We start from the raw sequence: 55,500 nt of genomic DNA, 5'->3' as shown, positions 1-55,500 counted from the left end.
CCGGGGGCTTCGCGATCAAGCTGTTCTTCCTGGCCTGCGTCCTCGTAGCCGGCCTCTTCGGCGCAGCGACTGCCAGCCGCAAGATCCTCTACATCCAGGCGCTGCCGGCGGCCCTCGCCATCCTCGCCCTGCTGATGGGTATCTGAGCCGCTTCAGGCCCGCGCCATCATCCGCACCAGGGCGAACATCGCGGCGAACCCGATTGCCTGGATCGCAGCGGAAACGATCAGCGTCAGGTCGGCTCCAAGCCGCTCGACCATCACTGCGAAGAGCAGCGGCGCGGCGGCAAAGGCCATGTTCTGGGGCACGGTGAGCTTGCCTAACATCGCGGCGAAGCCGTTCCGGCCGAACAGGGCGAGCGGCAATGTTGCCCGCGCCACCGAAATCACGCCCAGCGCCGCGCTGAACAGCATGACGAAGCCAGCCGCGGCGCCAATCGTCATCGGAACGAAGGGCAGCACCAGGCATAGCGCCGGGCCCAGCATCAGGCCGAGCAGGGCGGTCTTCTCCGCCGGCAGGCGCTCGCCGACAGTGGCATCGATGGCGCGCGCTGCGATCGTCGCCGGCCCGCTCAGCGTCGCGATCCAGACGGCTTCCGCCTGCGTCAGCCCGGCCTCCTGGAACAGGGTGATCAGGTGTAGCGGCAGCCCCCAGGACACCAGCCCGCTCGCCGAGAAGGCGAGCGCCACGAGCCAGAAAGCCGCCTTGCGGGACGAGGACGGAACGCGCCCTTCCTCGCCGGCCGAGAGAGCTCCGGTCACCTTCGCCGCCGGCTGCACGGGCTGGAGGCGCGGGACTGCGGCGTAGATCGGCAGCACGATCACGATCTGCATCGCCGCGAAGACGAGCACGGTAATGCGCCAGCCGAAAGCGTCCATCAGAACTGCGGTGAGTGGCCAGAACACGCTGGAGGCAAGACCCGTCACCAGCATCATCAATCCGATGACGCGCCGGGTCCGCTCGCCCATCAGCTGCGCGATCGCGACGTTGCCGACATTGGCGAGCGACATCGCATGTCCCAGCCCAATGACGAACCAGCTCGCGAGATAGCTGACCGGCCCCTGTGCGGTGGCGAGAACGGCGAGCCCAAGCGCGCAGATGACCGCGCCGACGCACATCGAGCGGCGCGTGCCTTCGCGGTCGAGCAGGCGGCCGATCGCCGGAGCGACCAGCGCGCCGGTGATCAGCAGAATGGTGATGCCTCCGAAAACGATCTCGGCATTGAGGCCGAGATCGCGGTCGAGCGCGCTGACCAGCACGGAAGGCGAATAGAAGGTCGAGCCCCAGCCGATGATGCGCGTGAGGGCGAGGCCGAAAAGCAGGGGGCCGTGCCCGCCGAAACGAGGAAAGGCAACCAAGACAGGACATCCGCTGACAACGGGCCGAATGGCCGCTGGCTCAGTGAGTAGATCATCGCGACAGGCTGCGGCAGGAGCCGCGACGCGGCTTGAGCATGCAGAAAAAGCAGCCCGTCTCGGTAAGGAAAGGTCAACCTCCTTGCGCCATGCTGCGCCACGTCTCGCGGATAGAGTTCAGGCCCGCGCCGAGGGGTCGGCAGAGGCCAATGCGTAATCAGGAGTTGGAAACGACATGAAGTCGCGAGAGACCCTTCTGCGGTTGAAGCGCTTTCAGGTGGACGAGAAACGTCGCCGGGTGAGCCAGATCGAGATGATGATCGCCGACTTCCACAGGATGGCGAACGATCTCGATCGGGAGATCCAGTCCGAGGAAGCCCGCGCCGGAATCACCGACTCGTCTCACTTCGCCTATCCGACCTATGCCAAGGCGGCTCTGGGCCGCCGCGACAACCTGCGCCAGTCGGCCGACAATCTGAAGGGCCAGCTCGACGAAGCCAAGGCCGAGCTGCAGGAAGCCTTCGAGGACATGAAGAAGGTCGAGATTCTCGACGATCGCGAGCGCGCTACCGAGCGTGCCGCGGAAGCCGCCCGCGACCAGGCGACGATGGACGCGATCGGGCTGCGTTCGCGCGCCTGACCCGCTTCAAGAGCATTTTCGAGCGACGTGCCCCCGGCTCGCGTCGGGAAAATGCGATAGAATAGAGATTCTGGAGTTCCCAGGGATTCAGTGAAAAGGGCGGCGTCCTCGCGGACGCCGCCTTTTTTCATGCGATGACGGGATGGTGCTCGACGGCGTCCCTGCGCAGCTTGCCGGTCAGGCGCGGATCATCGTCGACCTCGACCCCGCGCTTGAACACCGTGAAGCCCGAGCGCTGATAGAAAGCGAGCGCGGCCGGGTGATCGAGCGTGCAGGTATGCACCCAGAAGCGCGAGATCGGCCGGGCCCAGGCCAGTTCAAGCGCCCGGTTCATCAGCCAGCGACCCGCCCCCTTCCCGACCACGGGCTCATCAAGCCCGAAGAAGGCGAGCTCCCCCTCCCCCGGCACACGGAAATCCAGTTCCAGCAGCCCCGCATCCTGCCCGTCGAAGCGGACGGCAAAGACCGAGACAGCCGGATCGCAGAAGATCGCTTCGAGTTCGGCGCGCGGCTTGGTCAAGCGGCTGAACCACATCCAGCGCTCGCCGAGCCGGCGATAGATGCGCAGATAGCGCTCGATATCGGAACGATCGATCGGATCGAGCGAGAAGCCCTCGGTCCCGGGCGGATCGGAGCGCTGCGTCGGCCGCTCGAACATCTCGAGCGATGTCACGATCGTCGCGATCTTGCCCGGCGGCAAATCGGTCGTTCCGGTCAGGGTAATGGTCAGGTTCTCGGACATGGAAGGCAGATCGCGGCTCGAAAGAGTGATCGTCGCCGCGATCATGACATGATCGCGGTCGAAAGAGCATTCCGTGATGATGCATGCCCGGCGTGACACCATGGTTGGATCGGGGCGGCCGCGACGCGGCCGCCCCGCCGGCTGGCTGTTCACGCTGCTGGTGATGTGTTTCGCGGTGCTGCCGCATGTCACCTTGGCGGCCTCGATGATGCGCATGCCGATGCCCGCCTCCTCGCATCACGGCGAGACGACAGCTGCAGGCGCGGGCGAGCGGGCCGAGGCTCGCGCCCCCTGTCACGAATCGACCGCGGCCAAGCACCCGGTTTCCGCCGCGCCGCCTTGCTGCATCATCGGCTGCGGCCTGATCGCGCAGGCGCCGTCGGCCCCGTTATTGCCGGTGCTGATCGTCTGGTCGCGGACGCATCCGCCGATCGCGATGCTGTCCCGGGGGCTCTCCATCGAGCCGGCGGAGCGCCCGCCACGCGCCCTGGCGATCTGAGTCGAAATTTCCACGGATTATGACGCCGCTTTCCGGCGCGATCCGCGTTTTCCATCGTTCAAGGACAAGACAGATGAATCGTACAGCAATCGCATTGGCCGCCTTCCTCGCAACCGGCACGCTGGGCGGCGCCGCGCAGGCGCAGCAGCATCACGGCCAGCACGGCGCGCCCGCTGCCGCAACGACGGCCGAGAATGCATCGACCAAGACCTACAAGGCGGCCAACATGAAGATGCACAAGGACATGGACATCGCCTATTCCGGCGATGCCGATGCCGACTTCGTCCGCGGCATGATCCCGCACCATCAGGGCGCGATCGACATGGCGCGGATCGTCATGGCCCACGGCAAGGACCCGGAGATCCGCAAACTCGCCGAGAGCGTCATCCGCGACCAGGAGAAGGAAGTCGCGATGATGCAGGATTGGCTGAAGAAGAACGGCAAATAACCTAGTCCAGCGCGGGGGCAGGCGTCTTCGGGCGCTTGCCCTTGCCCCCACACGCTGGCACAGAGAACGACAGGTTCGCGCCGCAGCGGTGACGACGTGGGCCACCCGCCACCCGTCACCAGTTCCCAGCCCCGCGGCCTGTATGAAACGTTATCTCGACTATCTCTGGCCGATCATCGGGCTCGTCGCGGTGGTCTGGTCGGTCGAATTGCTCTGGGGCAAGCTCAAGGCCGAAGCCGGATCCGACGCCGCAATCGAAGCGCTGCTCACAGACGCCAGCCTCTGGCAGAGCATCAAGATCATCGCCCAGCGGATCGGCCACAAGATCGCGGTCATCCCGCCGGAGGCCTTCTTCCACGCCGCGCTCGCGACGCTCGTCGCCTATGCCGCCCTCGCCTGGTACGACCGGATCGCCCTGATCCATCTCGGCAAGGAGAAAGGCATCTCCTGGTTCTATATCTCGCTCTGCTCCTTCGTGACCTACGCGCTCTCGCACAATATCGGCGCCTCGGTCTTCTCGGGCGGCATGGTGCGCTACCGGGCCTATACGGCAAAGGGCCTCACGGCCGCCGAAGTTGCAATGCTCGTCGCGCTCTGCTCCTTCACCTTCGCCTTCGGCACCATCTTCCTGATGGGCCTTGTCCTGATCTACGAACCGCAGATCCTGCACCCGCTCGAACGGATGTCGCGGTGGTTCGCAATCAGCGACAACACGGCGCGCATGATCGGCGTCGGAATGCTCGCCTTCGTCGCGCTTTATACGATCGGCTCGTGGCTGCGCTTCAAGCCGCTGAAGATCGGCAAGTTCGAGATCATCTATCCGCGTCTGCCCATCGTCATCAGGCAGTATCTCGCCGCCCCGCTCGAACTGGCAGGCGCGGCCGGCATCATCTATTTCGCCCTGCCCGATCAGGGCAATCCGGGCTTCCTGATCGTGCTCGGCGCCTTCCTGCTGTCCTTCTCGGCCGGCCTTCTGAGCCAGGTCCCGGGCGGCGTCGGCGTGATGGAGGCGGTCTTCCTTGCCGTCATGCCCGGCGTGCCGGCCCCGGCGGTCTTCGCCGCGCTGCTGATCTGGCGGCTGTTCTATCTCATCCTGCCGCTGGTGTTCTCGCTGCCAATCGTGCTGGCCTTCGAGCGGGCGCAGCTCAAACGCAGCACCCGCATCGCACCGCCGCCCTGAATCAGGCCGTCACAATCTTCGCGGGCTTGGCTGATGGCCGCTTGAGCGCAATCGCGGCGGCTCCGAACATCAGCAGCGCGCCGGTTGCCTCCGACCAGCCGAAAGGCTCGTGCAGGGCCAAGACGCCGACGGCGACGGCGATCGCCGGGCTGATGAAGGCGTAGAGACCGGCCCTGAAGGCGCCCCAGTCGCGCAGCAGCCGCAAATAGATGGTAAAGCCCATCAGCGAGCCGCCGATCACAAGGAAGATGAGCGCGGGCAGCACTGGCCACCGCACCAGCTTCGCCAGATCGTCGTAGCCGACCGGCTCTAAGGAGAGCGAAACGGCGGTGAGGCCGACGCCGCCGATCAGGGTCTGCCATCCGGCGAGCGTCAACGTCGGCATCGATCCCGCGATCGGGCGCGCCAGCACCGCGCCGACACAGTAGAGCAAAGTTCCCGCCGCTACGGCCGCAAGCCCCCATGCCTCCAGCGGATCGCCCTGCGCCAGCGACAATCCGCCAAGCGCGCGCGTCGCGAACAGGAAGCCGAGGCCGACCGTGCCGAGCCCGATCGCCGCGAGCTTGCGCCCGTCGATGCGGTCGCCCTCGAAAGCGCGGGTCGCCAGCAAGGTGAAGATCGGGATCGTCGCGAAATTGACGATGGCGGCAAGCCCGCTCGGCGCATGCGCCGTGCCCCAGAACAACAGTGTGTAGTTGCCGGTGTTGAGCAGCAGCGCCGTGCCGATCAATCGCGGCCAGGCATCGCGCGGCACTTTCGGCACGTCGCGCCCGGCCCAGATCAGCATCAGCAACCCGGCGATGGTGAAGCGTGCCGCCGCCAGGAAGACCGGCGGCACATCCGCCGCACCGACCTTGACCGGCAGCCAGGTCAGCCCCCAGACGAGGCACATGACGGCGAAGAGAGCAGCGTTGCGGGACATGGCCTCCGCTTAGCCGCAGCTCCCGGCGCTGACCATTGCGCCGCGGGCATCGGACCCCCGTGGAAAGCGGAGGCGAGCCTCAGACGCTGCCGACGGTCTTCAGGCGCACGCGCGGATGGATCTCGGCCTGCGACAGCACCGGCGTCTCGCGGCGGAAGCGCTCGATGATCTGGCGCGCGAAAGGCCGCGCCATGGCCGAGGTGACGAGTGCCGGCATCTCGCCGATGCGTGCGGCATCCTCGAACTTGTCGCGGACGTGATGCACGAACTCCTGCAGCCGCGAGGGCTGCATGGCGAGGTGCCGGTCCTCGCCCTGTCCGATGACCGACTCGGCGAAGACGCTTTCCCAGGCTGGCGACAGCGTGATGATCGGCAGCACGCCATGCTGGTTCGAGAACTGCGCGCAGATCTGGCGCGCCAGCCGGGCGCGGACATGCTCGGCGATGTCGCGCGGATTGCGAACGCCGGCAGAGACCTCGGCGATGCCTTCGATGATGGTCGGCAGGTCGCGGATCGAGATGCGCTCGGAAAGAAGCATCTGCAGAACCCGCTGGATGCCGGTGGTCGAAATCTGGTTCGGCACGATCTCCTTGATAAGATCGGCATGGTCCTTCGGCAGTTCGCGCAGGAGCTTCTGCACCTCGCCATGCGAGAGCAGCTCCGGCATGTTCGACTTCAGCACTTCCGTCAGATGCGTCGAGATCACGGTGGCGGCGTCGACCACCGTGTAGCCGCGCAGCTGGGCCTCGTCCTGTAGTGCGCCGTCGATCCAGGTCGCCGGCAGGCCGAAAGTCGGCTCCAGAACGTTGTGGCCGGGCAGGTTCACCGAGCCGCCCATCGGGTCCATCGCCATGTACTGGCCGGCATAGACGATGCCATGGCCGGCATCGATCTCCTTGATCTTGATATAGTAGTGGTTGGCCTCGAGCTGGACGTTGTCGACGATGCGAACCGCCGGCATGACGAAGCCGAGCTCGGCGGCAAGCTGGCGGCGCAGCGCCCGCACCTGATCGGTCAGCCGGTCCTGTCCGCCCGCGGCATTGACCAGTGGCAGCAATCCGTAGCCGATCTCGATCTTGAGCTCGTCCATCTTGAGCAGGTCGTTCAGCGTCTCCTCGCGCGGCGAGCCGTCCGCCGCCAGCGCCGCGCCGGGCTGCGCCGCCCCGGTGAGCGCCTGCTCGGCCTCGCGCGCCTTGGCAGCCTGGCCGAAGCGCCGGGCGAGGAAGCCCGCGCCACCCGCCAGCAGCAGGAAGGGCAGCATCGGGATACCCGGCAGCAGCGCGATCAGCAGCATCACCGCGGCCGACATGCCGAGCGCCTTGGGATAGCCGGAGAGCTGCTTGCCGAGCGCCTTGTCGGCGGCGCCGCGCACGCCCGCCTTCGAGACCAGCAAGCCCGCCGCGGTCGAGACGATCAGCGCCGGGATCTGGCTGACGAGGCCGTCGCCGACGGTGAGCTGCGTATAGTTGGTGGCCGCCTGGCCGAAGCTGAGCCCCTGCTGCGCCACGCCGATGATGATGCCGCCGAGCACGTTGATGAAGGTGATCAGCAGGCCGGCGATGGCATCGCCGCGCACGAATTTCGAAGCACCGTCCATCGAGCCGAAGAAGGAGGATTCGTCCTCCAGCGCCTTGCGGCGGACCTTGGCCGTCTCCTGGTCGATCAGGCCGGCGGAGAGATCGGCGTCGATCGCCATCTGCTTGCCGGGCATGGCGTCGAGGGTGAAGCGGGCCGCGACCTCGGCGATGCGGCCCGAACCCTTGGTGATGACGACGAAATTCACGATGATCAGGATGGTGAAGACGATCACCCCGATCACGAAATTGCCGCTCATCACGAAGCCGGCGAAGGCCTCGATGACGTGGCCCGCCGCCGAAGTGCCCTCGTGGCCATGCGCGAGGATGAGGCGCGTCGAGGCCAGGTTCAGAGCCAGCCGGAACATGGTGACGATCAGCAGCACGGTCGGAAAGGCGGAGAACTCCAGCGGCTCCTCGATGAAGAGCGCGGTCATCAGCACGAGCACCGACAGGATGATCGAAAGCGCCAGCATCAGGTCGAGCAGCACCGCCGGCATCGGGAAGATGAGCACCACCAGGATGCCCATGACGCCGATCGCCAGGAACAGGTCCGGCCGGTTCAGCAGCTTTCCCAGCGCGCCGCGATCCGGGATGCTGAACCCTCTTCCCTGCCCCGCCGTCACATCGGTCATCGACCGCTCCGCCCGCCCTATGCCCGCCCATGGCAGGCCTGCACTCCGAAGCGGAGCGCGACCCGGCAATTCTTGCCGGGTTCATGGTGAATGAATGGTTAAGCCCGGCCTCAGGCACCTGTCCCCGAATGCGTCACCGGAACCTTCGCGGACACGGATTGTTTGCGTTTCGACCCAACGCGCACCGGCTCCGCCGATATCACGCAACGTCATTCCTGCGCCGGCAGATCTCCCGTGCCGGTGCCTGCCCACTCAAAGCGCCGCAAGAGCGCCGTTCGTCATCGGGGACGACCCGTGCAGCATGTTCAATCGCAGGCAGCGGAACGCCCCGTCGTCGAGACCGACGTGCCCGCCCGTCTCGACCGGCTTCCCTGGTCGCGCTTCCACACGCTCGTCGTCGTTGCGCTCGGCGTCACCTGGATTCTCGACGGACTCGAGGTGACGCTCGCGGGCGCCGTCTCGGGAGCGCTGAAGGAAAGTCCGGTCCTCCGCTTCACCAACACGGAGATCGGCATTGCGGGGGCGGCCTATATTGCCGGCGCGGTGCTGGGCGCCGTCTTCTTCGGCTGGCTCACGGACCGTCTCGGCCGCAAGAAGCTCTTCACGATCACGGTTCTCGTCTATCTCTCGGCCACGGCCGCGACCGCCCTGTCCTGGAATGTCGCGAGCTTCATCGCCTTCCGTTTCCTGACCGGTATGGGCATCGGCGGCGAATACACTGCGATCAATTCCACGATTCAGGAGCTGATCCCGGCCCGCGTGCGCGGCTGGACCGATCTGGTCATCAACGGCTCGTTCTGGATCGGCGCAGCGCTTGGTGCGCTCGGCGCCATCGTCCTGCTCGATCCGGCCCGGATCGACCCGGAATATGGCTGGCGCCTCGCCTTCTTCATCGGCGCCGCACTGGGCCTTGCCATCCTCATCCTGCGGCACTGGATTCCGGAGAGCCCGCGCTGGCTGATCAGCCACGGCCACCCGGAGCGCGCCGCCGCCATCGTTGCCGATATCGAGCGCCGCGCCGGCTTCGTCGCGCCGGCAAACGAGGTTCTGATGCCGACCCGGCTGAGGCCGCGGGCCAAGACTCCGCTCGGCGAGGTCTTCCACGCGCTCTTCGTGGTCCATCGCGAGCGCGCACTCGTCGGCCTTGCGCTGATGCTGTCCCAGGCCTTCTTCTACAACGCCATCTTCTTCACCTATGCGCTGATCCTGACCGATTTCTACGGTGTGCCCTCGCAGCAGATCGGCTGGTTCATCCTGCCCTTCGCGGTGGGAAATTTCCTTGGCCCCCTGTTGATCGGGCGGCTCTTCGACACGATCGGCCGGCGCGTGATGATCGCGGCGACCTACGCCCTGTCGGGCCTGCTTCTGACCGGGACCGGCTATCTCTTCTGGAAGGACTGGCTCACGGCCTCCCAGCTCACCTTGTGCTGGAGCGTCGTCTTCTTCTTCGCCTCCGCCGCTGCGAGCTCGGCCTATCTCACGGTCTCCGAAACCTTCCCGGTCGAGATGCGGGCGCTCGCCATCGCCGTGTTCTATGCGCTCGGCACAGGCGTTGGCGGCGTCGCCGGCCCCTGGCTCTTCGGCATCCTAATCGACACCGGCTCGCGCGGCAGCGTTTTCGGCGGCTATCTGCTCGGCGCCGCGTTGATGCTGGGCGCCGCGATTATTGCGGCCCGTTTCGCGATCCGTGCCGAGCGTCGGCCGCTCGAGAGTGTTGCCAGGCCACTGAACGCCGTCGATTGAACGCAGCCGTGACCATAGGGACGAAATCCGCGCTCCCGGGAACAAAGCATCCTTTAAATGCATTACTTATTGCCGGCTTTCCGGCCTTAAGAATGGATGGGACAACAGCCTGGAGGTCGTCGTGGACAGACGCTCATTCCTGATCACACTGGTCGGAGGCTTCGCCGCAGCCGGCATGGGCGGCATTGCTGCCGTCGAAGCGGCCCAGCCGAAGCCGGACCTGACGCCGGAAGCGGGGCCCGCGAAGGGCGATGAAGCAGTGCCGGCCGATGTGAAGGAGGCGCTGGACAAGACCGACGCCGAATTCAGCCAGTACTATTACTATCGCCGGCCGCGTTACGGCTATTATCGGCGCCCCTATTACCGGCCGTATTACCGCCCGCGGTATTATTACCGGCCGCGCTACTATCGGCCGCGCTACTATCGCCGGCGCTATTGGTGAGCCCTGCGCGGGTCAGGCGACGCTGATGCGCGTCTGACCCGGCTCCGCCACGGTGATGCCGGCGGCGGTGTATTCGCCGAGCTTGTTGCGCAGGGTGCGGATCGAGATCCCCAGTATCTTGGCCGCATGCGTGCGGTTGCCCAAGCAATGGTCGAGGGTATCGAGGATCAGTTCGCGCTCGACATCGGCGACCGTGTTCCCCACCAGCGAGCGGGTCATAGCCTCCGCAGTCTGCGCAGCGCGCGCGGCGGAATCGCGCGCGGGCGCCGAAGACAGCACCTCGCCTTCCGGCGTCAGCACGGCCGTCGCTGCGATTTCCGGCCCGCTGGCGAGGAGCACCGCCCGGTGCATCGTGTTTTCCAGCTCGCGGACATTGCCGCGCCAGGCATTGCCGAGCAGCAGCTTGCGCGCATCGGCCGCGATCGGCCGCATCGGCATCCCGTTCAGATCGGCATATTTCTTCGCGAAATGCTCGGCCAGCGCCAGGATGTCGCCGGGCCGCTCGCGCAGGGCGGGCAGGCGCAGATGCACGACGTTGAGGCGGTAGAGCAGATCCTCACGGAAGGCGCCCTCGCGCACCGCGTCCGCCAGGTTGCGGTTGGACGTCGCGATGATGCGGATATCGACCTTGACCGGCTGCGTGCCGCCAACGCGATCGATCATCCGCTCCTGCAGGGCGCGCAGCAGCTTCGCCTGCAGGCGCACATCCATCTCGGAGATTTCGTCGAGCAGCAGCGTGCCGCCATGGGCCTCCTCGAACTTGCCGATGCGGCGGGCGATCGCGCCGGTGAAGGCGCCCTTCTCATGGCCGAACAGCTCGGATTCGAGTAGGTTGTCGGGAATCGCCGCGCAGTTGACCGCGACGAAAGGCCGGTCCTTGCGTCCCGACTTCTGATGCAGATGGCGTGCGATCACCTCCTTGCCGGTGCCGCTCTCGCCGGTGACGAGGACCGGCGCTTCCGAACGCGCGATCTGCGAGGCGAGCTGCACGACGCGCTCCATCGCCGGGTCGCGCCATATCAGGCTGGACTGATCGGCCGCGACCGCTTCCAGCACCGCCGCGATCAGCTCCGGATCGGGCGGCAGCGGCACGTATTCGCGTGCACCGGCCTGGATCGCTGCGACGGCGGCACGCGCATCGGTCGAAGTGCCGCAGGCGATGATCGGCGTGCGGATGCGCTCGGCTTCCAGCGCCGCGACATAGGCCGCGATCGGCTGGACAACATCGATCATCAGGAGATCGGCGCCCTTGGCGCGCAGCACCGCGAGCGTCTGGTCGAGCCCATCGGTGTGGGTCACGGCCGCTCCGTGCGACATCGCGATCTTGGCGGCGGCGATGATCTGTCCCTTGAGACCGCCGGCGATGATGAGGCGCATGGCTCAGGTCCTTCCGCTTGGAGCATCGGACCGAAAAGCGGCATCCGCTTTTCGGATGAATCCGATGCTCAGACAAAGAGATAGATCGCCACCATGCGTCCGCTCGGATGCACGGCGATCTAGCGTCACGATGGCAGGACCGGTTCTCACCGGTCGGCCTTGATGATTTCGGTCATGGTCACGCCGAGCCGATCCTCGACGACGACGACCTCGCCGCGCGCCACCAGTCGCTCGTTGACGAAGATGTCTATCGCCTCTCCGACGCGCCGGTCGAGCTCGAGAACCGCGCCGGGCACGATCTGCAGAAGGTCGCCCACCGCGACCTTCGAGGAGCCGAGCACGGCCGAAACCGTGACCGGCACGTCGAAGACCTGTTCCAGATCTTCGGCCGTCTTGACCGGGACCGGCCCCGACCGCGCGACCGAGGTCTGGTTCTGGTCGAAGGACAGGTCGGCCTGGTTCAGCGGCGGCAGGTTGAGGTCATTCTGCTGGCTCATGGCTCAGACTTTCATGGTTCCGCCCGGCCTTCCGAACACGCGGGCAACCGCCTGTTCGACCAGAGCCGAAAGCTGCTGGCTGTCGAGGACGAAACCGCCCTCGGCCCATTCGATGCGCCCGTCGCCGGGCACGATGTCGGCTTGTCCAAGCACCATCAGCTTTCCGGCAAAGCCATGCTCGGCAGCGAGCTTGCGGGTCAGTTCCTCCGCCTGCTCGACCACGGCCTCGTTGACGCGCAGGACGAGATGCGGCGCCGTCCGGGCATGGCTCAAGGCTTCGCGCACGGCTCCGGCCAGCGCCGCCATCGGCTTCTCCGCCAGCGCAGCGCCCGCCAGGGCTTTCGCCGCTACGAGCGCGACATGCGCAGCGTGCTCCTCGATCGCCGCGGCCCGCGCCGCTTCCTGCGCGAACAGCCGCTCGGCGGAGCGGGCAAGCTGCCCGGTCAGGCCGGCGAGCTGGGTCTGCGCCTCGCGATGCGCCTGCTCCTGCCCGGCGCGGAACCCCTCGGCGCGCGCTGCGGCGAGATCGGCTTCGCCGGCTGCCTTGCGGCCGCCTTCGCGGAAATCCGTCCCGAACATGAATTTCGTTGCGGAAACCATCTCAATACACCAGTTCGTCTTCGGAACCGCCCTTGGACAGGACGATTTCGCCCTTGTCCGCGAGATCCTTCGTCAGCTGGACCAGTTTGGTCTGGGCCTCGTCGACCTCCTTGAGCCGCAGCGGCCCCAGCCCCTCCATGTCGTCCTTCATATTCTTCGCGGCGCGCTGCGACATGGCCCCGTAGAAGAAATCGCGCATGGATTGGCTCGCGCCCTTGAGCGCGCGCGCCAGCGTGTCCTTTTCGGCCAGGCGCATCAGCGTTTGCAGGCCGGCCGGGTCGAGCTTTCCGAGGTCTTCGAAGGTGAACATCAGCGCCCGGATGCGTTCGGCCGATTCCTGGTTGGAAGCATCGAGCGCCGAGAGGAAGCGGAGCTCCGTCTGCCGGTCGAAGCCGTTGAATATCTCGGCCATCATCTCGTGCGGATCGCGCCGCCGCGTCTGGGTCAGCGTCGAGACGAACTCGGTCCGCAGGGTGTTCTCGATGTGATCGAGCGCCTCCTTCTGCACCGATTCGAGCCGCAGCATGCGTCCGACCACCTCGATCGACAGCTCGTTCGGCAGGTTGCGCAGCACGTTCGCCGAATGGTCGGGCCGGATTTTCGACAGGATCACGGCGATCGTCTGCGGGTATTCGTTCTTGAGGAAGTTCGCGAGCACGACGGCATCGATATTGCCGAGCTTCTGCCACATGTTGCGGCCCGCCGGCCCGCGGATCTCCTCCATGATCAGCGCGACCTGATCGCTCGGCAGGATCTTCTCGAGCAGCGAGATCGTCCGGTCGAAGGAGCCGGTGATGGCGCCGGCGCTGGAGAGCTTGCCGACGAACTCCAGCATCAGCCGCTCGACCTCGTCAGCATCGACGGTGCCGAGCTCGGCCATGGCGCGGGTGATGATGCGGATCTCGTCGTCGTCGAATTCCTGCCAGATCTTCTTGCCGTGATCCTCGCCGAGGACGAGCAGGATGACGGCCGCGCGCTGCGGGCCGGTCATCTGGTCGATGGTGGTCGCGCCGAAGCCGCCGCCCTCGATGCCGTCAGGGAGGCCGGTGCTGCGCGTCGCGAGGGAGCGTGTCTCTGCCATGGTTCAGCGGCCCGTCACGCCGGTGACTTCTCGTGGATCCAGCTCCTGAGCACCGCGACCGAATCGGCCGGGTTCTGCGCGACCAGCGCCCCGATCTTTTCCACCGATTGTGCCTTGAGCTGCCCCTTGACCTGCGCGATGGCCAGCATCCGCTCGGACGGCATCTCGACCTCCGCCTGCAGCACCTCCCCGTCGGGACCGACCGTGGCAACGGCGCGGCCGGGCACGCCAGCCGGGTCGCCGGTCGTGCCGTCCGCGAGAACGGCACCGTTGCGCATGAAGGAGGGGATCGCGCGGACATTGCTGTTGTCGGACGCGAGGACCTGCTTCAGCAGCGGCCGCACCACGGTCATCAGCACGACCACCGTCAGCAGCGAGATCACGCTGAGCTCGACGAAGCGGACGAGATCCTCCCGGGTGAAGGACAGCAGCTGCTGCATCAGCGTCTGCTCGGTCAGGTCGTTCGGCGGAGGCGGCGCCTCGGCGAAGCGCAGGTTGACCACCTCGACCTTGTCGCCGCGGCCCTGATCGAAGCCGACGGCGGTCCGCACCAGCTCGCCGATGCGCTCGAGTTCCTCGGTGTTGCGCGGCTGATAGGCGAGCTCCCCGCCGGAGCTGCGGCTGTAGTTGCCGTCGACGAGAACGGCGACCGAGAGCTTCTTGATCCGGCCGCCTTCCAGCACCTCGGTGCGGGTCGTGCGGGAAATCTCGTAGTTCGCCACCTCCTCGTTCTTGGAGGAGTTCTCGCGCTGGGCCTGCTGCGCACCTTGCGCCTGCTGGGCGCCCGGCAACTCGTTGCCGACTGTGACCGCGCCGTTGCCGCCTTCGTTCGTCGTCGATGCCTCGGTGCGGTTCTGGCTGGAACGCAGGACGCGGCCTTCCGGGTCGAAGCTTTCGGAGCGGCTCTCGACGCGGTTGGTGTCGAGCGCCGCCGAAACCTGCACCCGCGCCCGGCCAAAGCCGACGACGCTGGCGACGATGTCCTCGACCTGCGACTTGATGCGCTTCTCGATCGCGGTCTGACGCTCCTCGATGCCGAGCCCGATCAGGCCCTGATCGCTCTGGGCGCCATCCGCGAGCAGGCGGCCGCGCTCGTCGACGATCGAGACACGCTCGGGCTTCAACCCGTCCACCGCCGAGGCGACGAGGTGGCGCACCGCCCGGACCTGCGCCGCATCGAGGTCGCCCGCGAGCTTGAGCGCGATCGAGGCGCGCGGCGCCTCGCGGTCCCGCTCGAACAGCCTGCGCTCCGGAATGACGAGATGCACGCGTGCCGCCTGCACCCGGCTGATCGAGCGGATCGAGCGGGAGAGCTCGCCTTCGAGCGCGCGCAGATGGTTGATGTTCTGGACGAAGCTGGTCGAGGAGAAGGCGTCGCCCTTGTCGAATATCTCGTAGCCGACACCGCCGCCGGCCGGGATTCCCTTGCCGGCGAGATCGAGGCGCAGGCGCGGCACGTCGGCCTTGGGGACCAGCACGGTCTGGCCGTCGCCGCGCAGCTCGTACTTGATGCCGCGCGTGTCGAGATCCTTGAGGATCGCGCTGACATCCTGGCTGGAAAGATCCGTGAACAGCACGCTCATCGCCGGCTGGGACATCTTCAGCATCACGAAGCCGAAGAAGCCGACGAGCGCCAGCGTCACCGCCAGCATGGCTGCCAGCCGTGCCGCGCCGAACTTCGCAAACTGCTCGATCAGGCCGTTCACGCCGCCATCCGTTCCACAGAATCGAAAGGACGGCGCACTTGCCGACCCACTAGGCAAGTTTTTCCCAGCGCATGGTTAGCAGTCGGTTAATTTTTCGGGGCGGCTCGTTAAACTTTCCACACGGACGTGCCGTGCAAACGCGAAAGGCGCCGGTCCTGATCGGACCGACGCCTTTGAAAACAAAAGAAAAAACCTGCCGCTTACTGGCGGTAATGCTGAATCCGGGTCGTCCGCAGCCCAGCGAGGCCATGCTGGTCGATTGACATCTGCCAGCTCAGGAACTCGTCGACCGTCAGCGTGTAGCGCTGGCATGCTTCTTCCAGGCTCAGCAGGCCGCCGCGCACAGCGGCCACCACCTCTGCCTTCCGCCGGATGACCCAGCGCCTTGTATTCATCGGCGGAAGGTCCGCGATCGTCAGCGGACTTCCGTCCGGTCCGATCACGTACTTCACCCGCGGTCGCAATGGCTCGGTCATGGTACTCTCACACAACTCAACAGAGCTACTGAGGGCAGCATAGAAGGCCGGCTTTAAAAATTGGCTAAAACGATCGTGTCGTATGTCCACGATTGATTCGCCCCGGCTCATTCGCTGCGCACCACGCTCTTCACCTTGTCGATCGGCACGCTGATCGAACCGATCTTCAGCATGGGGATCGAAGAGGTGAAGTCGACGCCGTCGACGATGCCGCTGATCTGCGTCTTGGCGGTGATGGACTCGCCGGCGACGTTCTTCGCGTCGATCGTGATGGTGTACTCGCCGTCCGGCGCCTTGGAGCCGATCGAGGTCGTGCCGTCCCAGCTATAGGTCTGGTCGCCCGCGACCAGCGTCTTGGTGGCGGTCTGGACGACGTTGCCCTTCGAATCCTTGATGGTGACGGTGGCCGTTCCGGCCGACGGCATGTTGACCTTCCACTCGGCCTTGCCGTCGATCAGCCGCGTGGTGGCACCATCAGCCGTGATCTTGGCGCCGATGAAGCCGACCGCGCTGGTCGCCGTGCCCGCCGCGTTCAGGCTGAGGAGCGAGCTCAGCGTTTCATTGGTCTTGAGCTGCTGCTCGACGCCGGCGAACTGAACGAGCTGCGCCGTGAACTGGTTGGTGTCGAGCGGGTCGAGCGGCGACTGGTTCTTGAGCTGCGTCGTCAGCAGCGTCAGGAACTGGTCGAAATTGTTCGCGATCCCGGTGGTGCCGCCGGAGACATTGGTGTTGTTGGTGGTCGATGTGCCCGTCGAACTGTTTGTCCCGGAAACCGCCATGGCGCTTGTCCTTGCTCAAATGCTGAGATCGACGCCGCCGAGCCGCACGAGGCGGCGCTGCGGGGCGGGATCGTTGGAAAGGGAGGCTTCGTCAGCCCGCTCATTGCCCTGCGGCGGGCGTGGGCGCTGCGGCGCCTCGTCGTGCTGCCGGTTTTGGCGGAAGGCCGATTGATCTGACGGATCGCGCAGACTGATGTCGACGCCTCCGTCGGAGGGCTTCAGACCCGCTTGCTCGAAGGCGCGTTCCAGCGTGCGGGCGTCACGCTGCAGCAGGTGCAGGGTTTCGACCCGGTCGACGACGAGCCTCGCGCTGACCTCGCCCTTGTCGGAGATCGACAGGTTGACGTCGACGCGCCCGAGTTCATCCGGATCTAGACGGATGTCGAACTGCTTCGAACCCGACATCGCGCGCATGCCGATCTCGATCGGCACCATATGGACCGGCGTCGGCTGGCCGCCCGCGACGCCCTGACCTTGACCTTGAGCCGGCGCGGCACCGTTCGCAGCCAGATTCGGATCGAGCGGCTGGAGAAGGCGGTCATGGCCCGGCTTTCCGGGCGCCTGCTGCAGCATCGTGGAGAGATCGAGCGGGCCCAAGGCCTGCTGCAAGCCGTCGAGCAGCTGCGGATCGGCTGCCGCCGGTGCCGCCTCTGCCTTCGTAGGGGCGCCGGCAATGGCCTTCTCGGCCGTACCCTTGGTCTCGGTCACCTGATCTGTCTTGGGAATTGCCTTGCCGTCCACAGACGCCGCATCCTCGGGCGCAACGGTTTCGGCGTCTTTCGCCGCCTTCGCGTCGACCTTGGCAACTCCGGGAAGTGGCAGCGGCGTCGCCTGAGGCTTCGCTCCATCGCCCACGGCGACAGCGGATCCATTGGCAGGCGTAGAGACGTCTCCACCGGCAGCGGAGGCCGAGACCGGCACTGGCAGCACCATCAACGCGACGGGATGAGGCGGCTGGGCGATCGCCTTGGCCTCCTCCGCGCCCGATGCCTGGCTCGCCGCGTCGGCTTCGCCGTCATCCGTCTTGGCCTTGGCCGGCTTCTGCTCGCTTTCGGCGGATTTCGCCTGGCCGTCCGCCTTCGGCTTTCCCTCGCCGTCCTGAACCGCGGCGGCTTCGGCCTGAGCCGCCGCGATCGCGATCAGGAAATCGATCCCTGTGGCCGCAGCTGGAGCTTCGGGCTGCGCTCCCGCCTGTTGGGGCTTGGACGGCTTGGCGACGACTTCGCCCGACTTCACGACAAGCTCGCCCTTTCCGTCCGCTGGCGCCGAAATCTTCTCGGCTTGGGCGCCAGCAGCCGCGGCAACAGCCTCCTCGACCGCGCCGGCCTGGTCGGTCGTCTTGCTGGCGATGCCCTTCCCCGCCGCTGCGTCGCTCCCCTCCTGCACCTCGGGCAAGGAAAAGGCATCGCTCTCCCCGCCCTCAGCGCGGCGGCGCGAAGCTGGAGCGTCCGACGCTCGCTGATTGGTGAAGACGGGCTGGATCGACATGAACGGTTCCGCGGCGCGGGCAACAACGCACCCGCCCGTCGCCAGCAAGTTGCACGCCAGAACAGAGACGTGATAAATCAATGCGTTAGAATGTCTTATCGGGACGGCGGCGGCAAGAACCGCCCGCATGAAAGCCGAAGGCCGGCAGGATTTGCCGATCCCGCTGGCAGCAGCCGGCCAAAGCCGGTATAGAGCCGGCAGACGCGCAAATGCCGAACTTCCGAGCCACGGACGCCTCCACAGACGATGACCACGCCCCGCAACTCACTCGACATCGCCAAGCCGCCAGCGGCCACGCGCGTCGTTGCGGCGATGTCGGGCGGCGTCGATTCCTCGGTGGTGGCAGCCCTGCTCAAGCGCGAGGGCTATGACGTCATCGGCGTCACGCTGCAGCTCTACGATCACGGCGCCGCCGTCCACCGCGCCGGAGCCTGCTGCGCCGGGCAGGACATCCATGACGCCCGCCGCGTCGCCGAGGCGATCGGCATCCCGCATTATGTCCTCGACTATGAGAGCCGTTTCCGCGACGCCGTCATCGAGCGCTTCGCCGAGAGCTATCTTGCCGGCGAGACTCCGATCCCCTGCGTCGAGTGCAACCGCACCGTCAAGTTCCGCGACCTGCTCGATCTTGCCAAGGAGCTCGGCGCCGATGCGCTGGCAACAGGGCACTATGTCGTCAGCCGCGACCTCGGCAACGGCCATCGCGGCCTGTTCCGCGCCGCCGACGCCAGCCGGGACCAGAGCTATTTCCTCTATGCCACGACGCAGGAGCAGCTCGACCTGCTGCGCTTCCCGCTAGGCCATATCGACAAGACCCAGACCCGCGCGCTCGCGGCCGAACTCGGCCTCGCCATCGCCGACAAGCCCGACAGCCAGGACATCTGCTTCGTCCCGAACGGCCGCTATGCCGATGTCATCGAGCGGCTGAAGCCCGGCGCCGCCCGGCCCGGCGACATCGTCCATCTCGACGGGCGCGTGCTCGGCCATCACGAGGGCGTGCTCCACTATACCGTGGGCCAGCGCAAGGGCCTGCGGCTCAGCGCGACCGAGCCGCTCTATGTGCTGCGTCTCGATGCCGACACCGCGCGCGTCATCGTCGGCCCGCGCGAGGCGCTGAGCGTGCGCGAAGTTCGCCTGCGCGATCTCAACTGGCTCGGCGAAACCGCGCTCGACGCCCTGCCGCCCGAGGGACTCGAGGTCGCCGTGCGCGTCCGCTCGACCCGCGCACCGCGCGATGCTCGCCTCTTCCGCGACGCGGAAGGCCTGCGCATCGAGCTTGCCGGCGACGAGGAAGGCGTCTCGCCCGGCCAGGCCTGCGTGATCTACGCCGATGCCGGCCCTGGCTCGCGCGTTCTCGGCGGCGGCACCATCCTGCGCCGGCCGCTCGCCATGTCGGCCACCGCCGCGCCCGCGGCGCTCGCCCTGTCCTGACGGGCTCAGCTTCTCTGCTCGGATTCCTGCCATGCCGGTGACCTACGACCTCGACGGCCAGAAGCGCGTCTACGCGACCTGGGCCAAGTTCTACGACCGGATCTATCAGCGCATGCTGGCGCGCCCGCAGCGCGAGGCGGTCGAGGCGGCCTGCGCATGCGGACGGGATATCCTGGAAATAGGTGTCGGCACCGGCCTCACCCTGTCCTATTTCACCCCTGAAACGCGCGTCCTCGGCGCGGATCTCTCGCTCGACATGCTCAAAGTGGCCCATCGCAAGGTCGCCAGCCAGAATCTGCGGCATGTCCGCGGGCTGATGGTGATGGATGCCTGCCGCCTCGGTTTCGACGACGAGCGCTTCGATGCCGTGACCGCGCAATTCGTCATCACGCTCGTACCGGATCCCGAGCAGGCGCTGACCGAGATGGACCGCGTCCTGAAGCCGGGCGGCGAGATCGTCATCTCGAGCCGCCTCGTCGATGATGGCGGCCTCCTCGCGCCGTTCTGGAGCGCCGTCGCGCCGCTCTCGAAGGCGATCGGCTGGAGCTCCGACTTCAAGGTAAGCCGCCTGACGGACTGGGCGAAGGCGACGGGCCGCTACGAAACCGTCCATGTCGGGCGCGGCTATTTCAAGGTTGTTCGCCTGCGCAAGCTCGTCTCTGCTGATAAGTCGCGATCGAAGGCTTGACGCGGCCATATCGCGACGCCTATATCGCGCCTCGACGACGGGCCGGCCCAGCCGGCTACGATGTCCGTGGCGGGGTAGCTCAGCTGGTTAGAGCAGCGGAATCATAATCCGCGTGTCGGGGGTTCAAGTCCCTCTCCCGCTACCACAACTTCATAAGTGATTGAGATCACTTATCGTTTCGCAAGCCCGCGCTTTCAGACCGCTCTCGCGAGCACTTGAGAGCGTTGGTGACGACTTGCGACCTGTTAGCGACATTAGCTGGCCGAAAAAGACCGCACCCCTTCGGAGACCGGGCGTCCTGGGAAATCATCGCCGTTGTCAAGCGTTTGGTGGCAGAGTTCAATCTGTAGGCCCACGCCAGGAGAAACAGCATGAAGATGCTTGCCGTTACCGTGTGCTGCGCGTTCCTCGCCGGGTGCGCAACCTATGTCCCGCCTCAGCAGGGCTCCGCGATCCTGGTCACTCGCGACAGCATGCGCACCTATCGGCCGCTCCCTCGCGAAGAACGCCAAGTGTCCCTCTGCACCATGTCTGAGAAAACGAAGGCCGTCCTTTGCCGCTAGGCGCCGCGACTGCCCGGAATCAGAGTAGTGTAGTTGGAGCGAGGCGCTGACGGGCAGATTCCCAGTCAGCGCTGTTTAGGGCCTAGTCAACGCTTGGCCGCATTTGGCCGACGCGCATGGGGGCCGGAGACTTTCCGACCGCTTTCGACCCATAGCGGACTTGGCGCGATGGCGTCATGCGGGATAATGCAATGTGGAGGGCATCGCGTAACTACCCGAGCGTCTGGTTTGGAGGCAAGCGGATGATAAGGCGCTGCGAGGTGGACGCGATTAGATTGGCGTTGCAGGACGTATCCGGGAACCAAATCAATATTGAGCCTACCGACATAACGTTCCGCGATCGGAGGGGGTATGATCTCCAGTTTTACCTGAATGTCGAGCTTGCTCGGCCCTTCGATGTTGAAAAGCTGAGATACAGGCGCTTTCAAGCCAATTTAACTATCAATGACCGCTACCACCCCTTTTGGGTCTTGGTATATAGCTCGACTTCGGTGGAGCTTGAGAAGTGGGATGACAGAGAGCTTCTCCCGGAAGACGATGACTATGTGAAGATATCCCTCAAGGATACTGAAGGGTTTTGAGCTAGTAGGCGCGTCTTCTGCCGATCTGCACGCTTTCGACCCGTTGCTGACATGATCCAGCCAATCGGGTGGGACCGAGAAAGAGACCATTGGTCCGCGTCTAGCGAGGGAAACATCGCGTGATCGAAATCAAGAATGATCTCACGTCATTCGTAGATGAGTGCCTCACCGCAGCATCAAAATACCTGAAACCGGATGGGTTAGCCATGGTTATTCGGGCGATTTATTATAGCAATGTAGGCACGTTTATCGATTTGGAGCGCGCAGTTCTTGCTCATCCACTCCAAAATCCTATCCGATCGCTCAGCACTGGCGCGATTATCGACGACTGCGAAGCTACGATCATGCTTCACTACGACGATCTCGAGTTCCATCGGATTGAGATGTACTTCGACACAGGACCCAACCTTGAGAGCTGGAACCGCAGGATCGATAGGATGCAGTTCTCGTCTGCATTTTGAATGACGTCGTGCCCGCTCACGACCCGTCGCTGATCGAAGCGGAGCTTGAATATATCGCGCTACCGAGACCAGTCCTGCCGCGCCAAGACGGAGTTTGAATGTTGCTTAAGGGGAATAAATTCAAAATCCATGTCAGGGTAATTGATGAAGCTGTCGACGTATGGAGGCCCGTTGATGCAATTTATCTAGATGATAACACCTACATTATCTCCAAGGATCAGAATTATGATACGCTGACTGAGGAGTGGGAGCACGAGCCAGGGGCGGTAGTTATCTGTGAAAATATACTGCTGAAGGATGGACCGATCTTGGCCGCTATAGGCCGCAGAAAATATCTAAAGATCGACAGATCGCTCAATCGGGTGTGGACTTATCCGACCGCAAGCGGATTCAGCGAGTAAGCTAACTTCCGTGATTTAGAGCCTCTTGTTCGTTTACCGAGCCTGTCCGCTTCCGACCCATAGCAGCCGATTGAGCCGCCGGCCCCACGCGCGCCACACTCGCAAAGAAAAACGGCGCACGATTTGTTCTCCTGGTGCGAGCCCCCCGAGACGGTCTCGTGCTGCCAACATCCCTCGGTTGTTTCTGGACCGAGAAGTGATTGCCGCCGAGCCGCAGATCACTCAGCCGGCGGGAGCGGATCGGCCGGAGGCGGCCGGAGGCGATTGTCATTCGCAAGCGCTAGGGCGATTGCGCCGCAATAGTTTGACCACGTCGCGATGAAGGCGCCGCATCGGCCGCAGACGATTTCGCTCTCTGATTTGAGAACGCGCGGGATCGAAACATGCGGAGAGCCACATGTTTCGCAACGGAACTCGTTCTGATCCATGTCGAAACACCCGGACGAATGTCCGTTTGTCGCGGCAAGTTCCGTGCCGGTTCATTCTCGACTGCAATGGGCGCCGGTCGGCGCCCCAACCCGATGCGAGCCGAACCGCCGCGAGGCCCCGCCTCCCCCTTGAAGCTCCGGCGGAGTCTGCCTGACGGCCGTGGCTCGCGGTCAATGCCCGCTGAAGACCAGCGTCTGGATCGGCAGCACCAGTGCCTGAATGCGCAGCAGCAGCGCATGAACAAGGCCCACCGCGTCGACGGCGTGGAGGACGATCTTTCGTCCGGTCGAGAGCTTGCCTGACTCGATCAGCTCGTGGTTGCTCGAATAGGCGTTGGCGATGCAGCTGCTGCCCGGCGTCACGCCATCGAGCCCATCGGCATAGAGAGGTTCGAGGAAGGTCAGCAGCGTGCCGGGCTTCGACACCTGCTGGGGGTCGAGCAATTGATCGGCGGCCCGCACCTGGCCCGTGGCGATGAAATCCTGAACGCCGGTCACCACCATCGGAATGATGACCCAGGGCTTGGACAGGCAAGTCACCTCGGCGACCATGCCGACCTGCATCACCTGTCCCTCGACCTGCGAGAAACCCGCCTGCAGAATATTCCGACCGGCTTCCTCGGGGATCAGGACGCCGGCCGGCCGCATGATGGGCGTGACGATGTCGCCGACGCGCAGCGTGAACTGCTCGACCCGGCCGGTGACGCCGGCGCGCACGACGGTCTTGTCGAGATCGGTCTGCGCCTGCGCGAGCGCAGCCTGCGCGCTTGCCTTCTCTGCCGGCAGCAAAGTCGAAATGCGGGTTTCGGCTGAGGATTTTGCAGAGACGGCCACCGCCAGGGCCGCTTCGCGCCCTGCCACCAGATTTTCGAGCCTCTCGATCTCGCGGCGGGCGACGATATCGTCGTTGCGGCGCTGCAGCTCCTGCTTCGTCTCGAGCTCGTCGAGGGCTTGCTTGTGGGCGCTCCCGGCTTCGAGAATTCGGTTCTCATCCGTGAGAAGATCGGCCTTTGCGACAACGATGGAAGCCTCGATTTCCGCGATCTTGCGCCGGGCCGTCTCAACCGCCGCCTCCTCCTTGGAGCTGTCGAGGCGAAAGATCGGGCTGCCCTTTGTGACCGGGCCGCTGACGCCGAGATAGACCTGCGCGACGCGCCCGGTGGTCTCCGAAATGAGCGGGACGGTACGGAACAGCACGGCCGCATTCGTCGTCGACGGGTGATTGTAGAAGATCACCGTGATCAGACCGATCGTCAGCATGAGGCAAGAGATGATGCCCCATCGCAACTCGAACCACACCGAATAGAAGGTGATTTCCTTGCCGAACCGCTTTCCCTGCCCGTATCGCCGATAGAGGTAATCCGGCAGGAGCGTCAGCAGGGAGCAGAACAGAAGCTCAAGCATGGCTGCTCTCCCGCTTTTGGAGCGCGGTGTGATCACCCGCGCCGGATCCCGCCGTGGGCTCCCCTGCCGCGGTGTCCTCGGCGACGGACGCCCGCCTCGGCGCAATCCCCGCGATGCGTTCGAGCGCATGCGCCATTCTGCCGAACAGCCCGGTGAAATCGGGAATGTCGATCAAGGCGAGCAACAGCCCGGCGACCCAGAACAGATGCACATGGGTGAAGAGCGCGAGCAAGCCGAGCACCGCAACGATCTCGAACTGGAGCTTCTGGGATTTATGCGCCATGCGCTCCGGCAAGGTGTGCAGCCGAAGGAAGATCAGGCCGACGCCCAGCACCGCCAGAAGCAGGATCACGGCCGCAACGACCATGAGAACGTCCGTCTCTCCCGGCGTAGTGATGAAGGCCGGCAGATGGCGCGGCGCCAGGGGATGAAGTTCGGCTGCCATAAACGCGCTCCAGTCTCAATCAGCCGATCCAGTTCCGTGCGAACTCGGCTTCCTCGTAGCCATCGGCCTTCTGCCGTTTCGGCAGCTTGATCTTCTCCCGGGACGGCGCCTTGTAAGGAACCGAGCGGAGGATGTGGGAGATGATGTTGAGCCGCGCCTGGCGCTTGTCGTCGGAGTGGACCGCATACCATGGCGCCCAGGTCGTATCGCTGGCGCGAAACATCTCGTCGCGGGCGCGCGAATAATCGTACCAGCGCGAATATGATCTCAGGTCCATGGGCGACAGCTTCCAGATCTTCCGCGGATCGTGGATGCGCTCCTCCATCCGGCGCGTCTGTTCCTCCTGGCTGACTTCCAGCCAGTATTTCAGAAGGATGGTGCCGGAATCGACGATCGCCTTTTCGACGCCCGCCACGTCCTGAAGAAAGCTCTTCGCCTGCTCCTCCGTGCAGAAGCCCATCACCCGCTCGACGCCGGCCCGGTTGTACCAGCTGCGATCGAAGATCACGATTTCGCCCGCCGCCGGCAAATGCGGCAGATAGCGCTGCACATACATTTGCGACTTCTCGCGCTCCGTCGGCGGCGGCAGCGCAATCACCCGGAAAACGCGGGGGCTGACGCGCTCCGTAATCGCCTTGATGGCGCCGCCCTTGCCAGCGCCGTCCCGCCCTTCGAAGACGATGCAGACCTTTGCGCCCGCATGCTTCGCCCACTCCTGGAGATTGACCAGCTCCGCGTGAAGATCGCGCAGCTTCTGCTCATAGGGTTTTCGTTTCAGGGGCTCGCTACTCTTAGCTTTCATCGCCGGCGCCCTCTCCGTTAGGACCAGCTCAGGAAGAACGCGACATCGCCAGGCAGCCCGCCCGGCCAGTCGATGATCATGGCGCGAAGCTTGTACTTCGCGGGCTGGAGATGCTCCTTCCAGAATTCATAGGCCTGCCGAGGGCGGCCGGTCAGCGAGCTCGGCCAGTCGGCTTCCGCATTGTTGATGGCGCGCCCCCGGTCCGTGCAAAGCTGGCTCGGGAAGCGCATGACGAGGACCTCGGTCTCGCCCCGGCTGGCCGCGGCGCGGGTCTTGGTTGCGAGGCTTTGCTTGATTTCCTCGATCTTCTCCGGCGTGACGGCAATTTCCTCGCTCAACGTCGCGGCAAGCTTGCGTTGCGCGTCCTCGGCCTTGTTCATGGCGCCGGCCAGCTTGGACGCCCGCGCCATTTCGAGATCGGTCATATAAGACCGGAGATCGTCGGCCGACATGAAACTCTCGTCGCCGAGCGTCGCTGCGTTCGGATTTTGATTTGCGGGCGACATCGTTCGCATCTCCTTCATCGATCGCAACCAGCGTCCTCGACGCGGGTTTGAGCCGGCGAATTCAGTACTTCTGGATGTAGACGGCCTCGGCGAAGGTCAGGTCGATCATGTCGCCGCGACGCATGCGCCGGAGATCGTCCTTGATCACGGGATCGGCCACGGTGAGGCTGCGCGGCCCTGCCGGTCCGACGAAGTCCACGACGCCCGTAGCCGGGTCGAACCTCTCGAAACGGGCTGTCAGCGTCAGCGATCGTGTCACGAACTTGTCGGGCAGATTGTTGAAGGATGGCGCACCGACCGTATCGGTATAGACGATGCCCGGCCGGACTCCCTTCCTTGCGCGCCTGGCGCCGAGGATCACGCCTTCGGCCCGCTGGATCTCCAGCCTGTCGCCGACGCGAAGCCCCTGCAGATCGCCAAACACGTCGGGAACGGCGACATCCCAGACGAAGCGCCCTTGGCGCACGGTCACGATGCGCGCATTGGGGTCGACTCCCGCGACTTCGACATTGATCCGTTCGATCTCGACCGGTCCGACGCCGGCCACCATGATGGTCGTGCTGGTGACCGTGGGTGCGCAGGCGGCCGCGCCCAAGGCCAACGAGATCGCCAGAGCCAGGTATGCACGCTTTGACATCGTCACTCTCCACCCCGGGTTGAAGTCACCGTTCTTTATGCTTGATCGCCCCTTCGGACCGGGCCTGCCATTCGCCGATCGACTGCCGAAGTTCGGATTCGAGGCCGTCGATCAGATGCCGATACTCGACGCATCGCGCAGCCGTTCCGGGAGCGTCGGAGGCCTCCCAACGCCGGAGCGCCTGTTCTGCGTCGGCCAGATCCACGCATAGCGACCGGAAGTTCTGACTCCTCAACACCAGCTCCTCGATCGCCTTCTTGTGCTTCGGCAGCAGCCGAACGGCAGCCAGAACGCCCGGTTCCATTGGAGCGCGCCCCCTGCGAAAGCGAATATTTATGTGGTCGCTCGACTGGATTGGGAGTAAATAACCGTAGTTTACACCGAAAGCGCGGCCTAGCCCTGAAGTTTTCACGTGGTTTTCTGGCTTGGGGGAGCCGGTTCCATGGATAATAACCGGCTTTTCGAAAACGGTAATTTGGAAGACCGCCCTGAAGACAAGCTTCAGAGCGATGAAATTCACGCTCAATTGGATAAGATTCTCGCCAGCACTGAATTCAACGTTCCCGAGCGCGTGCGACAGTTCTTGATCTATGTGATCAGCCAGACCCTCGCCGGCCACGCGGACCGGATCAAAGCTTATTCCGTCGCAGTCGAAGTCTTCGGCCGCGACGCAAATTTCGATATCCAGAACGATCCGGTTGTTCGCATCGAAGCCGGGCGGCTCCGGCGTGCGCTGGAGCGCTACTATCTGCTGTCCGGGAGCTCGGACCCCATTCTGATCGAGATTCCCAAGGGCGGCTACGTGCCGCGCTTCCATCGGCGCGAGGCGCCGCCGACCCACATCGTTGATCCCGCCCGCACCGCTGCTCCGGAGAGGCAGGATCTGGCGGGAGCGGATGCACCGTGGTGGGGAAGCCGCTGGTTCGCCTGGGCCATCGTTGTGGCAGCGCTGTGCCTTGCCGTCCCGCTACCCTGGTTGGCCGCCCCGCCAGCGCCGGCGCCCGCCAGCTGGGAGCAGCCGCCACCGCGTGGCCCTTCCCTGATCGTCAGGCCGTTCTCGAACTTGTCTGGGCAGCCGGAAGTCAACGTCTACATCGCTGGTCTCGGCGAAGAATTGCTGACGCAGCTCTCGCGGTTCAAGGAGCTGACGGTTTTCGGCCGGGAAACGTCTGCCGCCGTATCGCCCAGCGCCTCGGCCTCGGAGATCACGAGCCAATTCGGCAACCGGTACATTCTCGAAGGCGGCATCCGTCTTTCCGACGGCAAGCTGCGGGTGACGACCCGCGTCCTGGATGGCGAGAGTTCCGCCATCGTCTGGTCGGGAACCTATGACGCCGATCCGAACGCCGCCGACATCGTCGCCGTGGAAACGACGATAGCCTCGAAGGTCGCGACGGCGATCGCCCAGCCCTATGGGATCATTTTCAGCGCCCCCCCGCGGCCGGCGCGATCGGGAGACGTCCAGAACCTCGAAACCTATCAGTGCACTTATCGGTTCTATCGCTACCGCACCGTGCTCGATCAGACCGAGCATGCCGCGACGCGCGCATGCCTGGAGAGTGTCACGGCGCGCTATCCCGATTTTTCGACCGGCTGGGCGATGCTGTCCTACCTCTATCTCGACGAGGATCGTTTCGAGTTGAACCGGCGGCTAGGCTCGCCGCCGCCCTTGGAGCGGGCGAGAGCCGCCGCAGAGCGCGCCGTTCACCTTGATCCGGAGAATATTCGCGCGCTCCAGGCGCTGATGACCGTCCTTTATTTCAGTAGAGACGCCAGCGAGGCGCTGCGGGTCGGCGCCCAGGCGCGCGCGCTCAACCCGAACGATACCGAGCTGCTCGGCGAGTACGGCAGCCGGGTGGCCCAGGCCGGAGACTGGCAGCAAGGTGCATCCTTGCTCGAAGAGGCGATGGCAAAGAACCCCGGCAACTCCGACTACTATGTCGGGCTCCTGGCCTTGGCCGCCTATATGCAAGGCGACAATGCGCGCGCCGCCGATCTGATCCGCCGCGCAAACCTGCGTCGGTTTTCGATATACCACTTCGTCGCGGCGCTGATATTCGCGCGCCAGGGATTACAGGCCGAAGCGGCGCAATCCCGCGCCGAATTCCTGCGGCTGAGACCGGGTTTCTTCGACAAGTTCGATGACGAGCTCAACAGCCGCAACTTCAATGCGAGAGATCGCGCCATTCTGATCCGCGGCGCCATCGAGGCCGGCTTCCCCGTGCCAAACCGGTTCCTGGCCGAGACCGAACGAACATTCGGTGCTCTCTCGAATGCGGGAAAAGGCGGAACCGGCGGGGACCGTAGCCAACCGTAACCTACTACCCCGGATTTCGTTCGCAGCTTTCTCTTCTTGTCAAAGAGGAAGCGGAGCATGCGGTGCAGCTGCAGGCGGAATGCCGTCGCCTCGGCGGCCGCCATCACGCTTCTGCGGCTTTGTTGCCCCGACACGAGCGTCGCGATCTGTGCCGTTTGTGTCTCGGACAGGCTCACTACTGGAGGTCGATGATCGCCATGGCTTTCCGACCGTATTTGCTCGCTGTCGTCGTCGGCTTTGCAGCGCTCGGCGCACAGGGCGCAGGGGCACAGACGACGGACCTCCAGGGTGCCTGGCTCGAAGAAGGGCAGATCTGCGCCAATGTCTTCGCCGCAGCGGGGAAGGCGCTGGGCTTCAAGCGCCCGGCCAACGCCTTTGCCTCCGCGTTCGTCATTCGGGGCGAGCGGCTGTCCACTCCGCTCGCGACCTGCAGGATCGCTCGCGTCAACCTGCAGGGTGAGCGGCGGGTCCTTCATCTCAGTTGCACCACGACGATCGCGACCGATGCCGCGCGGGCCGTGCTCGCCCTGGGTCAGGATGGCGGCCTCTACCGCTACAGCGCGCCCGAAGGGGGCACCGCGATCAGGTATCGGCGCTGCACATCGGAGGCGCTGAAGACGCCTTGAACCCACGTGCCGCGCGCCGCGTGCCGGAAGCCCCGGCTGTCTACGGAGAGACTGAGGATTGTCCATGTCAGCTCTTGTGCACATCGTCGATAGCGACGCGGCATCTCGGGCCGGTATCGATCGGATGCTTCGCGCTTCCGGGTATGAAACCAGGGCTTATCTCAGCACTGACGAAATCTTGAATCATCGCCCGGATATCGAAAGCGCAAGCTGCGTCGTCATTGATACGCGGGGGCCGGATCAGTCGATCCCCGATGTGGTGGACCTGTTCTGCAAGGCCGGCCTGAATCTGCCCGTGATCTTCGTGACCGATCAGGAGGATGTCCGCCTTGGCATCCGGGCGATCAAGGCGGGAGCCGAGGACTTCTTCACGACGCCCGTCGAGCCCGACGAATTCATCGACGCCATCGGCCGCGCAATCTGCCGCCATCGTCTCGTCAGCGAGCAGGAAAGCAGGGTGCGGGTCGGCTTGACCCGGCTTCGGCAGCTGACCAGGCGCGAGCGGGAGGTCTTCGATCTGGTCGTTCGCGGCAAGATGAACAAGCAGATCGCCTTCAAGCTCGGAACGACCGAGCGGACCATCAAAGCCCATCGCCACAAGGTCATGGAGAAGATGCAGGTCCGCTCCGTCGTCGAGCTCGTGACCTGCGCCGAGCGGCTCGGCCAGCTCCGGGTCGACAATCCCTGAAAGTTGTCTCTGGAGCTGGTGCCGACCGGCCCGTCAAGCTCGGGATATCCGCGCAGGCTTCCGAAACGAGGATCGCAACGTGCCGCCTCCTCACCAAGCGCCGGATGGCCTCAAGACGCCGAAGGCGGCCGGTGTAGCCGGTATTCTGTTTTCGGTACTGCTCCTCTCTGCGCTGGTGCTGGTGCTCCAGACCTTGCGCCTCCATCCGCAGGATCCCGGCGATTGGGTGGGCACCCAATCCTGGAAGGTGGCGCTGGCATTGAACCTGATCCCCTTCGCGGGCATCGCCTTCCTCTGGTTCATGGGCGTGCTGCGCGATCGATTGGGGGATCGCGAGAACAGCCTGTTCGCGACGGTGTTTCTCGGCAGCGGGTTTCTCTTCATCGGCATGCTGTTCGTCGCGGCCTCCGCCATCGGCGCGATCCTGCTCACGCACGCAGCCAGGCCGGGCGAACTTGCCGGCTCGGTGACGTTCACCCTGGCGAGGTCCTTCGCCTACAATCTCGCCAGCATCTACGCGATGAAGGTATCGAGCGTCTTCCTGATCACGGCCTCGACCATCGTGCTCCGCACCGGGATCACGGGACGATGGACGGCGTTCGCCGGCTATGCCGCTGCGACGGTCATCCTCGTGGGCAGCCACCTCGTCGACTGGACCTTCCTGGTCTTTCCGATCTGGGTGCTGATCGTCAGCTGCGACATCCTGATCCGCGAATACCGTCACGCCGGCCGTCCCGGCTAGGCGACTATCGGGACATCGTCTCGCCGAGCATCCGGACCGCGTCTTCGAGATCTTCGAAGATCGTCGTCGCATGCGGCCCCTCGAAGAGGCCGGCTCGCTCCAGAATCTCCCGCGGCTCCTTGTGCAGCTCCGCGATGGCGAATGTCAGCCCCATCGCCGCCAGCTCCGCCCGCCATTGCAGCAACATGGTGGCCGCCGTCATGTCGATCTGCGCGACGGCGCTCGCATCCAGCACGAACCAGGATGTACCGGGCGGGGCCTCCTTCGCGACGCTTTCGAGCCGGGACCGGACGTAGTCGGCGTTGAAGAACAGGATGCTGCCCTGGATCATGAACAGCACCATCCCCGGCGGTGGTGCCGCGTTGTCCGTCCGGTGCATCTTGTAGAAGCCTGGTCGGCCGGCAACGAGTCCGAGCAAGGCGTCGCGCGGGCGCATTTCCTTCAGCAGGACGTAGAGGAGCGTGCCGGCAATCGCGATGACCACGCCGCTGAGCACGCCCAGGCTGATGGCGCCCCACATGCTGATGAGGGCAAATCCGAACTCCAGGCGGCTGATCCGCCAGGTTTCCCGCAGCCCCTTGAGATCGATCAGACTCAACGCCGCGAAGGCGAGGATCGCCCCGAGCGCCGCATGGGGCAGGACGCGCAGCACATCGTTCAGATAGATGAGCAGAACGGCCAGAGCGGCAGCGGAGATCAGGCCCGCCAGCTGCGACCGGCCGCCTGCCGCCAGATTGATAGCGGTTCGCGAATCCGAGACCGTAATGGGGAAGCCGGTGAACAGGCCGGAACAGATGTTGGCTGCACCCAGCCCGGTCAACTCCCGGTCCGCATCGACCTTGAAGCCGTCCTTTGCCCCGAAGCTGCGCGCTCCGACGAGACCGGAGCTGACGCTGACCAGCCAGATCGCCGCGCCACCGAGCACAAGGTCCGTCATAGGCAAATGGGCGATGTTCGGGAGGGCCCATTTCGGCAGGCCGCCCGGAAGGCTGCCGATGACCTTCATGCCCCGATCATCAAAGCCGAAGGCAGCCGACGCCAGCACCGCCAGCACGACCACGACCAGCGGCCCCGGAACGGGGAAGCGGAGGCGGGCCAGTATGACGAGGAGCGCGAACATGGCTGCACCGAACCAGACCGTAAGCCAATGGATCTGCGAGGCCTTCCGGATGATCTCGAGCAGCGGCATCACCAGACCGTCGGACTCGATACGCACGCCGGTCAGCCGCCCGATCTGCCCAATGAGGATCGATATCGAAATGCCGCTGATGAAACCGATCAGGATCGGCCGGGACAGAAAGGACGCCACGACGCCGAGCTTGAGCACGCTGGCCAGGATGCAAAATACCCCGGCGATCAGCGCCAGCGCGCTCGCTGCAGCGACGCGATCCGGCGGATCGCCGAGAGGCAGGGTGGCGAGCGTGGCTGCGAGAACCGTCATCGTCGCGGCGTCCGGCCCGACGATCAGCTTGCGCGACGGGCCGAGAAGACCATAGCCGACGAGAGACAGAATGCTGGCGTAGAACCCGACCTCGACCGGAAGCCCCGCGATGGCAGGGTAGGCGACGGCGCTGGGAATGGCGACGGCGGCGATCGCCAGCCCAGCGGTGACATCGAAGCGCAGCCATTCCCACCTGTAGGGAAGCAGCCCCTCCGCAATCGGCAACCAGCGCTTCATCGCCCCCACCATCCCGAGCTGTCGTCGGCGCCTGCGGAACCGCCGTTCAGCCTCGCACGTGCCGTGGGGCCGTCCGCTCCGCTATTGCGTCTTCTCCGGTGTGACTTTCTCCCAACCGTGATCGGGATTGAAGCTGTTCATGCGCGACGCGATGACACGCGTATTGGGGCCAAGGTCCTTTTGATAGACAGTGCCTGCGTGGTTGACGAGGAAGCTCGTGATTCCCGATCTTGCGTAGGTTGCGGGATAAGCGAGAACGGCGAAACCGCCGATCATATTGCCGCCTGCGACATAGTCGACCGCGCCGCCGGCGGCAGCCGGTCCCTGCCTCCTGAGAATCTTGAAGTAGTAGCCGTGATAGGGCTGCGGCGTGTCGCTTGCCTTGTAGCCTTCAGTTGCGGCCTGGGCGGCGAGTTCGCCGAGAGGGCTCTGTTCCTCGCCCGGCCCGGTCGGCCAATACAGGCCGTCGTGCTTCTCTGGTTGGCTGACGATTCTCTGCGCGTAGATTCCCGGATTTCGGCCATCATGCCCCTTTGCGGCGTACTCGAACTGCGCGTCGAGGATCGCCAGGCTTGTCTGAATGGCATCCAGTTCGTTCTTGCCGATGCGGCGGGCCAGGAGTTCGCGGCGTCCAGCCTCGACGAGGAATTTCCAGCCGCCGCGTGAACGAACGATGGGGATCGGAAACGGGAATGCGTCCTCCCCGACCAGCAACGTGGCGGTCCGGCCCGTTTCGACGATCGAATGCCGGGCATCATAGGCCGCGATGAAGCGCTTGCGGCTGTCGGCATCGCGCACCGCATCGCCCGAGAACAGGATGTCCCGCCCGGACATCCCGAAGACCGAGTACAAGCGCGTGGAGCTTCCCTCGCGCGCCGCGGCGACAAGCGCCGCCGCAGCCTCCTCCGGAGTCTGGAACAATTCCTGGGCGCGCGCGGCCGTCGAGGCGGCACAGACGCTCACCGCAATCGCGCAAAGCAGGCGAACGAGCAGATGCGCCGCTGGCCATGTGATGATCATGGAACTGCACCCTCAGTTGCGAAACGCACCAGCAGATGACGACGCCATTTCATTTTCAGAGCTTCCCGGCAGGAACCCGCGAGCCCGAGGCCCTCCAATGGTCGAAGGTTTGGAAGGGAACCCCGATCTGGCGGTAGTCGACCCGCAGATAGCCATCCGCGCCGCGATGCACCGCCGCGGGCACGACACCCTGCACCTCCTGCGCGATCACGCCGACATAGGTGGTGCGGGAGCCGTTATAGGCGAAACGGTAGAAGCCGAGCCCGTTCTCCATCACGCCCAGAAGCACGACGTGGTTCTTGAGCTGGATGTCGGAACGGCGCCCGCCACCACCTCCGCGACCACCGCCGCCGCCCATTCGCCCGCCACCGCCCACGCGCCCGCCGCCGCCAAATCCTCCGCCTCCCATGCGCGCCCCGCCCGCATGCATCGCTCGGCCGCCACCTGCGGGCATGCGCGCCATGCTGGCGCGTCCGCGCTGGGATTGAAGGCTCGCGGCCCTACCCGGCTGCATGTTGCTAAAGGCGCTTTCGCGCGCCGGTCCCGGACGCCCTGCTCCGGATTGAGGACGACGCGGCTGAGTGTTCGCCCGCGGCGGTGCCGAGCCCCGGCCACGGTCCGCGTTCTGGCGCCCGCCGCCGGGGCGTGTCGCCCGGTCCCCACCGGCTGGCCGATTGCCTGCCGCGACCCGATCGCCGCCTGGACGGTCAGGTCTGGCACCTGCTCCGGGACGATCCCCCGGTCTCGCGCCGGCACCAGCTCCCACCCCGCCGCGCCCGCCTTCGGGGCGGAGAACCTGCTCGCCGCTGCGTCCGCGGAAGTCCATCCGGCCTTCGGCCCCGGCGCGGATATTGCTGTTCGAGAATTTCTGCCTGACCGCATCATTGCGATACTGCACGCCGTGGCGATGCTGCGGATTGTGCTCCCAATGCGTCACCCGATTGCGGTCGATATTGATGCCCCCGCCGACCCAGTTGACGTTTCCGCCCCAGTATCCGCCCGAGGCCCAGCGCCCCAGCGCGTAAGCGGTGCCGAAGGCGAGGCCCGTCGCGAGGACGCCGGTGGCGATATAGCCCGGCGCAGGGAAATAATAGGGTGGGTATGCGGGATAGGGCCAGGTGCCGTAGACCACGGCAGGATCGTAATAGGGCACATAGACCGTGTCCGGATTGGTCGGCTCGATCACGATCGTCTGCTTGCTGCTGCCGGTGGCCGGCTGGACCGTCACCTTCTGCTGGGAGCCGGACGACAGCTTCTTGGCATCGTATGCGCGCGTCCGCATCCGCTGGACGCCGTCCATCACATCCGGCTGCTGCGCCAGGACCGCGTCGCCGAGCTTTTGTGTCCAGTCGAGATTCTTGCTCATCATCGCCAGCACGGAGGGCGTTGCAACCAACGACTTTACGCTGGGATCCCAGGGCTGCTTGTCGGTTGCGGCCTTGAGCTGGTCGCCCTTGAGCTTCTTGCTGCCCGCGACCCATCGATCCGCCTGCACCACCTCGAGCGGATAGGTCGAAGCCATCAGCACTTGCGCCAGCAGGTTGTCCGGATAGAGCGCGATCGGCGCGACCAGCGCATCGAGCTCGGCGGCGGAGAGAGGCTGCTCGCTCTGCACCGCCTGCGTTGCGGCGGGCGCTTGAGGTTGTGGCGGCGGCGCGGCCGTCTGCGCGAGCGCCTGGGAGGCGAGCCCACTGACGATGACGCTGACGAACACAATTCGCAGATGCATGGCATGACCTCGCAACAGCTCCGAAACGCCATCTGGGTTTCGCGCCGCAGTGACGCTCATTTGCTTGTCGGCGGCACTCGATCGACCACTGCCACCGCCGAAATCTGAATGTCTTCTCGGGCCATGCGCATATATACGGCCACGCGCGCGTCCAGCATGGTATCGTGGCCTGTGCGGACCACGACTTCAATCGTCATCACCGGGAAATTCTCGCTGACCAGACGATTACTATCATCCCACAGGTCCGACACCTGTCCCTAAGGACAATACGCCGCCCCGCGACGGATCGCCGTGGCCGCCGGCACGAAGCTGGATTTCAACCCGAAGCGGGTGGGTCCGGCTGTGGTCTTTGTGCGCCCCCTCGCCCTTTCGCCAGGTCATCCGCATTGCGGGCCGGCCGCGCTCCCTGAGAGAACAGGCCGCGCACGAAGCCTCGCGAAACCGCGCGATCGGCATCGGCGAGGACCGCTTTCAACATCTGGTATGTCGCCCGCAAAGCGGCCCGCTCGGTTCCATACTCGTCGACGAGCTCGACGATCTCCCATTCGAATTCGTCGGCTTCCGGCGGCTCGCCAAGCGGCTCGGCTGTCATTGCTCTCATCCTCGAAAAGAGAACATTAGAAGAACAAACCAAGCGACGGAGTCAATCGACCCGGGGTTGCACATGTCGGCGTCGCCGCTGATCCCGGCCCGGTCCGATACGCCGACGGACGGATCTCGGGCGTTTCGAGCCTGCCCTGACAGGCCGTCCCAGCATTCTCGCCGATGGTGGCAACCACCGGACCTGCTCAACCGAATTCCTATTTCCGATAAGGCTTTCTCACATGGAAACTCTATGCGCCCCATCCTAAATCCAAGAGCGCGGGCTCGGTGGCGGCCGCCAGCGGCAGCCCGTCATCGTGGGAGGCTTGCCATGGCGAACCCGGAAGGCATGCAGGATGCAAATACGCTCCCCGTCGATCCCATCGCCGGTGCAGCGTATCGGGGTCGGTCCGATTTTCCGGTCGCGGCCGGCTATCTCGCCGCTCTGGCTTTCACGGCCTTGGCGACGGTGATTGCATCCGCCCTGGAAAGCGTGGCGTCGGTTCCAAACCTTTCGCTTGTCTACGTGCTGCCCGTCATCGTGGTTGCCATCATATTTGGTTTTGGCCCCTCGATGCTCGCCGCTGTGGCAGGCGCATCGGCTTATAATTTCTTCTTCACCGCGCCGCGTTTCTCGTTCCAGGTCAACGATCCCGGCAACATCTGGGCGATCGGATTGCTTCTCGTCGTCGGCGGTATGGCGAGCGGCCTGGCGTCGTTGGCGGCCCGACGGCAAACGGCCATCAATGTGCGGCTCCGGCAGGAACAAGCTTTGCAGGCCTTCAGCTCCGCCGTATCCGAAGCGAGCCACCCTCGAGACATGGCCAATAGAGCCGCGGCGGCGCTTGAAGAGATGTTCCACGTCTCGGTGGCGGTGATGACGCCCGGAGACGGGCGGCTTGAAATCATCTCGTCTCTGGGGCCCATAGCCGCCAGCGCGACCGACTTGGCCGCAGCGCAATCATCGCTCGATCAAGGCCGGTTTATGCGAGCGGGATTGTACCCTTTCGACGCCTCGCGCTTCGATTTCTGGCCGATCAAAGCACCTCATCAGCAGCCTGTGGTGCTGTGCCTGGCATTCGACCCGCAGGAATATCCCGAACGCCCGGACCTGTTCATTGTCGTCCTGGGCCGACTTCTGGCCGCAGCCTTGAGCTCGCGACCGCCCATCTCGCCGGCCGTCCCAAAATGAAAGATGTCATCGTCCAGGGAAGCTGGCTGGGGCGGGAGGATTCGAACCTCCGAATGGCGGTACCAAAAACCGCTGCCTTACCACTTGGCGACGCCCCAACGCGTCGCGCCTTCTAGAACGCGTCGTCGTCATGCGCAACCGCCTCGCTACGGGCATTGGGGACCTTCGCAAGAAATCATCCCCAACCTGCAAACGAGCTGTTGCGCCGCGCCCGCGTGCTGGCTATAAGCCGGCCACCAGTTAATCGGAGTGTGGCTCAGCCTGGTAGAGCACCTCGTTCGGGACGAGGGGGTCGCAGGTTCAAATCCTGCCACTCCGACCAAAATTCCCGAGAAATATCAAGTAGTTGAGAACGGGGCCGAAAGGCCCCTTTTCAATGCCGGACAGAAACCAGGACAGAAACTCAAGCCGAAGCAACAAAAAAGCCGGCCCGAATCCGAGCCGGCCTTTCGCGATCGAGGGTGCCCTGCCCTACGGCGTCCGGCTACCCCGGACAGCCCGTTCCCAGAGGCGCACGGTTGGCGCCTTGCCTGAGCGCAGGAAGGCGAAGAACTTCGCGCGATCGATGCCGACTGGTTGCAATTGCGGTTTATCGGAAACTGCCGCCCTCAGTTTCGCCTCGGTCCTCGACCCATCGATGCCGTCAACATGCAGGCCATGCGAGACCTGGAACGCCTGGACGGCAGCCTTCGTCTTCTGTCCTGGCTTGCCGTCGACGACAAGCGAATAGCCGAGCGCGACCAGCGCCCACGGAATGGCGGTCGTGTCCATGGAATTCTCCGGATGTGGAAAAGCCGCCCGGAGGCGGGCGGGTTTAGATCAGCCGGCTTGCCGGCTGCGGCGGGCTATGTTCCGTTAGGTCAGACCACGGAATGCGAGGCCGAGACGATGCTGTTCAGTGCCCGAAATTCAGCGGTGTGGTTGCGGACCGCGATCGTGTTCGCAGTAGCCGTTGTCGTCTCGATGCCGCTCGTAATCAGCCGCTAGCCAAAAATCGCTCAATCGGGGCGATCCTTGCCTCAATTTCGGCACGCCAAGTTGGTCCGGCACCACCGACCTCTTTGCTTACGCTGTCGCTGGTTGAGAGCTAAGCCGACTCGGCCGCTCTAACGTCGACCGGAGCATGAGCTTTGAAATAGAATCGTTCCGCCAGTTGGTAGGAGATCCAGGCAAAGATCGTAGAGCCCACGAAAGCCATCGCGCCCAAATAAGCAGCATTCACCGCCGGACCTAACCGCTGGATGTACAGTACCCACCACCAGTTGAAGACGAGACTGATAGCGACCGAATGGAGCAAATAGAAGGAGTAGGAGATGCGGCCGAGTTCGGACAGGGGTTTCCAGGCCAAGGTCCGAGCCAACGCGCTTTGCCCATCAATCGCTTTGCAGAGAATAACCGATCCGCACCCAGCGAAGGCCCAAACAAACTGAGATGTCGTCAACAAGCCGAAGGTAAAGAAGCTGGTTATGATCAGATAGAGGGTGATGACCGTGTAGTCGGGGAAAGCCTCGACGACGGCCCTTACGGCCGTTTGGCTAAGGGTTGCGATTAGCGCCCCGGCAAACAGGAACAGGAAAAATTCGGAGTAAAATCCGGCAACCGCAGGCAAGTATGACGCGGCCAGGCCGGCGAATATAATGGCTGGCAGAACGGGAACGCTGGCCCAGCGCGCCGCCATAATGACCAAGGGGAAAACGAGATAGAAAGACATCTCGTAGAAAAGAGACCAAGTGACGTTGTTAAAGACAATTCCGGCGACGGCCAGTGATGGCACCCCGTTCAGAAACAGAAGGTTCATGCCCACTGTTTGCCACGTCGCAGGCGGGATATGAAGAAACGGCCCCAGCGCAGCGCAAACGATCAATGACAGCAGGAATGCGGGGTAAACCCGCACCATTCGCTTGCCGACGAATGCGCCATACCGGAAGGGCTTCTTAAGCGCGATGCGGCAGATGAGAAAGCCGCTGAGCATAAAGAAGATATAGACGCCATGATGGGAATGAAAAAGCCAATACAGCAGCCGGTCCGGCGCCTTCTCCCACTCGGCAAAACGAACAACGTTTGGGTTTCCACCCCGAAAAGTCGCCATATAGGTCCCACAAAAGTGGACCAAGAATGTGAGAATTACCGCAAAGCCTCTCAGGCCGTCGAGGCTACGATTGCGGCTTAGCATTTGTTTGCATCGCTCCCGGCCCTTTCTGAGGCTTTGAGCAAAATGATGCTTCTCATTTGTCCGGAAGTAAATCGGCGAAAGCCGCATCGACCTCGGCCATGGTCGTGATTGTGCCAGCCTCGATCTCGTCCTTCACAACCGCGCAGGTGGCGAAGTCGCCATTCACATGTGCCTGGACCGCATCGCTGTTGGCAACCATGGCAACCGCGTCGACGGGATAGGTGCCGCCATCCGCGACCCGGCGCATTGCTAAATGATTTCCGAGCATGGGCCGACAAATCCCACAAGCCGGCATCGCCAGCGCCGAATGTGAGAACGCCGCTGGCAAAAGTGCTGCCACCCTGGAACGATGAGCTGACAGAACAGTAGCCGGTTACGCGGGTGATAATGCTGTCCCCGGTGAGTTGGCTCGACCCGCCTCGCTCTGCGGTGACCTGGGACCGCTTGACGTTGAGGGCTGCGGGCCGCGACAGCGACATGATCTGTAGCTTATCGGTCGTTGGGTTGTAGATCACTGCGTGGGGAGCTGGGCGAGGATGGCCCGCGCACCGCTCGGCGGCCTAGTCGCCAGAGCGCACCGAGAGCACGATGCCACCTATACGCAGATCGCGTTCGGCGTAGCCTGCGAATACAGGATCGAGGATGCGCGGCAGCGGAGCGTCTTCTCGCACGACCTCCCACAGAATCTCAACCTGCGCAGCTGGCAGTGATCGGAAGATGCTCAACCAGTCTGACGCGCGCAGACGATTGCCGCGCGCATCAGCGTCTCCCTCCCGCCAGTCCGTGTCCGCAGCGAGAAAGGCAAGCGGATTGTGCCGGAAATCGAGATGGTCCTCAAGATGGATGGCATGTAGGGCAACGCCACCGGGGCGCAATGCGGCCTGCGTGTTGGCGACGATGGCCCTGCTGTCAGCGAGCGGAAGATGCTCAAGCACGGAGGCGGAGTGGATGAGGTCGAAGGCGCCGGCAAATTCCGTCGCCCGGGAAAAATCAGCCGGGGCAACATAGTCGATCCCCAGCTCTGAAAGCGACTCCAGAGTCCAACGGCCGAGTTGATCGAGGCGGGCGATCCGTTCCGTAACGGTCGCAGCCGGCGCCGCCGGCGCCAGGGCCGCCAGCAGCGCGCTGCGGTCGGCCAACGTGAAGGCGCGGCGCGCGAAATGCAGACGCAAGAGGGGATAATAGTCGACCGCTGCGACCCGCGTCGCCCCGGCCAGCCAGAAGACCAGCGCCTCCGAGAGCAGGTGCCCGCTCCCGAATTCAAGGCAGGACAGCCCATTTACGGAACCACAGGTGTCTCGGATCAGGGCAGCGAGCCCGGGAGCTATGCGGTCGACACGTTTGTCACCCCGGGCCCGGTGCCAAGCCCAGAGAGTGTGTGTCCAGTGCTGGGCATGGCCCTGGCCGCCGATGGCGCGCCGCAACGCCTTACGCAGCGGCGCCGGCAGGCGACCCACCAAGTGAGCAAGAGATTGCACAGGCACGGCCCACCTCTCGATCGCGCCGCTCACTCTTATCCCTGTCAGTCCGCGCGATCTCGACACGCACCAACAACGGCCCGGCGACGGCCGCCTTCGTCTCCCTATTTGGTATCGACTCTCGTAGGAAAGTCTTGCCAATTCACGCTAGCCACTTCGACTTGGTACGTCTGCATTCCCCCGTCTCGGCCGCAACGCCGTATGCCTGTCGACATCGCAAAGGAAGGCGGCTCGTTGTTTTTGAAGGCCGGCGTCGGCGCGCTGGCCCTGGCGATTGACACCCGTCTGCGCTCTGCGTGGGCCGCTGGTGTCGCAGGTAGTTCATTGGTCCCGGCCTACGCCGAGTTCGGCACGGGCATCGCTACGACGCTCTTGCCGAGTTGTGCCGGATATTGGCTTCGCAGCAGCGCCTTTGACTCCGAGGACGCAAGCGGTGGATTGTCACGTCTTCGGAACGGGAGAAAACCCATGGCTGAAAGCAATGAGATTCCCGCAGTTCGGGTAGCCGGATTCCAAGTCTTCCGAGGGCCGGACGCCATCGCAGTTCGCTTCGAATTGATGACCGCGCCGGGCACTACGGAGTCGGTCACCATCGCCCTGACACGGACTGGGGCGCAGGAGTTGGCCAAACAGCTCGCGCAGGAACCTGCTGCGGGAACCACGGGAACAACGCCCGACAGCTCGCGCCAGTAACCGCAGCTCCAGTCGAAATCGTCGATCCCGACGCGACCGGTACATCTGCAGCCGGGCCGATTCCGTCACTGAGGCCAGTTTGTCGCCGGCAAATCGGCGATGATCTCCAAAACGCTCGGCTGTGGGCACGTTTCCTCGAACGCCCGGCGGCGGCGGGCACGCCGCCGACGACGATACCGGCAACTTCGTTGGCCAACGCCTGTCGGCTGCATAGGCGATCAGGTCGGTCTTCGTCTGGACTGTGCTTGCCGCTCGCTGAAGCCGTCAGCTTCCGACCAACTCCAGCTTGGGGCAGCGTCCTCGGCGACGAAGTCGCCGATCTGCCGGTCGGCGCCGTCGCTCTTCTCGGCCTGTTGCCGAGCGTCGAGACGTTGGCGTTGATCGCCGTATCGGTGTTGATTGCCGCAACTACCCCGACTCGACGGCTATTTGTCGGCCCGCGTGGCAACTTCCAGGATCGGCATCAGATCCCAGATTCGCCGGTTGAGAGCATGAAGCTCCCGGATCGTGCGGGAAATCTCGTCCAGCCTGGCCTCATCGACGGCCCGTCGGACGCCGAAGCGCAGATTGCCCCGGCTTTCCTCCACCTTCATGTGCTGGGTATGCGTGATCTCGCCCTGCGCATCGAGAACGAAGGTCGCGTGGCTGAGATCATTGCGCATCCGCGTCGCCGCCGAAAACCGTTCGACGATCTCATTGAGCTCGCCACGCACGGCCTTGTCTGCGAGCGCGATTTTGGCCAGGCGCTGAACCAGATCCAGCCGCGCGCGCGTGGTGTTGAGTGTGGCGAAGACAATCGCCGCGACCTTTTCGTCACTGCCCAGCAGCCACATCAGCACATAGATGAACAAGCTCTCATTGTTCGACCAGGCGAGATTCAGATCGCCTACGAGGTTCATGAAGGCTACCCTGCGGCTGGAGGACGGGCGCGCGGCCGCAGCTTCAAGCGCTCGGAAATCCGGCCGGGGGGGCAAGACAGCCTGTCCTCGGGAGAACTTGCGCATCGGATGTTTCCTTTAGGCTTCGCTCAGAGCGGAGGCGCCATGTTCGAATTGCTCAAGATTCGCAGGGCGCGCCGCATGGCCCATGCCGCGATCGATCCGTTCCTTCACCGGGACCACGGCGGAACGGCAACCTTGCAGGCCGGCGATTGGCTTCATCCGCAGATCATCGGCTTCCTCGCGACGCTCGTTACATTGATCGCCCAGCGCCATTGCGGGCCGATGCGCTCGCATGCGCTGGCTTCGGTTCAGGCTCGTGTCCTGAACGCCGTCACAGGCATCGGCCCGGAGTTGATCGGGGAGGAAATCTGCCTGCTGACCAGCCACGAAGATCCCGCCTTCGCGGCTGGCGCGCGCGGCGCCGTTGCTTTTCTTGAGATGCTGCGCCCCTCGACAGCGCTTGACGAGCCCGATGCCCCCGTCAGATCGCTCGACCCCGCGCTGCAGAAGCTTTGGGAAGAACATGTCGATCAGTGCCTCCGCCGCAGTCCCCGGCCGCAATGATCCGCGCCGCGCGGACGATGAAGGCGGCTCGCGCCAGCACTCTTATCGTCAACGCAGCCCCTCATCATCGGCGCCGCCCTCGCCTCCTGCGGATTCGTCGAACAGACTCAACTCAAGCTGTTGCTCCAACATCTCGCTCGCCGGATCGGCGCCTGCGCCGCGGCTTCTCAGCAGCTTGTTCAAAGCCGCCAGGAAAATGGTGTCGTCGAGATGCTGCGCCGCGCCCGCAGTCGCCGCAAGGAAGCGTTCGTAACGCGCCTTGCAGACGGCCTGTCCGGGCTGGAGCGGCGCAGGGCTGTCGGGAAACGGCTCGCGCAGCACTCGCTTCATCGCGCTTTCGCCGAGCCACGAGCCGGGCAGCTCCTTCGCAGACTCCAGGCCGGCACTGATTTTCGTTTTCAGATGCCACGCGGTCCGGACGGACACTCCGAGAATTTGCCCCAGCCTCTGTGAACTGACGCGCTCTCCGGTCGCCGTCAACAGATAGAGCGCTTGCAGCCAGACATGCATGGGCACGTGGCTGTTCTGGAAGATGGTGCCGTGCCGGACAGTGAAGGGCTTGCGGCAGGCATAGCACTTCCACATGCCGATCGGTGTGCTGAGCCCGCTCAGCCGGCCGAGCCGGCTGCTTTCCCCGCAATGGGGACAGACCGGCGCGCCGCGCCAGACCAATGCCTCGAGCGAGAGGAAAGCAGCCTGTTCGTCGTGCATGCGGACGGCATTCGGCATAGCCAATCTCCGGCACACAAGGCCGCAAGCGTCACGAGGCCACCTCCTGGGTCACTAAAATTCAAGGATTCGATAACGCAGGGTAACGATTCGTCACATTGACCCATAAGCCCCTTCATGGCTGTTTATATACAGTAGAAAGAGCTTAGGAAAGAAAAATAATACTCGTTCGACAAAACGAACTTCGAGAAAAAACATAAGAACAACACAGTAATATAAGAATAATTTGAATTAGATGCGATTTTATGTCCTGAAATACGAATGTTGCGGTGTCTAATCAGGAAATGCATTGCAATTTTCGAATTTAAAAGACCTTACAAGCTTTTAGCGACGCAATAAATACATATTTATTTTTAAATCAAAATAATGAAAGGAAAAACAATGAAATAAACTCCAGTAACAAGCGGTTCAAAATTCAAAATTGAGCACCATCTTCCATGTATCGCGTAAGATATCCAGTGCTCGATCATCCTCACTGACATCGCTCAAATCCGTGCCGCGCACCGCAGAAGAGAGGCGTAGCCGGACCCAATCGATGTCTCCCGAATGCGCAGGAGCATGTCATGGGTCAGTCCAACAATCAGCGTAGCCGCTACGACGATCCGACGCAGGGCCAATTGCAGGGCCAAGCTGAACTGCAGGCTCAGCTGCAGGGTCAGGGGCAAGGCCAGGGCCAAGGGCAAGGGCAAGGCCAGTCACAGGGTCAGGCTCAGTATGCAGCTCAGGCCGTCGACACCGATGTCTGGAACTCCGCCAGCAATTCGAGCGAAAACGGCAATCTCAACCTGAACGGCAACGGAAACCTCAACGCCAACGGCAACCTGAACTTCAACGAGAACGTCAACCACATCGAGAACCAGGTCGACAATCACGTGAACAACTGCGTGAACGTCGACGTGAACGTCGATCTTGACCTCTCGGGGGCCCTCCTTCCGCCATCGGACAATGATGTCATCGATATCGACACGATCCACGATATCAGCGAATCGATCATCATGCCGGACGTGGTCACCCAGACCCTCGAAAGCGGCAACAACTTCAATCTCGATCAGGTCAACAACCTGGCCGACAACGATACGCTCAACAACCCGTCCGTGAGCTACAGTGCAAGCGGTCTGGCGGGTGGCCTGGCCGAGACGTCCTGCTGGGATCCGAGCTCGAGCGACCCGGGCGGCGTCGGCGACTTCACGATGATCGCGCGGGCCGTCGGCGGCTCGGCCGAGTCCCATCTCGGCTCGATCACCGGCGACGACGGCACCTTCAGCGGGATCGGCGCAGCTTCGGCGGCCGCCAGCCTCACGCAGGAGGCCTTCACGCAGTCGATCGTCATGGGGGCCAACATCCAGTTCAACTCGGTCGACCTGACAATGGTCGGAGGGGACGCGAACGACGCGTTCTGAGGACCGGCACAATCAGCGACCGCGCGGGGCCATACGTCCCGCGCGGTTTCCGCTCCGGGTCCGCCATGTCCCTGCGCGACATGCGCCTGAAATCTTCCCGCCCGATGCGAGCCTGATGCGGGGGAGGATCGTGCCATGCAAGCCGGCGGCTTTACCGAGACGATCTGGCAGTTCATTGGCTATCTGCGTCTGTCCGACTCCGTCGCGCGGACCTCGGGCTTCTACGATGGCGAGACGCCGTCGCCGCTCCCTCCTGACGTCGACGACCTTCTGCGCGAGCCGCGACGTGGCCTCGATTTCGACGAGCTCGCTTCGGCCCCGACAACGATCAGGGAAACATCGAGCCCGGATCCGCATGCGCGCTTCGCGCTGGTATCCATGCCGGATCCTCATGGTCTTCCGAACAAGGAACTGCCCGCATTCCGGCCTCCTTTGAAGCCATTTCCTGCCGATCCCTACGAGCAGAGCCTGCCGTACCATGCCGCCCCGCGGGCGATCACGGTCGAGTATCGACAGGGCGGCGACGAAGCCCTCCTGCAACTCAGGCAGGTCAATCTCGCCGATGACCGCGATCTCGTGACGTCGAACGCCGTGACCAATGCCGACGGCAGCCCGGTGATCCCGCCGGAACTGCATCTCGAGGGTCAGTTCGCCAGCCTCATCCACCAGGCCAACGACATCGTGCCGGATGGCATCCCGAATATGAGCGAGGCGCTCGAGGCTGGGCCGGGCGAGATCATCGCGATGGTTTCGGCGCGCGACGCCCTGTGGGCGCAGACCGGGAATCCGTATCCGGAAGGCACCGCCGTTCCTGCGGCTCCGGAAGGCCGGATCGTCGACGGCGTCGCCGGCGCTCCCGATCCCGCCATGCCGACCATCCTCGACAGCGCCCCCTGGCGGCTGGAGGATCCCCCCGCCCAGACGGTCACCGAGGCGAAGCTGGAAGTCGCTGCTCCGACGGGCGGCGTCGCGACGCTGGCCGAGACCGGGCTCAACACGCAGATCAACGCGGCCGCCATCGTCGACGCCAATGAGGCCGTCGGATCGTTGATGGTCGGCGGCGACTATTTCTACAGCCGCGGGATCGTTCAGATGAACATCCTCGTCGACAACGACCACGTCGATGTCGCCGTCGCCGGTACGCTTTCCCCCGTCATCGAGACCCATGGCAACGAAGTCCACAACATCGCGGAATTCGTGACGCATCACGCGACCATCGACGTCAAGGGCGCAGCATCCACGCCCCATTGGAGCGTCGATATCGTCTCGGGCGACTTCTACGACGTCAAATCGGTCGTCCAGTTCAACAGCATGGATGACAACGACCGAACCGTCCAGGCGGAAGCCGGCACCTACTTCAATCTCGGCACCGGCGGGAACGAGCAGCTCAACCTCGCGAAGATCCAAGGCATTGCCGACTATGACGTCATCGTCATCGGCGGAAACTACCATCGCGCCGACTGGATCTATCAGTACAATATCGTGCTCGATCCGGACTATGCCAAGCTCTACAGCACAGGCAACGCGGATGACGACACCACCGTCACCACCGGCTTCAACGGCCTCATCAACAAGGCATCGATCGAGACCTACGACGCGGCGGCCTTCAAGCCGATGTTGGGCGCCCATCACCAACTGATGGACCAGTTCGCCGCCGGAGCGACCTCTCTCAAGCCGAATGCGGACTGGCATCTCTACGGCGGCGCTACCGGTACGCTGAAGATCCTCTACGTGGCCGGCGATTACTACGATGCCAACGTCATCACCCAGGTCAATTTCTTGGTGGATGGCGACCAGAGCATTCAGGCCAGCGCCAGGGAAGGCACCGAGCAAGGCATAGCCGCGGGCGGCAACAGCGCCCTCAACGAGGCCTTCATCGTCGATCCCGGGCTGATGTCGACCTCCAACTACCTCGGCGGCCACGCCTATGAGGAGGCAGTGCTGATCCAGGTCAACATCGTCACCGACAGCGACACGGTGAAGATCCACGACACCAGCACGCTCGTGCCGGAGCTCATCGCCTTCGCCGAGCACGCCACGCAGGAGCCCGAACCGCACTGCCGGCATGCGCCGGTGCAGGATCCGGCCCAGCACGATCATCTGACGTCGAACATCATGACCTGAAAGCGAGAACGAGAGAGACGGGGCAGGGGCATGACCGAGAAGAGCGAAGCAATCTCCGCAGCGCGGCCTTCTGCCGTCTCCAAACCGCTGCGCGTGATCGGCCTGCCCCCGACGATTGGGCTGTCGGCGGTCACGGTCGACAGCACGGCCAACACCAACAGCCCGACCGTTTCGCCTAGGATCGAGACGCCGCTGCCGCGCGTGAATGACCACGTCCGTGCCGATGCGCGTGGTGACGGCCAGCCGGCGCCCGAGGCGCTCACGCCGCGTTCCAAGGCCGACGCAGACGCCCTGAAGCAGGCCCCTGACGGCGGCAGGGGCCGAGGCGGCGGCAATGGCGGCGGTGGCGGCGGTGGCCCGGGCGGCGGCACGCCGATCGAACAGCGCCTCGGCGATCGCGACTTCAAGCAGGTTCTCGGCGTGGGTCTCGCCGGGGCACGGCACAACCTGATGGTCGTGGCTGTGTTCTCGGTCGTGGTGAACACGCTCGTGCTCGCCGTGCCGATCTATCTCTTCCAGATGTCGGACCGCGTGCTGACGAGTCGCAGCCTCGACACGCTGGCAATGCTCTCGATCATCGTCATGCTGGCGATCGGAGCACATGTGCTGCTCGACATGGTCCGCCGCTTCATGTTGATGCGCGTGGCCGTCGATGTGGAAAGCCGGCTTGGCGGCCCGGTGCTCGCCGCGGCTGCCAAGGCGGCCCAGGCAGGCTCCAACCGTGAGTTCCAGACGCTGGCCGATCTCCAGCAGATCCGCAACTTCCTGACCGGCCCGGTCATCCTGACCATGCTCGACGCGCCGACCGCGCCGATCTATCTGCTGGCGGTCTATCTGATCCATCCGCATCTCGGATACATCGTCACCGTCGCAGCGATCGTGCTGTTCCTGATCGCCTATCTCAACCAGCAGTTCACGGCGGCCCCTTTCGCGCGCTCGAGCGCCTTCTCGACCAGGGCGAACCTGCAATCGGAGGCGATGTCCCGCAACGCGCAGGTCATCAACGCCATGGGCATGATCCCCGAGGGCGTCGTGATGTGGGGCCGGGAGACGGCGGAATCCCTCAAGGCTCAGGTCAGCGCCCAGGACCGCAACATCGTGATGACCGGCGCTTCCAAGTTCTTTCGCCTGGGGACGCAGGTGGCGATGCTGGGCTGGGGGGCGATGCTCTCGCTCGAAGGCCAGCTGACGGGTGGCATGGTGGTCGCCTCCTCCGTCGTCGCTGGCCGCGCGTTGGCGCCGCTCGAAGGCACGATCGAAGGCTGGCGCAACTTCATTCATGCGCGGGCAGCCTTCCAGCGCGTCAAGGCGTTGCTGCAGGCCTCCCCGCTCAACCTCGATCGCCTGAGGCTTCCGAGCCCCAAGGGCCGCCTCGATGTCGAGCGCATCCTCTACGTGCCGCCGCCGACCAAGAAGGTCATCCTCAACGGCATCAGCTTCAGCCTGGAGCCCGGAGATTCGCTCGCCATCGTCGGCGCCTCCGGCTGCGGCAAGTCTACCCTGGCGCGCATGCTGGTCGGCTCGATCACGCCGACCGCCGGCACGGTCCGCCTCGACAGGATGGAGCAGCGCAACTGGGATCCGCGCCAGTTCGGCGAGAATGTCGGCTATCTGCCGCAGGATGTGCAGCTCTTCCCGGCGTCCATCAAGGCCAACATCGCCCGCATGCGCGAGGACGCTTGCGACGCCGACGTTTTCGAGGCTGCCGAGATCGCGGACATCCACGAGATGGTCGCGCAATTCGCCCATGGCTACGAGACGCAGATCGGCATCGATGGCGCGCCGCTATCCGGCGGGCAGAAGCAGCGGCTGGGTCTGGCGCGCGCCTTTTTCGGCAATCCGCGCCTTGTCGTGCTCGACGAGCCGAACTCCAATCTCGACGTGCTGGGCGAAGTGGCGCTCGCGCGCGCCTTCGAGCGGGCAAAGGCGCGCGGCATGACGATGGTGGCGATCACGCAGCGCCCTGCCCTGCTCCGCAGCGTCGACAAGATCATGATGATCAAGGACGGCGCCGTGCAGGCGATCGGAGCACGTGACGATATTCTGCCGCTGATCGTCGGGCGGCGCAGCATCGACGGTGCCGCACCGACCTCGCGCTGACAGGAACCCGCGACGGCAAACGCCGCGAGGCTGGAGCATTTCGAGCGGGATGGACGCCGGTTCGCGCAAAGAAGACATGCCGAAACAAAGAGATAGAGCATGCCGGAGAGCCGGATGAACGCGGAAATGCTCTAGGAGATGGGAGTGGGCTCATGACAAGGCCATTGATCTCGCAACCCTGGTATGCGGACGTGCCGCGCAGCACGCGCATGGCCACGTTGAGCGGCGTCGTCATCGTCGCCGTGACGGTCATGGGCTTCGGTGTCTGGGGCAACACCGCTCCGATCGCGGGCGCCGTCATTGCCACCGGCGTGTTCGTCACCACCGGCCAGAACAAGACGATCCAGCATCTCGAAGGTGGGGTGATCCGCGAAATTCTCGTCCGCGAGGGCGATGTCGTCGAAAGCGGCCAGCCCCTGGTCAAGCTCGACGACACCTCCTCGCGCGCCGAGCTGCGCCGTCACGAGCTCAAGCTCTTTCGGCTAGAGGCGATCGAGGCACGGCTCCGGGCGGAGGTCGCCGGCCGCAGCGATTTCTCCTTCCCCCAGCATCTGACCGAAAGGCGCGGTGATCCCGACATCGCCGCATTGATGGCGGCGCAGAGCATCGCTTTCCGGGCCCGGCAGAACAACATCGCGAGCGAGATCGCCGCTCATCAGAAGAGCATCGACGCGCTGGAGGAGAAGATCACCGGCAGCAGGGTGCAGTTGGCCGGCGTCCAGCAGCAGTCGCGATTGCTGAAGGAGGAACTCGAAGGCAAGCAGGCGCTGCTGCAGCGTGGCTACATCCGCAAGCCCGAGGTGCTCTCGCTCCAGCGCCAGGCCGCCAATCTGGGCGGTGAAGCCGGGCGCATCACCGGAGACATCGGCGATTCCCGCGAGCGTATCGCCCGCTCCCTCGAACAGATCGACGGCGTGCGCAAGAACGCTCAGAAGGTCGCCTCCGACCAGTTGCAGGACATCAGCGCCGACCTCAACGACGTGCGCGAGCGCATCCATACGGTAAAAGGCATCCTCGATCGCTCGACCATCGCCGCGCCGGTCAGGGGCACCGTGGTCAAGCTGCGCTACCATACGCCCGGCGGCGTCATCGAGGCCGGCAAGAACATCATGGAGATCGTCTCGCTGCAGGACGAACTCATCATCGAGGCGCGCGTCCGGCCCCAGGACATCGACAAGATCAAGCACAGCCAGCTCGCCACCGTGCGGCTGACAGCCCTGAACCAGCGCACCACGCCGATGGTCAGTGGCCGCGTCATCTATATTTCCGCCGACGCCCTGCCCGACGAGAAGCAGCGAGCCTATCCCGGCGTGCCGGATCTCTATGTCGTGCGTGCCCGGCTCGACGCCAAGAGTCTCGCCAGCGTTCCCGGCTTCCAGCCAACGGCGGGCATGCCGGCCGATGTCTACATCCAGACTGCCGAGCGGACCTTCTTCGAGTACCTGCTGCAGCCGCTCAAGGACAGCATGGCGCGGGCTTTCCGCGAAACCTGACTGCGAACGTCGACCGGCGAGATCGCCCTCGGCGGTCGAGACGGCGGTTTCCCCGGGCTCCCAGGCACCGGGGAAACCGTCACCTCCCCGTTAAATGGTATGACTATTGCAACGGCTCCCGCGACGGAGTCGAAACATGCACCATCATTGGCCGAGCGACGCGAAAGCAACGATCGCCCTGATCGCCGTGTCGGCGTTCTGCATCCTGGGCTGGCTTGCGGATCTCGGCCACTGAGCCGCGATCATCGGTCGCCGCAGCCACTGTCGCGCGCGGCCGTCCCGTTCTAGATTGCGGCCCGGATCGAATCGAACGGTTGGGCCATGAAGCGCATCATCCTCCTTGCCGGCCTGCTTGGGCTCGCTCTCTCGCTCTCGGGCTGCGACAAATGCGGGAACTTCCCTCCGCTCTTCGGCCCCTATGACGGCAAGACCTGTGGTGGCGGCCAGTCGACGAGCTAGCGCGAGCGCACGAGCATGCAGGAAACGAAAAGGCCGGGGCGCGAAACCCCGGCCTTTCTTCTTGAGGATTTTGTTCTCTTGAGAGGCATGCAGCTCAGCCGCGCCGCCCGATCAGCGACCAGCCCGCCCCGGCCACGCAGACCGTGAGCGCGATCTTCAGCGCTTCGCCGAGAAGGAAGGGCTGCACGCCAAAGGCAAAGGCCTTGGCGAGGCCGACGCCCGTCGCGCCGCCCGCCATCTGGGCGCCGAAGGCGAGCCACAGGCAGCCGATGGCCAGGAGCGCCAGATCGGCCAGAACCAGCCCGCCGACGAGCCGCAGCAACGAGGCACCGCGCTCAGCCGCCCAGCCGGCAATCGCCGCCGCGACGATGAAGCCGATCAGGAAGCCACCCGTCGGCCCGACGAGATAAAGCGGGCCTGCCGCCACCGGCGGCGTATTGGTGAACACGGGCAGCCCGGCCAGTCCATAGGCGATGTAGAGCGCCATGGTCGCGGCGCCCAAGCGCGCGCCATAGGCGGCACCGAGTCCGAGCACCGCGAGCGTCTGCAGCGTCATCGGCACGGGCCAGAACGGCACCTTGATCTTGGCCGCCGCGACGAGAAGCAGGCTTCCGGCAAAGGCGAGCGCCACATTGCGCAGCATGGCGGTGCGCTTGCCCGTTGCGGGAAGCAGCGTGCCGGCGAGCGTCGAAGCTTGCATGGGGAACATGTCGGCCATGGGCTTGTCGTCCTTTCCCGAAAAGACCGCGCGCCGCGGCCGCTATTGCGTCTATAGAAAATGCGACGGAGCCTCACAAGCGAGCAGGCTTTGCAGGAATGGATAACCGGCCTGGCGAAATCGGCTCAGGCCCGGCGAGGCACGGCAAGATGGCGGATGAGATCGAATTCGACAGGAGCGCGACGACGCCGGCCGGCGAGGTCGCGAGGCTGTCGCCGCTGGTGCGCCGCATCATCGCCGGCAACGGCGGGCCCATGACCTTCACGGGAACCTGCACCTACATCGTCGGCCATGGCACGGTGGCGGTCATCGATCCCGGCCCCGATGACCCGGCCCATGTCGAGAGCGTGCTGACCGCGCTCCGCGGCGAGACGGTGAGCCATATCGTGGTGACGCACACCCATCGCGACCATTCCCCCGCCGTGCCGGCGCTCAAGGCCGCCACCGGCGCGCGCGTGGTCGGCTGCGGGCCGCATCGCCCCTCCCGCGAACTCGGCCCCGGCGAAGGCCGCGTCCTCGATGCCGCAGCCGATACGGGTTACGAGCCGGAATGGCTGATGCGGGACGGCGATACGGTTTCAGGAGCGGGCTGGAGTCTCTCCGCAGTCGAGACGCCCGGCCATACCGCCAATCACCTGGCCTTCACGCTGGCCGAGGAGGCGACGCTGTTCTCGGGCGACCACGTCATGGCCTGGTCGACCTCGATCGTGGCCCCGCCGGACGGCTCGATGGCCGCCTATATGGCCTCGATCGAAAAGCTGCGCGGCCTGGAGCATGCGCGCTACTGGCCGGGCCATGGCGGCCCCGTCACCGAGCCGCAGCGTTTCCTGCGCGGGCTCGTCCAGCATCGCCGCCAGCGCGAGGCGGCGGTCCTCAGCCGCCTGGGTCAGGGCGACGAGACGATCGCCGCCATGGTGCCCGCGATCTATCAGGGCCTGGCTCCAGCCCTGCATGGCGCCGCGGCGCTCTCGGTGCTGGCGCAGCTCGAGGATCTGGTGCTGCGCGGCGCGGTCCAGGCCAGCGACGCCGTTCCCGCCCTGTCGAGCCGCTACCGCCTCGCCTGATCTAGCGGTTGTCCATCAGCAGCTCCACCTCATCCGCGAAGGCAGCGATGCGCGCCGCATTGGCGCCGAGATCATGGCTGCCCAGCCGCGAGGCCGAGCGGATGTCGATGCGGCTGCCGTCGACGCGCGGCCTGACGCGGATGGTGATGTCCTCCGAGAAATGCAGGAAGCGCCCGCGCGCCACCGCCTCGATCCGCCCCGCCCCGCTGCGTCCGCCCGGCCGAGCGGCCTCCAAGACCTGCCAGCCGAGCCCGTTCGCGGCACGACGCGCGACATCGAAGGCGCTCTCGGCCGGAATTTCCAGCAGGATCGGCACGACCTTGGGATAGGCTTGGCGCTGCACACGCCGGCGCAGGGGCGGCACGTCGGGCGGCACGCGCCCGCCGCGCGCCGTCAGCGCGGCTTGCGAGCGGCTGAAGGCCGGCGGATCGTCGATATCGGTCGAGACATCGGACAGAGCCGGCTTGGTCACCAGCTTCACCGCGACATAGCCAAGCGGCACCAGCAGGACGAGCGACAGCAGCATCGCCCAGGCCGCCATGCCGACGCCGCGATGGCCGGACTGCCAGATGCGGATGAAGGCCAGGATCGCCAGCCCCAGCGCGGCAAAGACGAAGATGTAGGCACCGGCGACAGGCGCGAGCCCTTCGACGCTTGGCTCACGGAGCCGCACGAGCAGAAGCGACAAGAGCAGCACCGCGAGCGAAAACCACGCCAGCCGCCGGCTCCAGATGGCGGCGCGCGAAACCGGTTCCTCGAAGACCAGACGGCGATGCATCGCCTTTAGGTGACGCCGGACGAAGAGGAAGGCAAGCGGCGGCGGAAGCTAAGCGCAATCTTAATCAAATTGGCGATAGCTGAGCGCGAAGAGTGGCCGGCTTGCGCCGAGGCGTCTCTTCGGCCTGCGTAAACCGCCTTCCCAGCCGCACGTCGCTCCCCGAGACCCCGCCGTGAAATTCTTCCCCTCATCGATCCAGAACTATCTCGTGGCCACCATGGCCTGCCTGTGCGTGCCCGGCATCGGCGCGCTGACCTACATGGCGGCGCAGTCCATCGTGGAGGTGCGCACAAATTTGCAGCTGTCGGAGCTGGTCGAGGCCGACAAGGCCTTGCTCCTCGCCGGCAACATGATCCGTTCCGCCCGCGGCCAGGCGCAGACCAGCATCCAAGTCGCGGATGATCCGGTCCCTGCCCTCAAGCAGATCGAGGAGACCAGCCGCAGCCGCATCGCCGAAGCGATCTTGCAGCTGCAGGACACGGATTTGCCGAGCCGCAAGGAGCTGATCGGCGGCATCCAGCAGGAGCAGAAGCTCTCCGACGCCAAGATGGCCGACCTCTATGCCGAGGCCGGCAAGCCCAAGGCCCAGCGCAGCCTCGCCGCGACCATGCCCTGGTACAACAGCGTCGGCGCCATCGAGACGGCGATCGTCAAGGCGTCGGACGAAACCTCCAACGCCACTCGCCTCGCCGACCCCGTCCTGGCCGATCTTCAGGGCTTCAAATCCACAGGCTGGGATGTTCGCGCCAATTACGGCACGCAATGCTCGCTGCTGCGCCCGGCCTTCGGCTCGGGCAAGGCGCTCGATGCCGCGCAGCTGCGCCGCCTCGGTGAAATGCGCGGCGTCTCCAACGCTTCCCTCGATACCTTGAAGCAGCTCGCTTCCCGGCCGGGCGTGGGCAGCGAACTCGCCCGGAAGATCGGTGTCATGACCGCCGAGGTCAACGCCTCCAATCGCAAGATGGACGAGCTGATCGGCAAACTCGGCCAAGGCGCGGGCCCTGTCATCGCGGCCGAAGATTGGACGAAGCAGTGCAACGCGCCCTTCGAGCCGATCGTGTCGGCGGTAACCCAATCGCTCGACGATATGAGCGCGAGGACGAGCGAGAAGCTCAATCATGCCTGGGTGAAACTCGGCATGGTCGGCTTCCTGCTCGCAGCGCTTGTCGTCATCTGCCTGCTGAGCTGGCGCGGCGTGCAGCGACGCGTCGTGCGTCCGCTCATCTCGCTGAAATTCGCGTTGGACGGCATGCAGCAGGGCGATTTTGCACAGGCCATTCCTCCGGCCCCCTCGCCGGATGAGATCGGCGCACTCAGCGGCGCGCTCGAGACCTATCGCGAGAACGCGCTGGCGCTCGAACAGAACCGGCGCGACCGCGAGCTTGCGATGCTGGCCGACGCCGAGCAGGCGGCTCATGTCCAGAAGCTGCTCGGCGAAGTCGCAGACATCGTGGCCGACGCCCGCGACGGCAATTTCTCCGGTCAGGCCCGGGTCGGCAATATGGAAGGCCCGCTCAAGGAACTCGTCGAGGGCATCAACGAGATCAACCTCGTGGTTGATTCGGCGACGACGGAGTTCGCGCAGGCATTGTCGGCGATCGCGGGCGGGGATCTGACCAACCGGGTCGAGACCGCCTATCGCGGCCGCTTCGCCGACCTGAAGGGCGCGATCAACGAGAGA

Annotated in this window: 55 protein-coding genes and 3 tRNA genes (1 of these 58 only partly in view); 27 read left to right on the top strand and 31 right to left on the bottom strand. The window is 64.6% G+C overall.

Annotation, left to right across the window (positions count from 1 at the left end):
- Nucleotides 1-146: the final stretch of a DUF1304 domain-containing protein gene (locus AB4Z16_RS13810; RefSeq protein ID WP_441511927.1), read on the top strand. 208 nt of this gene lie to the left of the window's left edge; only the last 146 of its 354 coding nucleotides appear in the window; its start codon lies off the left edge, out of view; its stop codon occupies nt 144-146.
- Between the two features lie 6 nt (nt 147-152).
- On the opposite strand, the gene AB4Z16_RS13805 is transcribed toward AB4Z16_RS13810, so the two are convergent.
- Nucleotides 153-1,358 (bottom strand): MFS transporter, encoded by a 1,206-nt coding sequence (locus AB4Z16_RS13805; protein ID WP_441511926.1) that lies wholly within the window; start codon nt 1,356-1,358, stop codon nt 153-155.
- Nucleotides 1,359-1,590: 232 nt separating this feature from the next.
- On the opposite strand from AB4Z16_RS13805, the gene fliJ reads away from it, so the two are divergent.
- Nucleotides 1,591-1,995 carry a flagellar export protein FliJ gene (gene fliJ, locus AB4Z16_RS13800; RefSeq protein WP_441511925.1) on the top strand — a complete coding sequence of 135 codons (405 nt, stop codon included), beginning with the start codon at nt 1,591-1,593 and terminating at the stop codon, nt 1,993-1,995.
- Nucleotides 1,996-2,122: 127 nt separating this feature from the next.
- On the opposite strand, the gene AB4Z16_RS13795 is transcribed toward fliJ, so the two are convergent.
- Entirely contained in the window at nt 2,123-2,782 is a 660-nt protein-coding gene (locus AB4Z16_RS13795) for a GNAT family N-acetyltransferase (protein ID WP_441511924.1), read from the bottom strand.
- 28 nt (nt 2,783-2,810) lie between these two features.
- Here AB4Z16_RS13795 and AB4Z16_RS13790 point away from each other — a divergent pair, with 28 nt between their 5' ends.
- The 3 genes from AB4Z16_RS13790 (at nt 2,811) to AB4Z16_RS13780 (ending at nt 4,864) form a co-directional block, all read left to right on the top strand.
- Nucleotides 2,811-3,236, top strand: coding sequence for a hypothetical protein (locus AB4Z16_RS13790; protein WP_441511923.1), 426 nt, complete (start codon nt 2,811-2,813; stop codon nt 3,234-3,236).
- A gap of 73 nt (nt 3,237-3,309) precedes the next feature.
- Complete coding sequence (gene copM / locus AB4Z16_RS13785; protein WP_441511922.1) at nt 3,310-3,684, top strand: CopM family metallochaperone; 375 nt, start codon at nt 3,310-3,312, stop codon at nt 3,682-3,684.
- A 142-nt stretch (nt 3,685-3,826) separates the two neighbouring features.
- Nucleotides 3,827-4,864, top strand: a complete 1,038-nt coding sequence (locus AB4Z16_RS13780; RefSeq protein WP_441511921.1) for a lysylphosphatidylglycerol synthase transmembrane domain-containing protein — start codon at nt 3,827-3,829, stop codon at nt 4,862-4,864.
- Nucleotide 4,865: 1 nt separating this feature from the next.
- On the opposite strand, the gene AB4Z16_RS13775 is transcribed toward AB4Z16_RS13780, so the two are convergent.
- Nucleotides 4,866-5,786: a DMT family transporter gene (locus AB4Z16_RS13775; RefSeq protein ID WP_441511920.1), complete on the bottom strand. Its 921-nt coding sequence runs from the start codon at nt 5,784-5,786 to the stop codon at nt 4,866-4,868.
- A 79-nt stretch (nt 5,787-5,865) separates the two neighbouring features.
- Complete coding sequence (flhA, locus tag AB4Z16_RS13770) at nt 5,866-7,995, bottom strand: flagellar biosynthesis protein FlhA (protein WP_441511919.1); 2,130 nt, start codon at nt 7,993-7,995, stop codon at nt 5,866-5,868.
- Nucleotides 7,996-8,289: 294 nt separating this feature from the next.
- Here flhA and AB4Z16_RS13765 point away from each other — a divergent pair, with 294 nt between their 5' ends.
- Both AB4Z16_RS13765 and AB4Z16_RS13760 read left to right on the top strand, forming a co-directional pair.
- Nucleotides 8,290-9,738: an MFS transporter gene (locus AB4Z16_RS13765; RefSeq protein ID WP_441511918.1), complete on the top strand. Its 1,449-nt coding sequence runs from the start codon at nt 8,290-8,292 to the stop codon at nt 9,736-9,738.
- Between the two features lie 121 nt (nt 9,739-9,859).
- The gene (locus tag AB4Z16_RS13760; RefSeq protein ID WP_441511917.1) at nt 9,860-10,180 is read left to right on the top strand and encodes a hypothetical protein; all 321 of its coding nucleotides are present in this window, start codon (nt 9,860-9,862) and stop codon (nt 10,178-10,180) included.
- 12 nt (nt 10,181-10,192) lie between these two features.
- Here the strand turns inward: AB4Z16_RS13760 and flbD are convergent, their stop codons facing one another.
- From flbD to AB4Z16_RS13720, 8 genes are all read right to left on the bottom strand, one after another.
- Nucleotides 10,193-11,557 carry a sigma-54-dependent transcriptional regulator FlbD gene (gene flbD, locus AB4Z16_RS13755; protein WP_441511916.1) on the bottom strand — a complete coding sequence of 455 codons (1,365 nt, stop codon included), beginning with the start codon at nt 11,555-11,557 and terminating at the stop codon, nt 10,193-10,195.
- 146 nt (nt 11,558-11,703) lie between these two features.
- Complete coding sequence (gene fliN, locus AB4Z16_RS13750; RefSeq protein WP_441511915.1) at nt 11,704-12,054, bottom strand: flagellar motor switch protein FliN; 351 nt, start codon at nt 12,052-12,054, stop codon at nt 11,704-11,706.
- 3 nt (nt 12,055-12,057) lie between these two features.
- Nucleotides 12,058-12,633 (bottom strand): FliH/SctL family protein, encoded by a 576-nt coding sequence (locus AB4Z16_RS13745; RefSeq protein ID WP_441511914.1) that lies wholly within the window; start codon nt 12,631-12,633, stop codon nt 12,058-12,060.
- A 22-nt stretch (nt 12,634-12,655) separates the two neighbouring features.
- Nucleotides 12,656-13,645, bottom strand: a complete 990-nt coding sequence (gene fliG, locus AB4Z16_RS13740; RefSeq protein WP_441512213.1) for a flagellar motor switch protein FliG — start codon at nt 13,643-13,645, stop codon at nt 12,656-12,658.
- A 104-nt stretch (nt 13,646-13,749) separates the two neighbouring features.
- Nucleotides 13,750-15,441 carry a flagellar basal-body MS-ring/collar protein FliF gene (fliF, locus tag AB4Z16_RS13735; RefSeq protein WP_441511913.1) on the bottom strand — a complete coding sequence of 564 codons (1,692 nt, stop codon included), beginning with the start codon at nt 15,439-15,441 and terminating at the stop codon, nt 13,750-13,752.
- A gap of 200 nt (nt 15,442-15,641) precedes the next feature.
- The gene (sciP, locus tag AB4Z16_RS13730; RefSeq protein WP_038359348.1) at nt 15,642-15,917 is read right to left on the bottom strand and encodes a CtrA inhibitor SciP; all 276 of its coding nucleotides are present in this window, start codon (nt 15,915-15,917) and stop codon (nt 15,642-15,644) included.
- A gap of 107 nt (nt 15,918-16,024) precedes the next feature.
- A complete protein-coding gene (locus AB4Z16_RS13725) occupies nt 16,025-16,696 on the bottom strand; it encodes a flagellar hook assembly protein FlgD (protein WP_441511912.1) in 672 nt (223 codons plus the stop codon).
- Nucleotides 16,697-16,711: 15 nt separating this feature from the next.
- Entirely contained in the window at nt 16,712-18,184 is a 1,473-nt protein-coding gene (locus AB4Z16_RS13720; protein ID WP_441511911.1) for a flagellar hook-length control protein FliK, read from the bottom strand.
- 246 nt (nt 18,185-18,430) lie between these two features.
- Here AB4Z16_RS13720 and mnmA point away from each other — a divergent pair, with 246 nt between their 5' ends.
- The 5 genes from mnmA (at nt 18,431) to AB4Z16_RS13695 (ending at nt 21,908) form a co-directional block, all read left to right on the top strand.
- The gene (gene mnmA / locus AB4Z16_RS13715; RefSeq protein WP_441511910.1) at nt 18,431-19,615 is read left to right on the top strand and encodes a tRNA 2-thiouridine(34) synthase MnmA; all 1,185 of its coding nucleotides are present in this window, start codon (nt 18,431-18,433) and stop codon (nt 19,613-19,615) included.
- Nucleotides 19,616-19,646: 31 nt separating this feature from the next.
- Nucleotides 19,647-20,303, top strand: coding sequence for a class I SAM-dependent methyltransferase (locus tag AB4Z16_RS13710; RefSeq protein ID WP_441511909.1), 657 nt, complete (start codon nt 19,647-19,649; stop codon nt 20,301-20,303).
- A 68-nt stretch (nt 20,304-20,371) separates the two neighbouring features.
- Nucleotides 20,372-20,448: transfer RNA gene (locus AB4Z16_RS13705), tRNA-Met, on the top strand.
- A 594-nt stretch (nt 20,449-21,042) separates the two neighbouring features.
- Nucleotides 21,043-21,447 (top strand): hypothetical protein, encoded by a 405-nt coding sequence (locus tag AB4Z16_RS13700; protein WP_441511908.1) that lies wholly within the window; start codon nt 21,043-21,045, stop codon nt 21,445-21,447.
- 119 nt (nt 21,448-21,566) lie between these two features.
- Entirely contained in the window at nt 21,567-21,908 is a 342-nt protein-coding gene (locus tag AB4Z16_RS13695) for a hypothetical protein (protein WP_441511907.1), read from the top strand.
- Nucleotides 21,909-22,908: 1,000 nt separating this feature from the next.
- Here AB4Z16_RS13695 and AB4Z16_RS13690 read toward each other — a convergent pair.
- The 6 genes from AB4Z16_RS13690 to AB4Z16_RS13665 all read right to left on the bottom strand — a co-directional run bounded on the left by AB4Z16_RS13690 (nt 22,909) and on the right by AB4Z16_RS13665 (nt 27,150).
- Entirely contained in the window at nt 22,909-24,141 is a 1,233-nt protein-coding gene (locus AB4Z16_RS13690; RefSeq protein WP_441511906.1) for an HlyD family secretion protein, read from the bottom strand.
- Nucleotides 24,134-24,586, bottom strand: a complete 453-nt coding sequence (locus tag AB4Z16_RS13685) for a hypothetical protein (protein ID WP_441511905.1) — start codon at nt 24,584-24,586, stop codon at nt 24,134-24,136. Before AB4Z16_RS13685 ends, AB4Z16_RS13690 begins: the two co-directional genes overlap by 8 nt.
- 19 nt (nt 24,587-24,605) lie before the next feature.
- Nucleotides 24,606-25,388, bottom strand: coding sequence for a polyphosphate kinase 2 (gene ppk2 / locus AB4Z16_RS13680; protein ID WP_441511904.1), 783 nt, complete (start codon nt 25,386-25,388; stop codon nt 24,606-24,608).
- A 17-nt stretch (nt 25,389-25,405) separates the two neighbouring features.
- Complete coding sequence (locus tag AB4Z16_RS13675; protein WP_441511903.1) at nt 25,406-25,894, bottom strand: hypothetical protein; 489 nt, start codon at nt 25,892-25,894, stop codon at nt 25,406-25,408.
- A gap of 61 nt (nt 25,895-25,955) precedes the next feature.
- Nucleotides 25,956-26,531 (bottom strand): hypothetical protein, encoded by a 576-nt coding sequence (locus AB4Z16_RS13670; RefSeq protein ID WP_441511902.1) that lies wholly within the window; start codon nt 26,529-26,531, stop codon nt 25,956-25,958.
- A 25-nt stretch (nt 26,532-26,556) separates the two neighbouring features.
- Entirely contained in the window at nt 26,557-27,150 is a 594-nt protein-coding gene (locus tag AB4Z16_RS13665) for a hypothetical protein (RefSeq protein ID WP_441511901.1), read from the bottom strand.
- Here AB4Z16_RS13665 and AB4Z16_RS13660 point away from each other — a divergent pair.
- The 4 genes from AB4Z16_RS13660 to AB4Z16_RS13645 all read left to right on the top strand — a co-directional run bounded on the left by AB4Z16_RS13660 (nt 27,124) and on the right by AB4Z16_RS13645 (nt 30,904).
- Nucleotides 27,124-28,848, top strand: coding sequence for an adenylate cyclase (locus AB4Z16_RS13660; protein ID WP_441511900.1), 1,725 nt, complete (start codon nt 27,124-27,126; stop codon nt 28,846-28,848). The genes AB4Z16_RS13665 and AB4Z16_RS13660 overlap by 27 nt on opposite strands.
- 197 nt (nt 28,849-29,045) lie before the next feature.
- Nucleotides 29,046-29,474, top strand: a complete 429-nt coding sequence (locus AB4Z16_RS13655) for a hypothetical protein (RefSeq protein WP_441511899.1) — start codon at nt 29,046-29,048, stop codon at nt 29,472-29,474.
- A 64-nt stretch (nt 29,475-29,538) separates the two neighbouring features.
- Complete coding sequence (locus tag AB4Z16_RS13650) at nt 29,539-30,162, top strand: response regulator transcription factor (protein WP_441511898.1); 624 nt, start codon at nt 29,539-29,541, stop codon at nt 30,160-30,162.
- A gap of 79 nt (nt 30,163-30,241) precedes the next feature.
- Nucleotides 30,242-30,904: a hypothetical protein gene (locus tag AB4Z16_RS13645; RefSeq protein WP_441511897.1), complete on the top strand. Its 663-nt coding sequence runs from the start codon at nt 30,242-30,244 to the stop codon at nt 30,902-30,904.
- A gap of 4 nt (nt 30,905-30,908) precedes the next feature.
- On the opposite strand, the gene AB4Z16_RS13640 is transcribed toward AB4Z16_RS13645, so the two are convergent.
- The 5 genes from AB4Z16_RS13640 to AB4Z16_RS13620 all read right to left on the bottom strand — a co-directional run bounded on the left by AB4Z16_RS13640 (nt 30,909) and on the right by AB4Z16_RS13620 (nt 35,923).
- Nucleotides 30,909-32,582: a SulP family inorganic anion transporter gene (locus tag AB4Z16_RS13640; protein WP_441511896.1), complete on the bottom strand. Its 1,674-nt coding sequence runs from the start codon at nt 32,580-32,582 to the stop codon at nt 30,909-30,911.
- Nucleotides 32,583-32,663: 81 nt separating this feature from the next.
- Nucleotides 32,664-33,602, bottom strand: coding sequence for a DUF2950 domain-containing protein (locus AB4Z16_RS13635; RefSeq protein WP_441511895.1), 939 nt, complete (start codon nt 33,600-33,602; stop codon nt 32,664-32,666).
- A 55-nt stretch (nt 33,603-33,657) separates the two neighbouring features.
- Entirely contained in the window at nt 33,658-35,331 is a 1,674-nt protein-coding gene (locus AB4Z16_RS13630; protein ID WP_441511894.1) for a DUF3300 domain-containing protein, read from the bottom strand.
- A 56-nt stretch (nt 35,332-35,387) separates the two neighbouring features.
- On the bottom strand, nt 35,388-35,528 hold the full coding sequence (locus tag AB4Z16_RS13625; RefSeq protein WP_441511893.1) for a hypothetical protein: 141 nt from the start codon (nt 35,526-35,528) through the stop codon (nt 35,388-35,390).
- 119 nt (nt 35,529-35,647) lie between these two features.
- A complete protein-coding gene (locus AB4Z16_RS13620; RefSeq protein WP_441511892.1) occupies nt 35,648-35,923 on the bottom strand; it encodes a hypothetical protein in 276 nt (91 codons plus the stop codon).
- A gap of 321 nt (nt 35,924-36,244) precedes the next feature.
- On the opposite strand from AB4Z16_RS13620, the gene AB4Z16_RS13615 reads away from it, so the two are divergent.
- On the top strand, nt 36,245-37,105 hold the full coding sequence (locus tag AB4Z16_RS13615) for a DUF4118 domain-containing protein (protein WP_441511891.1): 861 nt from the start codon (nt 36,245-36,247) through the stop codon (nt 37,103-37,105).
- A gap of 23 nt (nt 37,106-37,128) precedes the next feature.
- Here AB4Z16_RS13615 and AB4Z16_RS13610 read toward each other — a convergent pair.
- Nucleotides 37,129-37,203 (bottom strand) — tRNA-Gln (locus AB4Z16_RS13610).
- Nucleotides 37,204-37,350: 147 nt separating this feature from the next.
- On the opposite strand from AB4Z16_RS13610, the gene AB4Z16_RS13605 reads away from it, so the two are divergent.
- A tRNA-Pro gene (locus AB4Z16_RS13605) sits at nt 37,351-37,427 on the top strand.
- Between the two features lie 149 nt (nt 37,428-37,576).
- On the opposite strand, the gene AB4Z16_RS13600 is transcribed toward AB4Z16_RS13605, so the two are convergent.
- From AB4Z16_RS13600 to AB4Z16_RS13585, 4 genes are all read right to left on the bottom strand, one after another.
- Nucleotides 37,577-37,876 (bottom strand): peptidoglycan-binding domain-containing protein, encoded by a 300-nt coding sequence (locus tag AB4Z16_RS13600; RefSeq protein WP_441511890.1) that lies wholly within the window; start codon nt 37,874-37,876, stop codon nt 37,577-37,579.
- A gap of 316 nt (nt 37,877-38,192) precedes the next feature.
- Nucleotides 38,193-39,278, bottom strand: coding sequence for an acyltransferase family protein (locus AB4Z16_RS13595; protein WP_441512212.1), 1,086 nt, complete (start codon nt 39,276-39,278; stop codon nt 38,193-38,195).
- 52 nt (nt 39,279-39,330) lie between these two features.
- Nucleotides 39,331-39,525 (bottom strand): DUF4376 domain-containing protein, encoded by a 195-nt coding sequence (locus tag AB4Z16_RS13590; protein WP_441511889.1) that lies wholly within the window; start codon nt 39,523-39,525, stop codon nt 39,331-39,333.
- A 313-nt stretch (nt 39,526-39,838) separates the two neighbouring features.
- Complete coding sequence (locus AB4Z16_RS13585; protein WP_441511888.1) at nt 39,839-40,789, bottom strand: methyltransferase domain-containing protein; 951 nt, start codon at nt 40,787-40,789, stop codon at nt 39,839-39,841.
- 168 nt (nt 40,790-40,957) lie between these two features.
- On the opposite strand from AB4Z16_RS13585, the gene AB4Z16_RS13580 reads away from it, so the two are divergent.
- Both AB4Z16_RS13580 and AB4Z16_RS13575 read left to right on the top strand, forming a co-directional pair.
- Complete coding sequence (locus AB4Z16_RS13580) at nt 40,958-41,449, top strand: hypothetical protein (protein WP_441511887.1); 492 nt, start codon at nt 40,958-40,960, stop codon at nt 41,447-41,449.
- A gap of 245 nt (nt 41,450-41,694) precedes the next feature.
- Nucleotides 41,695-42,954, top strand: coding sequence for a hypothetical protein (locus AB4Z16_RS13575; RefSeq protein ID WP_441511886.1), 1,260 nt, complete (start codon nt 41,695-41,697; stop codon nt 42,952-42,954).
- Nucleotides 42,955-43,002: 48 nt separating this feature from the next.
- On the opposite strand, the gene AB4Z16_RS13570 is transcribed toward AB4Z16_RS13575, so the two are convergent.
- A complete protein-coding gene (locus tag AB4Z16_RS13570; protein ID WP_441511885.1) occupies nt 43,003-43,683 on the bottom strand; it encodes a transposase in 681 nt (226 codons plus the stop codon).
- 563 nt (nt 43,684-44,246) lie between these two features.
- Here AB4Z16_RS13570 and AB4Z16_RS13565 point away from each other — a divergent pair.
- The 5 genes from AB4Z16_RS13565 to AB4Z16_RS13545 all read left to right on the top strand — a co-directional run bounded on the left by AB4Z16_RS13565 (nt 44,247) and on the right by AB4Z16_RS13545 (nt 51,259).
- Entirely contained in the window at nt 44,247-45,083 is an 837-nt protein-coding gene (locus tag AB4Z16_RS13565; protein ID WP_441511884.1) for a hypothetical protein, read from the top strand.
- A gap of 135 nt (nt 45,084-45,218) precedes the next feature.
- Nucleotides 45,219-47,207: a hypothetical protein gene (locus AB4Z16_RS13560; protein WP_441511883.1), complete on the top strand. Its 1,989-nt coding sequence runs from the start codon at nt 45,219-45,221 to the stop codon at nt 47,205-47,207.
- A gap of 30 nt (nt 47,208-47,237) precedes the next feature.
- Complete coding sequence (locus AB4Z16_RS13555; protein ID WP_441511882.1) at nt 47,238-49,307, top strand: type I secretion system permease/ATPase; 2,070 nt, start codon at nt 47,238-47,240, stop codon at nt 49,305-49,307.
- Nucleotides 49,308-49,459: 152 nt separating this feature from the next.
- Entirely contained in the window at nt 49,460-50,800 is a 1,341-nt protein-coding gene (locus AB4Z16_RS13550; RefSeq protein WP_441511881.1) for an HlyD family type I secretion periplasmic adaptor subunit, read from the top strand.
- A 321-nt stretch (nt 50,801-51,121) separates the two neighbouring features.
- A complete protein-coding gene (locus AB4Z16_RS13545) occupies nt 51,122-51,259 on the top strand; it encodes a hypothetical protein (protein ID WP_441511880.1) in 138 nt (45 codons plus the stop codon).
- A 94-nt stretch (nt 51,260-51,353) separates the two neighbouring features.
- Here the strand turns inward: AB4Z16_RS13545 and AB4Z16_RS13540 are convergent, their stop codons facing one another.
- Nucleotides 51,354-51,977: a biotin transporter BioY gene (locus tag AB4Z16_RS13540; protein WP_441511879.1), complete on the bottom strand. Its 624-nt coding sequence runs from the start codon at nt 51,975-51,977 to the stop codon at nt 51,354-51,356.
- A 149-nt stretch (nt 51,978-52,126) separates the two neighbouring features.
- Between AB4Z16_RS13540 and AB4Z16_RS13535 the strand changes: the two genes are divergently transcribed.
- Nucleotides 52,127-53,041 carry an MBL fold metallo-hydrolase gene (locus tag AB4Z16_RS13535; RefSeq protein WP_441511878.1) on the top strand — a complete coding sequence of 305 codons (915 nt, stop codon included), beginning with the start codon at nt 52,127-52,129 and terminating at the stop codon, nt 53,039-53,041.
- Between the two features lies 1 nt (nt 53,042).
- On the opposite strand, the gene AB4Z16_RS13530 is transcribed toward AB4Z16_RS13535, so the two are convergent.
- Entirely contained in the window at nt 53,043-53,819 is a 777-nt protein-coding gene (locus AB4Z16_RS13530) for a DUF1499 domain-containing protein (protein WP_441511877.1), read from the bottom strand.
- Between the two features lie 172 nt (nt 53,820-53,991).
- Between AB4Z16_RS13530 and AB4Z16_RS13525 the strand changes: the two genes are divergently transcribed.
- A partial coding sequence (locus AB4Z16_RS13525; RefSeq protein WP_441511876.1) for a HAMP domain-containing protein occupies nt 53,992-55,500 on the top strand: 1,509 nt, incomplete at its 3' end.

The sequence above is a fragment of the Allobosea sp. TAF32 genome (assembly GCF_052113585.1).
Classification (GTDB): Bacteria; Pseudomonadota; Alphaproteobacteria; order Rhizobiales; family Beijerinckiaceae; genus Allobosea.
The sequence above is the reverse complement of the archived record's forward strand: the minus strand, read 5'-3'. Positions and strand labels throughout refer to the sequence as shown.

Excerpts from the sequence above, each read along its gene's own strand:
- AB4Z16_RS13535 (WP_441511878.1), top strand. The coding sequence starts at position 52,127 with ATGGCGGATGAGATCGAATTCGACAGGAGCGCGACGACGCCGGCCGGC.
- sciP (WP_038359348.1), bottom strand. The coding sequence starts at position 15,917 with ATGACCGAGCCATTGCGACCGCGGGTGAAGTACGTGATCGGACCGGAC.
- fliJ (WP_441511925.1), top strand. The coding sequence starts at position 1,591 with ATGAAGTCGCGAGAGACCCTTCTGCGGTTGAAGCGCTTTCAGGTGGAC.
- AB4Z16_RS13615 (WP_441511891.1), top strand. The coding sequence starts at position 36,245 with ATGGCGAACCCGGAAGGCATGCAGGATGCAAATACGCTCCCCGTCGAT.
- AB4Z16_RS13685 (WP_441511905.1), bottom strand. The coding sequence starts at position 24,586 with ATGGCAGCCGAACTTCATCCCCTGGCGCCGCGCCATCTGCCGGCCTTC.
- AB4Z16_RS13725 (WP_441511912.1), bottom strand. The coding sequence starts at position 16,696 with ATGGCGGTTTCCGGGACAAACAGTTCGACGGGCACATCGACCACCAAC.
- AB4Z16_RS13565 (WP_441511884.1), top strand. The coding sequence starts at position 44,247 with ATGGGTCAGTCCAACAATCAGCGTAGCCGCTACGACGATCCGACGCAG.
- mnmA (WP_441511910.1), top strand. The coding sequence starts at position 18,431 with ATGACCACGCCCCGCAACTCACTCGACATCGCCAAGCCGCCAGCGGCC.
- AB4Z16_RS13650 (WP_441511898.1), top strand. The coding sequence starts at position 29,539 with ATGTCAGCTCTTGTGCACATCGTCGATAGCGACGCGGCATCTCGGGCC.
- AB4Z16_RS13775 (WP_441511920.1), bottom strand. The coding sequence starts at position 5,786 with ATGTCCCGCAACGCTGCTCTCTTCGCCGTCATGTGCCTCGTCTGGGGG.
- AB4Z16_RS13590 (WP_441511889.1), bottom strand. The coding sequence starts at position 39,525 with ATGCGCCGGGTCGCGGATGGCGGCACCTATCCCGTCGACGCGGTTGCC.
- AB4Z16_RS13625 (WP_441511893.1), bottom strand. The coding sequence starts at position 35,528 with ATGACGATTGAAGTCGTGGTCCGCACAGGCCACGATACCATGCTGGAC.
- AB4Z16_RS13595 (WP_441512212.1), bottom strand. The coding sequence starts at position 39,278 with ATGCTAAGCCGCAATCGTAGCCTCGACGGCCTGAGAGGCTTTGCGGTA.
- AB4Z16_RS13600 (WP_441511890.1), bottom strand. The coding sequence starts at position 37,876 with ATGGACACGACCGCCATTCCGTGGGCGCTGGTCGCGCTCGGCTATTCG.
- fliG (WP_441512213.1), bottom strand. The coding sequence starts at position 13,645 with ATGACCGGCCCGCAGCGCGCGGCCGTCATCCTGCTCGTCCTCGGCGAG.
- flhA (WP_441511919.1), bottom strand. The coding sequence starts at position 7,995 with ATGACCGATGTGACGGCGGGGCAGGGAAGAGGGTTCAGCATCCCGGAT.
- AB4Z16_RS13745 (WP_441511914.1), bottom strand. The coding sequence starts at position 12,633 with ATGTTCGGGACGGATTTCCGCGAAGGCGGCCGCAAGGCAGCCGGCGAA.
- AB4Z16_RS13690 (WP_441511906.1), bottom strand. The coding sequence starts at position 24,141 with ATGCTTGAGCTTCTGTTCTGCTCCCTGCTGACGCTCCTGCCGGATTAC.
- AB4Z16_RS13655 (WP_441511899.1), top strand. The coding sequence starts at position 29,046 with ATGGCTTTCCGACCGTATTTGCTCGCTGTCGTCGTCGGCTTTGCAGCG.
- AB4Z16_RS13780 (WP_441511921.1), top strand. The coding sequence starts at position 3,827 with ATGAAACGTTATCTCGACTATCTCTGGCCGATCATCGGGCTCGTCGCG.
- AB4Z16_RS13640 (WP_441511896.1), bottom strand. The coding sequence starts at position 32,582 with ATGAAGCGCTGGTTGCCGATTGCGGAGGGGCTGCTTCCCTACAGGTGG.
- AB4Z16_RS13550 (WP_441511881.1), top strand. The coding sequence starts at position 49,460 with ATGACAAGGCCATTGATCTCGCAACCCTGGTATGCGGACGTGCCGCGC.
- AB4Z16_RS13675 (WP_441511903.1), bottom strand. The coding sequence starts at position 25,894 with ATGTCGCCCGCAAATCAAAATCCGAACGCAGCGACGCTCGGCGACGAG.
- AB4Z16_RS13700 (WP_441511908.1), top strand. The coding sequence starts at position 21,043 with ATGCGGGATAATGCAATGTGGAGGGCATCGCGTAACTACCCGAGCGTC.
- AB4Z16_RS13540 (WP_441511879.1), bottom strand. The coding sequence starts at position 51,977 with ATGGCCGACATGTTCCCCATGCAAGCTTCGACGCTCGCCGGCACGCTG.
- AB4Z16_RS13530 (WP_441511877.1), bottom strand. The coding sequence starts at position 53,819 with ATGCATCGCCGTCTGGTCTTCGAGGAACCGGTTTCGCGCGCCGCCATC.
- AB4Z16_RS13795 (WP_441511924.1), bottom strand. The coding sequence starts at position 2,782 with ATGATCGCGGCGACGATCACTCTTTCGAGCCGCGATCTGCCTTCCATG.
- AB4Z16_RS13710 (WP_441511909.1), top strand. The coding sequence starts at position 19,647 with ATGCCGGTGACCTACGACCTCGACGGCCAGAAGCGCGTCTACGCGACC.
- ppk2 (WP_441511904.1), bottom strand. The coding sequence starts at position 25,388 with ATGAAAGCTAAGAGTAGCGAGCCCCTGAAACGAAAACCCTATGAGCAG.
- fliN (WP_441511915.1), bottom strand. The coding sequence starts at position 12,054 with ATGAGCCAGCAGAATGACCTCAACCTGCCGCCGCTGAACCAGGCCGAC.
- copM (WP_441511922.1), top strand. The coding sequence starts at position 3,310 with ATGAATCGTACAGCAATCGCATTGGCCGCCTTCCTCGCAACCGGCACG.
- AB4Z16_RS13570 (WP_441511885.1), bottom strand. The coding sequence starts at position 43,683 with ATGCCGAATGCCGTCCGCATGCACGACGAACAGGCTGCTTTCCTCTCG.
- AB4Z16_RS13555 (WP_441511882.1), top strand. The coding sequence starts at position 47,238 with ATGACCGAGAAGAGCGAAGCAATCTCCGCAGCGCGGCCTTCTGCCGTC.
- AB4Z16_RS13720 (WP_441511911.1), bottom strand. The coding sequence starts at position 18,184 with ATGTCGATCCAGCCCGTCTTCACCAATCAGCGAGCGTCGGACGCTCCA.
- AB4Z16_RS13560 (WP_441511883.1), top strand. The coding sequence starts at position 45,219 with ATGCAAGCCGGCGGCTTTACCGAGACGATCTGGCAGTTCATTGGCTAT.
- flbD (WP_441511916.1), bottom strand. The coding sequence starts at position 11,557 with ATGCGCCTCATCATCGCCGGCGGTCTCAAGGGACAGATCATCGCCGCC.
- AB4Z16_RS13670 (WP_441511902.1), bottom strand. The coding sequence starts at position 26,531 with ATGTCAAAGCGTGCATACCTGGCTCTGGCGATCTCGTTGGCCTTGGGC.
- AB4Z16_RS13635 (WP_441511895.1), bottom strand. The coding sequence starts at position 33,602 with ATGATCATCACATGGCCAGCGGCGCATCTGCTCGTTCGCCTGCTTTGC.
- AB4Z16_RS13620 (WP_441511892.1), bottom strand. The coding sequence starts at position 35,923 with ATGACAGCCGAGCCGCTTGGCGAGCCGCCGGAAGCCGACGAATTCGAA.
- AB4Z16_RS13630 (WP_441511894.1), bottom strand. The coding sequence starts at position 35,331 with ATGCATCTGCGAATTGTGTTCGTCAGCGTCATCGTCAGTGGGCTCGCC.
- AB4Z16_RS13545 (WP_441511880.1), top strand. The coding sequence starts at position 51,122 with ATGAAGCGCATCATCCTCCTTGCCGGCCTGCTTGGGCTCGCTCTCTCG.
- AB4Z16_RS13580 (WP_441511887.1), top strand. The coding sequence starts at position 40,958 with ATGCCTGTCGACATCGCAAAGGAAGGCGGCTCGTTGTTTTTGAAGGCC.